We start from the raw sequence: 57,059 nt of genomic DNA, 5'->3' as shown, positions 1-57,059 counted from the left end.
TGCATGTTCGGCGACGTAGGTCGCCGCGCCGCCGTATTCGCCGCCGAGTGCGAGACCTTGCAGCAGCCGCATCGCGATGAAGATCACCGGCGATGCAATGCCGATCGTCGCGTAACCAGGCAGGAAGCCGACGACGAAGGTCGACAGGCCCATGATCACGATCGTCACGAGGAAGGTGTACTTGCGCCCCACCATGTCGCCGAGCCGGCCGAACACGATCGCGCCGAACGGTCGTACCGCGAAGCCCGCGGCAAAGCCGAGCAGCGTGAAGATGAAGGCGGCGGTCGGATTGACGCCGGAAAAGAAGCTCTTGCTGATAAAGGCAGCCAGCGACCCGGCCAGATAGAAGTCGTACCACTCGAAAACGGTGCCTAGCGACGATGCGAAGATGACCTTCTTCTCCTCGCGTGTCATTGGCGCATGCGAAATTTGTCCGCTGACGCTAGCCATGTACTGTCTCCATGTTGATATGCGTGCGCGTTCACCCCGGTCAGGCCGCACGTGCACCGATTATTGGAGCGGAAACTTACTGCCTACTGACGTGACGTCTCAAAAATCGGGACGGTTGCCCGGTCGTCAAAATGGTTCTATTTCCAGCGATAGATGTGGCTTGTTCGGCGAATCTGCTCTTATCGTGGTGTTTCTGCCAGTGGGGTAGTTACTTCCCGGCGGACGCCCTAGGGTAAGTCCGGTGCCGGTTTCAGCATAGTCAGACTGACACGCACGAGCGTGCCCGCAAGCTGGGGCGCGTGCTGGTAGACATGATCCTCGATGGCCAGCGTGCCGCCGTGCATCGCGGCGATTTCCCGCACGATCGCAAGACCGAGCCCGCTGCCGTCTCCCTCACGGCCGAGAATCCGGTAGAACCGCTCGACCACGCGCTCACGCTCGGCGGCCGGAATGCCGATGCCGGTGTCCTCGACTTCCAGATGCACCCGCTGCGCCGCCGGTTCGGCGCGCACCCGCACGGTGATGCGTCCGCTGGCCGGCGTATAGCGAATGGCGTTGTCGATCAGGTTCGACAACATCTCGCGCAGCATGACCGGATTGCCGTCTACGGAGACCGGTTCGTCGGGGCCTTCGTAGCCGAGGTCCATTTGCTTCGCGAGCGCCGGCTGCACCCAGTCGCGCACGGCGTGGCGGGCCACTTCGGTGATTTCGACCGGCGTGAAGATCTGCCCTGACATACGGTTTTCCGCGCGGGCCAGCGCGAGCAGTTGCGTGACGAGCCGCGCCGCATGCTCGGAACTCGTCGCAATCTGTTCGAGCGAGCGATGGACTTCGGCGGGCGCGTTCTGGCGCAGCGCCAGTTCGGCCTGGGTCCGCAGTCCGGCGAGCGGTGTCTTCATCTGATGCGCGGCGTCCGCGATGAAGCGCTTCTGCAGCTCCATGTTCTGTTCGAGGCGCGTCAACAGATCGTTGAACGACGTGACGAGCGGCTCGATCTCCGGCGGCGCGCGCCGCGCTTCGAGTGGCGAGAGATCGTCGGGGCGGCGGGAGCGGATATGCGACTGCAGCGCATGCAACGGCGCCAGTCCGCGCGACAACCCGAACCACACGAGCACGATGGCCAGCGGCAGGATCACGAACTGCGGCAGGATCACGCCTTTGATGATGTCGTTCGCGAGCTGGCTGCGCTTGTCGAGCGTCTCGGCGACCTGGACGAGCACGGGCTGGGCGCCGGGCGTCTGCGGAAACTCGACGGTCGTGTAGGCGACGCGGATGTCGCTGCCGCGCAGCACTTCGTCGCGGAATTCGACGAGGCCGGGCTGCGGCCGGTCTTCTTCGTGCGGCAACGGCATGTCGCGGTCGCCGGCGACCAGTTCGCCGCGCGTACCGAGCACCTGGAAGAACACGTTATCGATGTTGTCCGCGCGCAGGAATTCGCGCGTCGAATCGGGCAGCGACAGCTCGGCGACGCCGTTCACCGGATGGATCTGGCGCGCCAGCACGTAAGCATCGGTTTCGAGCGCGCGATCGAACGGACCGTTGGCAATCGATTTGGCGACCAGATACGTGACCGCGATGCTCATCGGCCACAGCAGCAGAAGCGGCGCCAGCATCCAGTCGAGAATCTCGCCGAACAGCGAGCGCGGGCGCGCCGCCGCGGCGGCTTCGGTTTCGTCGGGTGGGGCGAACGGGTTGGCGTAGCTGGCGTCGCGCGCTTCGTCGAGATCCGCCGAAGGGGCGATGGGCGCAGTGGCGCGGTCTGCGCGGGCGGGCATGAATACGTTGCCGTCTATCTATAGTGCTGGTTGGCCGGCATCCCGGGCGATGCCGGTGGTGCGGGCTCGGCGGTGTTTGGGGTGTTGGCAAACGCCTGAGGTTCGCCTGCGGCGGCGGCAACCGGCGCGGCTTTCTCGAGGCAGTAGCCGAGGCCGCGCACCGTGGCGATGCGCACGCCGCCCGGCTCCAGTTTTTTGCGCAGCCGGTGAACGTAGACCTCGATGGCGTTGTTGCTGACTTCCTCGCCCCATTCGCACAGATGATCGACCAGTTGTTCCTTCGAGACGAGCCGGCCGACCCGCTGCAGCAGCACTTCGAGCAGGCCGAGTTCGCGTGCCGACAACTCGACCACCTGCTCGTTGATGCAGGCAATCCGGCCCACCTGATCGAATGACAGCGCGCCATGTCGCACCACAGTCGGACCGCCCCCCGCGCCGCGCCGCGTCAGCGCGCGCACGCGTGCTTCGAGCTCGTTGAGTGCAAACGGTTTGGCCATGTAGTCGTCGGCGCCGAGGTCGAGGCCCTTCACCCGTTCGTCGACGCTGTCGGCGGCGGTCAGGATTAGCACCGGCAGGTTCGAGTTGCGCGCGCGCAGGCGGCGCAGCACTTCAAGCCCGGACATGCGCGGTAATCCTAAATCCAGGATAAGCAGGTCGAAAGTTTGCATCGACAGGGCGGTATCGGCTTCTACGCCGTTCTTCACGTGGTCGACGGCATAGGCCGATTGGCGGAGTGATCGAACGACACCGTCCGCGAGTATGCTGTTGTCTTCGGCAATCAGAATTCGCATGGTGCGTCCAGCCTGGCATTGCCGGCGCCGGGGATGCACCTGGCGCGCAGCGGTCTCCGGAAATCTTGTGGGTAGTGTTGGCGGTCCGGTTGGACGCGTGCGCCGTGACATAGCGTGACGTGGCGTGCGCGCAACTTCAATTCCGGGCTTGCCAAAACTACTGTTTTTTTATACAGTATCTGCGTTCGGTGTGCAACCTGGTGAAACAGGTTGCTCCACCACCTCAGACGCCGATCATCATAGCAAAGGACGATTCATGGAAGAAAGCAAGAAAGGCCCGGCTGGACTGACTGCTGAGAAGAGCAAGGCGCTTGCCGCCGCGCTCGCGCAGATCGAAAAGCAGTTCGGCAAGGGGTCGGTCATGCGGCTCGGCGCTGGGGAAGCGGTCGAGGACATCCAGGTGGTCTCCACGGGTTCGCTGGGGCTCGACATCGCACTGGGCGTCGGCGGTTTGCCGCGCGGCCGGGTGGTCGAAATCTACGGGCCGGAATCGTCGGGTAAAACCACGTTGACGCTGCAGGTCATTGCCGAAATGCAGAAGATCGGCGGCACGGCGGCGTTTATCGACGCGGAACACGCGCTCGACATCCAGTACGCGGGCAAGCTTGGCGTCAACGTGTCCGACCTGCTGGTGTCGCAGCCGGATACCGGCGAACAGGCGCTCGAAATCGCCGACGCGCTGGTGCGCTCGGGCTCGATCGACATGATCGTGATCGACTCGGTGGCGGCACTGGTGCCGAAGGCCGAAATCGAAGGCGAGATGGGCGATTCGCTGCCGGGCTTGCAGGCACGGTTGATGTCGCAGGCACTGCGCAAGCTGACCGGCACGATCAAGCGGACGAACTGCCTCGTCATCTTCATCAACCAGATCCGGATGAAGATCGGTGTGATGTTCGGCAATCCGGAAACCACGACGGGCGGTAACGCGCTGAAGTTCTATGCGTCGGTACGTCTGGATATCCGCCGTATCGGTTCGATCAAGAAGAACGATGAAGTGATCGGCAACGAGACGCGCGTGAAGGTGGTCAAGAACAAGGTGGCGCCGCCGTTCCGCGAAGCGATTTTCGACATTCTGTATGGCGAGGGTATTTCGCGTCAGGGCGAAGTCATCGACCTGGGCGTGCAGGCCAAGATCGTCGACAAGGCGGGTGCCTGGTACAGCTATAACGGTGATCGTATCGGCCAGGGCAAAGACAACGCTCGCGAATTCCTGCGTGAAAATCCGGACATCGCGCGTGAAATCGAAAACCGTATTCGCGAATCGCTGGGTGTGAACGCGATGGCGTCCGCTGCACCTGTTGGCGCCGCTGCTGAAGTCGCCGACGAAGAGGAGTAATCATCGCGTGATACGCAAGGGCCGGCCGGTGTCCGATACAAGGCGCGCCGGCGGCCCGCGTGATGACGAGTCGCGTGGATCATCCGGTCCCGCGGCTGCGTCTGATTCATCGGCTGATCCATTCGAGTCTTTCGACGATCACGACCGCGCTGCTGGTCTGAACTCCGATCGCAACTCCGATAGGAGCACCCGCCGATCTTCCGGCTGGTCCCGGCCCGCTCGAGATTCGCATCGCCCAGATGGGGCGAGCGCCTCAGGCGCCGATACTTCCTCGTCAGAAACGGTCTATAGCCGCTCGCGTCGCACTCGTGACGAGTCAGGTTCCGCCACAAAGTCCACCGATACAGACACGGCCGCGCGCACCACACGCCCAGGCCGTTCACTGAAAGGTCGAGCGCTCGGCTACCTGTCCCGCCGCGAATACAGCCGCGCTGAACTCTCGCGCAAGCTGATGCCGTTCGCCGACGAAGCCGATCCACTCGAAGCATTGCTCGACGAACTCGAGCGCGATGGCTGGCTCTCCGACTCGCGCTTTGCGGAAAGCCTGATCAATCGGAGGGCGTCGCGTGTTGGAGCGAGCCGGATCGTAAGTGAGTTGAAGCGCCACGCGGTGAGCCAGACGCTGATCGAAGAAACCGGCGCGCAGTTGCGCGAAACCGAAATGGCGCGGGCGCAGGCTGTCTGGCGCAAAAAGTATGGTGCACTTCCCACCACAGTCGCCGAGCGCGCAAGGCAAGCGCGTTTTCTGATGGCGCGCGGATTCTCACAGTCCATCATCGGAAAGATTCTGAAGGGCATCGACGACGAGTGGAGTGGCGACTAGCTGCTTCGCGTTGCCTTCTACGATGTTGCATCGCCGCAGACATCGCGCGAAAGTCCAGCCCGCCAGCCTCCCACGGCTGACTCCAAGATGTCTCAAATACTCGATATGCTAAAATCAGGCGGTTTTCCAATCCGGCCTTCCGTCCCGCATGCCGCTTTCCCCGCCCGTCTCCCGTCAGTTGCGCCACCGTCGCGCAATCCATGCGGAAGCCTATGAGCGTGCCGATGGCTTGTGGGACATCGAGGCGTGCCTGACCGACCAGAAGCCACGCGATGTGGCGCTTGCGTCGGGTGTCCGGCCCAATGGCCTGCCGATCCATGAACTCTGGCTTCGCATCACGATCGATCGCAAGCTCACCGTCGTCGACGCCGAAACGTCGTCCGACTGGGTGCCCTATCCCGGTCAGTGCGAAACCGCCAATTCCGCCTATCGCGCCCTCATCGGGCTCAATCTGCTCAACAACTTTCGTCGCGACGCTACCCGCCTGCTGGCCGGTACCGCGGGCTGCACGCATCTCACCGAGCTCTGCGCAGTCCTGCCTACCGCGGCCATTCAGGCATTCGCGGGCGACGTCTGGAACACGAAAAACGGCGGCCCCGACGGCAAGCACGAGCAAGGTAACGAAGGCAACGAAGGCCACGCAAGCAACGGTACAGACAACGCAAGCAGCACCACACAAACCACCCGTTCAATCGACAAACCGCCTTTCCAGCTCGGTCGCTGCCATGCGCTGCGATTCGATGGCGAGGCGGTTCGACAGTTTTATCCGCGCTGGCACGGCCACGCGCCACGCTCCGCTCGGGCCGAAACAGCCGGCGAGCCGTGCGCAAACGCGGCAGCCAATGCAGCAAGTGCAAACGATACGACTGACACCAGCGATAAAAACAGCAATCAAGTTCAATCCAACTCTCAGACTGAAGGGAATCACGCATGAAGATTCACGAGTACCAGGGTAAGGAAATCCTGCGGAAATTCGGTGTCGCGGTACCGCGCGGCACGCCGGTGTTCTCGGTGGATGATGCGGTCAAGGCCGCTGAAGAGCTGGGCGGCCCGGTATGGGTCGTGAAGGCTCAGATCCACGCGGGTGGCCGTGGCAAGGGTGGCGGCGTGAAGGTGGCGAAGTCGCTGGAACAGGTTCGCGAGTACTCGAACCAGATCCTGGGCATGCAGCTCGTCACGCACCAGACTGGCCCGGAAGGCCAGAAGGTGAACCGCCTGCTGATCGAAGAAGGCGCTGACATCAAGAAGGAACTGTATGTCGGCCTCGTGATCGATCGCGTCTCGCAGAAGATCGTCGTGATGGCATCGAGCGAAGGCGGCATGGACGTCGAAGAAGTCGCAGAAAAGACGCCCGAGCTGATCCACAAGATCGCTGTCGATCCGGCAACCGGTCTGAAAGACGCCGAAGCCGACGAACTCGCCACGAAGATCGGCGTGCCCGCCGCATCGCTGCCGCAAGCTCGCGCGATCCTGCAAGGCCTGTACAAGGCGTTCTGGGACACCGACGCATCGCTCGCCGAAATCAACCCGCTCATCCTGACCGGCGACGGCAAGGTGATCGCACTCGACGCGAAGTTCAACTTCGATTCGAACGCACTGTTCCGTCACCCGGAAATCGTTGCGTACCGCGATCTGGACGAAGAAGATCCGGCTGAAGTCGAAGCGTCGAAGTTCGACCTCGCGTACATCTCGCTCGACGGCAACATCGGCTGTCTCGTGAACGGCGCAGGCCTCGCGATGGCGACGATGGACACCATCAAGCTGTTCGGCGGCGAACCGGCGAACTTCCTCGACGTCGGCGGAGGAGCTACGACCGAGAAGGTCACCGAAGCGTTCAAGATCATGCTGAAGAACCCGAATCTGACGGCGATTCTGGTCAACATCTTCGGCGGCATCATGCGCTGCGACGTGATCGCGGAAGGCGTGATTGCGGCGTCGAAGGCCGTGTCGCTGAAGGTGCCGCTCGTGGTCCGCATGAAGGGCACGAACGAGGACCTCGGCAAGAAGATGCTCGCCGACTCCGGTCTGCCGATCATCGCCGCGGACAGCATGGAAGAAGCTGCGCAGAAGGTCGTCGCAGCCGCTTCGGGCAAGGCTTAACCGGGCGCGCCCATCACCGGTGACGAAGGGCGGCGCGAACGCGGCGCCGGCGAGCAGTTTCGCCGTGCCGCGCGCGACGCCAGCTGGCGCCGGGACAAACGAACAGAGGTCAATACATGTCGATTCTGATCAACAAAGACACCAAGGTCATCACGCAGGGCATCACCGGCAAGACCGGTCAGTTCCATACGCGTGCTTGCCGTGAATACGCAAACGGTCGCGAAGCTTACGTCGCGGGCGTGAACCCGAAGAAAGCCGGCGAAGACTTCGAAGGCATTCCGATCTACGCGAGCGTCAAGGAAGCGAAGGCCGAAACGGGCGCAACCGTCTCGGTCATCTACGTGCCGCCGGCAGGCGCGGCCGCCGCGATCTGGGAAGCCGTCGAGGCCGACCTCGATCTCGCGATCTGCATTACCGAAGGCATTCCGGTTCGCGACATGATCGAGATCAAGAACCGCATGCGTCTCGAGAACCGCAAGACGCTGCTGCTCGGACCGAACTGCCCGGGCACGATCACGCCCGACGAACTGAAGATCGGCATCATGCCGGGTCACATCCACCGCAAGGGCCGCATCGGCGTCGTGTCGCGTTCGGGCACGCTGACGTATGAAGCAGTCGGCCAGTTGACGGCGATCGGCCTTGGCCAGTCGTCGGCAGTGGGGATTGGCGGCGATCCGATCAACGGTCTGAAGCACATCGACGTGATGAAGATGTTCAACGACGATCCGGAAACGGACGCGGTCATCATGATCGGCGAGATCGGCGGTCCGGACGAAGCGAATGCTGCGACCTGGATCAAGGACAACATGAAGAAGCCGGTGGTCGGCTTCATCGCCGGTGTGACGGCGCCTCCGGGCAAGCGCATGGGCCACGCCGGCGCGCTGATCTCGGGCGGTGCCGATACGGCCGAAGCGAAGCTGGAAATCATGGACGCCTGCGGTATCAAGGTCACGAAGAACCCGTCGGAAATGGCGCGTCTGCTGAAGGCGATGCTCTAAATCGAAATAGGCCGGCATGTTGTTCGCATCATTGGCGCACATGCCGGCGCATTTTTGATATTCTTACGAAACCCTTTCGTGAGAGCGAAGTCCTAAAGCGAGGGAGCGAGCAATTGCTCCCTCGCTTTTTTGTTGGCTTCGTCCGGCGCTTCCTTCTACTCTTCGTCCATGCTCGAATTCTTCGCGACGCTCCATTGGGGCGCAGTCATCCAGATCATCGTGATCGACATCCTGCTCGGTGGCGACAATGCTGTCGTCATCGCGCTGGCCTGCCGCAATCTGCCGGCGCAGCAACGTGCTCGCGGCATCCTGTGGGGCACCGTCGGGGCAATCGTGCTGCGGGTCGCGCTGATCGCATTCGCGGTCGTGCTGCTCGACGTGCCGCTGCTGAAATTCGCGGGCGGTGTGCTGCTGCTGTGGATCGGCGTGCGTCTGATGGCGCCGGCCGAAGACGCGCATGCCGGCGTCAAACCCGCCGACAAACTGGTCGCCGCGATCAAGACGATCATCGTCGCCGACGCGGTGATGAGCCTCGACAACGTGATCGCGATTGCCGGCGCGGCGGAGCAGGCGGACCCGGAACACCGCATCGCGCTCGTGATCTTCGGTCTGGTGGTGAGCATTCCGCTGATCGTCTGGGGTAGCCAGATCGTGCTGAAGCTGCTCGACCGCTTCCCGATCGTCGTGACGCTCGGTGCGGCGTTGCTTGGCTGGATTGCGGGCGGGCTGATCATCAACGATCCGGCCGGCGACCGCTGGCCTGCGCTCGATGCACCGGCAGCCATCTACGGGATGGAGATAGCGGGAGCGCTGTTCGTCGTGATCGTCGGCTATCTGCTACGCCGGCGTAACGCGCGGCGCGCGGCCGCGCAGACGCCGCCCGGCACGCATTCCTGACGGCGAACGCTGACCGTTCGGCCAGCTAGGTAAGCGGCCGGCGGCTGGCTACGATCGAAGCGCCTGTTCCGATTCGCGGAGCAGGCGTTTTTCGTTTCAGGAGCCCGCCGATGATCGTTCCCGTCCCCTCGTTGTTTCTTCCTCCGCGCGCTTCGCAAACCGGTGCCAATGCGCGCGGCCCGTCACGCGTGGCACGACTGGTCGGGCATACACCACCGGGCCATGTCGCACCGATCGCGAGATTCGCGCGTCCGATCGGCTTCACGTTGATCGAACTGATGATCGTGCTCGCGATCGTCGGTGTGATCGCGGCTTATGCGATTCCCGCGTATCAGGACTATCTGGCGCGCAGCCGGGTGGGCGAGGGCCTCGCGCTCGCGACCTCGGCGCGCCTCGCGGTCGCCGAGAACGCCGCGAGCGGCAATGCATTCGGTGCGGGTTACACGTCGCCACCCGCCACGCGCAATGTCCAGTCGCTACAGGTGGACGACGCCAGCGGTCAGATCACGATGACCTACACCGCCCGCATAGCGCCTGCCGGTTCGAATACGCTGGTGCTCGTGCCGTCGGTGCCGGACAACGCCGATACCCCGACCGGCCGCGTCGCCCTCACGCGAGGCACAGTGCAAGCCGGCGCGATGACCTGGGAGTGCTTCGCCGGAGGCAAGACCACGTCGTCTTTGTCGGCGCCGGGCTCAGGCCCCGCGCCCGCCGATGCCCCGACCTTGACGTCGAATCTCGCCCCACCCGAGTGCCGCGCATGACCGGGCCGCGCGTTCAATCGGTTAAATACGGGTAATTTGGGTCGATTTCAGCCGTCCGGCGCACAGCACGAGGATTTTTTTGTATATAGTGCGCCGGTTGCTGACGCCCCGGTTACTCATGCCCACCCCATTCGCGCGCTCTCTTTCTCTCACTCTGCTGGCCGTTGCGTTGATCCTGCCTTACGCATGGGTCGGCCATACGTACCCGATTCCGACCTTCTACGCCGAGTTCGTCGCATTGGTGCTGTACCTGCTGACCGGTGCGGCCGTGGCAATACTAGTCGTCACCGCGCGACCGCGCGTGAAGTTCGCGTCGCCGGTGGTCGCGCTCGTGCCGCTCGCGTTCGGGTTGCTGCTGGCCGCGCAGTCGGTGGTATTGCCGGTCGCGCAACCTTCGATGAACTGGCTCGGCGCCGGCTTTCTGCTCGCGGCGTTCATGGCGGTGCACGCGGGTTACGGCTTCGCGCGCGCGCAGATGTCGGAGGCCGCACTAGAGGCGGCGGCGGGTGCGTTGATCGTCGGCGGGCTGTTCGCGGTGTTCTGCCAGGTGATCCAGTTGTTCCACCTCGAAGGGAAAGTGTCGCCGTTCGTCGTCGAGTACAGCATCCTCGTAGACCGGCGGCCGTTCGGCAACATGGCTCAGGCGAACCATCTGGCCACGTACATCTCGTTTGCGATGGCCGGTGCGTTGTTCCTCGTGCAGACGCGCAGGATGCCGGTCGTGATCTGGGCGCTGCTGTCGACGGTGTTCGCCGCGGGCCTCGCGTTCACCGTGTCGCGTGGACCGTGGTTGCAAATAGGGGTGATCGTCGTCGCCGGTTTCTGGATGGCGCTTGCGGAGTCTCGCCGCAACATGGGCCGCGAGCGCGGCGGTCGCGCGTGGTTGATTCCGATCGCGCTCGCCGTGCTGTTTATCGCGGTGAATGAAGCGGTCCGCTGGGCCAATGTGCATTACCACCTTGAACTCGCGCAGTCCGCGGCGGACCGCTTCAAGGACGCCAGCCAGATCGCGCCGCGTCTCGCGCTGTGGAAGTACGGCTGGACGATGTTCCACACGCATCCGTTGCTCGGTGTTGGTTGGGGCGAGTTTCCGCGCTATCAGTACGACCTCGTGAAGCAACTGGGCGCCGTCGAGATCGCCAACAACTCGCACGACATCTTCATCGACCTGCTCGCGAAAACCGGCCTGATCGGACTCGCGATCGTGCTGCTCGGACTGATCGCGTGGCTCGTGCGGGTGCTGCGTGCGCCGCATACGGCGGCGCGCGTATTCGGTATCGCGTTGATCGGCGTGCTGGTGATGCACGCGCTCGTCGAGTATCCGCAGCAGTACATGTTCTTCCTGCTGCCGGCGATGTTTATCTTCGGTCTGCTCGAAACGAGACCGCTGCGGCTCGTGCCGGGGCGCGTGTCGTTTGGTGTGTTCTACGTGATCGTGCTGGGCGGGATTGCGGCGCTGTATCCGGTGTATCGCGACTACACGCGCGCCGAGGTGCTGTACTACGGTTCGAAGCCGGCCGAGCAGTATCGTGCGAACCCGTCGTGGTTGTTCCGGGCGTGGGGCGAGTATGGGTATGCGACGCTGCTGCCGGTCAACGGGATGGACCTACGGTACAAGCTCGACATGCACAAGCAGGCGATTGCGTTGCTGCCCGGCGAAACGGTGTTGCGCCGTTATGCGGTGCTGCAGGCGCTGAGCGGCGACACCAACGGTGCATTCGATACCGTCGAGCGTCTGAAGATATTCGCCGGGGAGTTGCACGACTGGCCGTCGCAACTGGGCTACTTGTACGACCTGTGCGATCAGCAGAAGACGCTTGGGAGTTTCAAGGATGCGCTGGTGAAGAAGTACGGTACGCCGCCGAAAGACGTCAATGACGATGATGACGACAGCGATGATTGACTACGAGTGAAGTGAAGTGCGGCGCGTGATGCCATATCGGCATGCGCGCCGTGGGTTCTGTTCAGCCCGCGCTCCAGTCCCCCGATTTCCCTCCGCGCTTCTCCTGCACCTTCACATCGGTGATCGTCATCCCGCGATCGACTGCCTTGCACATGTCGTAGACCGTCAGCAGTCCCACCTGCACGGCGGTCAACGCTTCCATCTCGACACCGGTACGACCGAACGTTTCCACCTGCACGGTGCAGTGCACGCCCGGCAGCGCTTCGTCGAGCGCGAAGTCGACGGCAACGCGCGTCAGCGCGAGCGGATGACACAGCGGAATCAAATCGGCCGTGCGCTTCGCGCCCTGGATCGCCGCAATTCGCGCGACGCCGATCACGTCGCCTTTCTTTGCGTGACCGTCGCGGATCAGCGCGAACGTGGCGGGCAGCATGCGGATCGAGCCGCGCGCGACGGCAGTGCGTTTGGTTTCCTGCTTGCCGCCGACGTCCACCATATGCGCCTGTCCGGCTGCGTCGAAATGAGTGAGTTCGGGCATGGTCGGGCTCCTTCAGAGGGCGCCTATCATACAGTGACAGGCTGGGGTGCGACGCGACGATAGTAGGGAAGGCAAGTATCGCGAGTGTAGCCGGGCACTCACAAATCGACATGACGCGACGAGTACGCTCGCTACAATAACTGTAAGTCCGGCTCGCACGTCGCGTGCGGCCTCGTCTTCGACTCCGCCATTCCGAACCTGCAATGCGCCCGAAACGGTTTGTCGCTGCCTTGCTGTGCGTCACGCTGCTCGCGCCGCCGGGCGTTTATACGGCCGCGCAACCGATCACACCGTCCGGCGATAGTCGCAGCCCGGGCGTTAGCACGACCGCCAGCACAACCGACAGCGGACCCCCACTCGAAATCGGCCCCCTCAACTCCTACGTAGTATCGATCGTCCCACCTTCGATCGCCGACGGCGTCTTCGGCACCTACGGCGGTGCCGAAAGCCGCTTCTCCGGCAAGCCCGGCCCCAACGTCGGCTGGCGCGCGCCGCTCGTCAGCCAGCAACTGCCCGACCTCGGCGACGGCTCGGGCGGCAAGCTCACACCGCAGGCCGAACGCAGACTCGGCGAGCGCGTGATGCGCGAAGTGCGGCGCGACCCTGCCTATCTCGACGACTGGCTCGTGCGCGATTATCTGAATTCGGTAGCAGCCCGACTCGCGGCCGCAGCGAGCGCGCAGTACATCGGCGGATATCGTCCCGACTTCGACCTGTTCGCGATGCGCGATCCGCAGATCAACGCGTTTTCGTTGCCTGGCGGTTTTATCGGCGTGAACACGGGGCTCATCGTGACGACGCAGACCGAATCCGAACTTGCCTCGGTGCTCGGACACGAGATGGGTCACGTGTTGCAGCGACATATCGCGCGCATGATCGCGACCGGCGAGCGCAACGCCTACGCCGCGCTGGCGGCGATGCTGTTCGGTGTGCTCGCCGGCATCGTCGCGCGCAGCGGCGATCTGGGCAGTGCGATTGCGTTCGGTGGACAGGCCTACGCGGTGGACAGTCAATTGCGCTTCTCGCGTTCCGCGGAACACGAAGCCGATCGCGTCGGCTTCCAGTTGCTGGCCGGCGCCGGCTACGATCCGTACGGCATGCCGGCGTTCTTCGAGCGGCTCGATCGCGCATCGATGGGCGATGCGGGTGTGCCGCCGTATGCGCGCACGCATCCACTAACCGGCGAGCGCATCGCCGACATGGAAGATCGTGCGCGGCGCGCGCCGTACCGTCAGCCGCGTCAGTCGCCCGAATACGGGTTCGTCCGCGCGCGCGTGCGGGTGCTGCAGCAGCGCTCGCGTAGCGACTACGCCGACGAGATGTCGCGACTGCGCTCCGAGCTCGACGAGCGGACCGCGCTGAACGTCGCGGCAAACTGGTACGGCGTGGCGTATGCGCAGATGTTGCTCGAACGCTACGACGATGCGGCTGCATCGCTCGATACCGCGCGCAAGCACTTCGGCAATACCGAGGCGAGCGAAGGCAGCACCGTACGCAGTACGCCGAGCCTCGACATCCTCGCGGTCGATATCGCGCGTCGCGCGGGCCGCAACGACGAAGCGATGCGGCTCGCGGAAAGCGCGCAACGTCGCTGGCCGCAATCGCATGCCGCCATCGACATGCGCCTGCAGACGCTGCTCACCGCCCGCCGTTTCGCGGATGCGCAGACGCTCGCGTTACAGGAGACGCGTGCCGATCCGCAGCAGCCCGCGTGGTGGCGCTACCTCGCGCAAGCGAGCGCGGGTACCGGCGATGCGTTGCTGCAACATCGCGCGCTGGCGGAGAAATTCGCGCTGGAAGGGGCTTGGCCATCGGCGATCCGGCAACTGAAGGAAGCGCGCGACGACAAGACGGTAGGCTACTACGATCTGGCGACGATCGATGCGCGTCTGCATGACTTCGAGACGCGCTATAAGGAAGAGCGCCAGGATGAGAAGGACAGCGGATGAGATGCGGTGCCTGGCGCCGCCTCGCACCTCTTGCACTTCTTGCACCGCGAGAACGGAACGAGTGATGAAACCAGAAGACGAGAAGCACAGCGGATAAGACGCGGTACTAGTCGCTACCCCGAGCCCCTTGCGCCGCGAGAGCCGCCGGACTAGCAACAAAACCAAAGCGCCCCGCGACCTCCCCACGTTGCACCGGCTGCAACGACAACATCGCATCGGCACGCCAAGCAAAAGCACCACCGCTGCCGTCTTCGCTCAGCGTTGCATGCGCCGAGAACAGATCGAGATCGTGATCGTGCAGCACGGCGATACGCGCAGGCGTCGCTGCGTCGCTGAACAGCACGCTACCTTCATCGTCGAGCCACGCGGCGGCGGGTTCGAACGCGTTACCTGCCTGATCGGAAAGCACGAGCGGCCCCTCCGCACTAACGGCAAGCCGCACGACCCACGGCGTATAACCCAGCTCGACATACACGCGCTGCGGTCCGTTCTGGAAGAACGATTGCCCGCGCGCATCGCATTCGTAATTGCGGTTGATAAAGCCGAGTAGCGCGACATGACGGATCGGTTCCCCGGCGGCGCCGCGCGCCTGCGCCGCTTCGTCGCGCATGCGCCAGTTGCCGCGTCGGTCGAGCAGCAGCCAGCCCGTGCAATGCGGCACGTTCGGCCATTTGACGAGCGCTTCGCGAACGATTTCATCCATGGCGATTGACCGGAGCAAACGGCGCGAGATAACCGAACACGCGCTCCGACAGCCAGTCGATACGACCGGGAAACGGTCCGGTCATGAAGCCGACGTGACCACCGTGATGCGGCTGGTCGAGTTCGACGGCCGCCGATACTTCGTGCTGCGCAGGCAGCACCGCAGCCGGCAGGAACGGATCGTTGCGCGCGTTGAGCACGAGTGTCGGCACGGCGATGCCAGGCAACAGCGGGCGCGTGGTGGCACGGGTCCAGTAGTCTTCCGTGTTGCGAAAACCGTGCAGCGGTGCAGTAACGATGTTGTCGTACTCGTACATGTTGCGGCTCGCGAGCATCGGTTCGCGCTCGAACAGACCAGGATATTGCTCGAGCTTCTGCAGCGCCTTCTGCTTCAGCGTCTTCAGGAAGTTGCGCGTGTAGATCAGATTGAAGCCCTTCATTAGCGCGCGGCCGCCGGCATGCACATCGAGCGGCGCGGAGACAGCGGCGGCAGCCGTGATAAACGACGCGTCTTCTCTGCGTTCGCCGAGCCAGTGCAGCAGCACGTTGCCACCCAGCGATACGCCCGCGGCAAAGATCGGCCCGCGATGCGTGGCGCGCAACCGGCGCAGCACCCAGTCGACCTCGTTGCTGTCCGCCAGATGATAGAAGCGCGGCAGCAGATTCAACGGCCCGCTGCAGCTGCGGAAGTGCGGCACGACGCCATGCCAGCCGCGTGCCTGCGCGGCATGCAGCAGCGCACGGGCGTAATGAGAACTGGAGCTGCCTTCAAGACCGTGGAACAACACGAAGAGCGGTGCATCCTCATCGGCACCGGCCGGGCATCGGCCCAGTCCAGTTCGATGAAATCGCCGTCGGGAGTGTCCCAGCGTTCGCGCCGGTAAGTAACGGAGGGAGGCCGCCCGAACAGCGCGGGCACGATAGTTTGCACGTGGCGGTTCGGCAGCCAGAACGGCGCGCGATACTGCGTATCCGTCAGCGCGCTCTCCGCCGATATTTCGCGTGGGCTGGAGGAAGGAGAGTTGTCGTGCGTCGTGCTCATCGCAACATCCGAACCGTTACCTCGTGTCGATCGAATCAGTGCAACGAGCCCTGGCCGTGACGCATCTTCGTGGCGAACTGGCTCGCTGTTTCGTTCGGCATGGTGCTCGCGTGAATGTGCGCGATGCGCCACTCGCCGCGTTCGTGAACCATCACGTAGGTGGTGAAGACCATCGCCGGGGTGGCGGTCTGGTCGGCGGGGCGATGCGCCTCCGCGATCGCGTAGACGACCGTGCCGAGGCTGTCGTACACGCGGATATCGAGCGGTTCGATCGACACCGGCGCTGCTTCGAGTTGCAGCGACAACCCCGCGCGAATGCTGTCGAGACCATGCAAATGCGAGCCGTCCGCGCAGATGCAGCTCACGAACTCCTCATCGATCCACAAGCCCATCAAGCTGTCGATATTGACCTCCGCGACCGCCTGGTAATAGGCGTTGAGGGTATCCGCAGCGGCTTCGAAGATGTGGGCAAAACGTGGCATGGCGGGTCGGTCTCTTGTGCGCGGCGCGCGGTTGCGTTCCAGTAGTCGGAGCAGTCTGCGGACTTCCGCGAGGATGCCCGTGCGGTAAGGCAAGGGCATGATGCCGCGAGCGGACGCGGCAGCGGTCGGTTCAGCGTTGCGCGACGAGCATGCCGCGCAGATCGCCGAAAACCTGTTCGGCACCGAGTTGCCGCAGACAGTTCAGATGCCCGAGCGGACACTCGCGCTGGAAACAGGGACTGCATTCGAGATGCAGCCATTGTACCTTCGCGAGGTCCGACAGGGGCGGCGTGTGGCGCGGGTCGGTCGAACCGTACACGGCGACGAGCGGCCGGCGCAGCGCGGCTGCCACGTGCATCAGCCCCGAGTCGTTGCTGACCACGGCGTTCGCGCGCGATATCAGCGCGCAGGCTTCGCCGAGCGCGGTTTGTCCGCACAGGTTGCGCACGTTCGACGCGCGATCGGCGATGGCCTGCGCGAGCGGCGCGTCTTTCGGCGAACCGAGCGCGACGATCTGCGTGTACGGAAACGACTGGCCGACCATCTGCGCGAGCGCCGCGAAATGTTCGGGCGGCCAGCGTTTCGCGGGACCGTATTCTGCGCCGGGGCAGAACACGAGCAGCGGCACGCGCGTATCGAGGTTGAAGCGTGCCGACACGCGCGCCGCTTCGTTCAGATCGGCATCGAGGCGCGGCGCCGGCAGATCGCCCGCGACTTTCGCGCCGGGTGCGTAGGCGAGCGCCGCGTACTGATCGACCATCGGCGGGCGTTCGTCTTTGCGCGGATTCGCATGGCGCACGTTCAACAGGCCGAGGCGATTCTCGCCGCTATAGCCGATGCGCAACGGAATGCCGGCCAGCCACGGAATCAGCGCCGATTTCAGCGAATTGGGCAGCACGTAGGCAGCGTCGTAACCGACGTCGCGCAGATCGCTCGCGAGTTGCCAGCGACGCCACAACTGCAGCTTGCCGTGCGCGAGATCGGTTGCGTAGACATCGCGGATCTCGGGCATGCGTTCGAGCACAGGCGCGACCCACGACGGCGCGACCGCATCGATCGCGATACGCGGATGCAGTTTCACGAGCCGCGCCAGCAGCGGCTGCGCCATCAATGCGTCACCGATCCAGTTCGGTGCGATAACCAGCGCGCGGCGCATCAGTGGGAGTGTCCGGTATAAAAAGGAAGCGCCGCGCGCAACGGCACGCGGCGTCCAGAGTGTGGCAGGAGAGAAGGCCGCGGCGACGGCGGGCGCTGCGTTGTGAGTCCACGCATCTGACGGATGCGCAGCAACGCCTGCGCCGCGGCTGCGGTCGCGGCCTGACGGGTGCGCGCGATGCTCAGTGGCCCTTGACCACTTCGCCGGCACGCAGCGTGTAGCGCGTACCGCAGTACGGGCAGCGCGCTTCGCCGTGGGTCACGTCGATAAAGACGCGCGGATGGGTGCTCCAGCGCGGCATCGACGGGTTCGGGCAATAGGCGGGCAGGTCTTTTGCCGACAGTTCGACCAGCGGCATTTCCTTGATTTCGCTCATGAGGACTTTCTCTTTTTAGGCGGCGCGGCTCGAGGTGATGTCGAGGCCGCGCGCGCAAGGTTCAGATCTTTGCCAGCCAGTGTGCGTACTTCGGGTTCTTGCCCGCGACGATCTCGAAGAACCCGGCTTGCAGCTTCTCGGTGATCGGGCCGCGTGCGCCGTTGCCGATCGTGCGGTTATCGAGTTCGCGGATCGGCGTGACTTCGGCGGCGGTGCCGGTGAAGAACGCTTCGTCGCAGGTGTAGACCTCGTCGCGCGTGATGCGCTTTTCGATCACCTGGATGCCGGCGTCGCGCGCGAGCGTGATGATGGTGTCGCGCGTGATGCCGTCGAGGCACGACGCCAGGTCGGGCGTGTACAGCTTGCCGTTGTTCACGAGGAAGAAGTTTTCGCCGGAGCCTTCCGACACGTAGCCATCGACGTCGAGCAGCAGCGCTTCGTCGTAACCGTCGGTGACGGCTTCCTGGTTGGCGAGGATCGAGTTTACGTACCACCCCGACGCTTTCGCCCGGACCATCGACACATTCACGTGATGCCGCGTGAACGACGAGGTCTTCACGCGGATGCCCTTGTTCAGGCCGTCTTCACCGAGGTAGGCGCCCCACGGCCACGCGGCGATCGCGACGTGGATCGTGTTGCCCTTGGCCGAGACGCCGAGCTTTTCGGAGCCGATCCAGATGAGCGGACGGATGTAGCCCTTCTCGAGCTTGTTCTCGCGCACGACTTCGCGCTGCGCGGCGGCGAGCGTTTCGTGGTCGAACGGGACGTCCATCTGGAAGATCTTCGCCGAGTTGAGCAGCCGCTTGGTGTGTTCCTGGAGACGGAAAATCGCGGTGCTGCCGTCGGCCGCCTGATAGGCGCGTACGCCTTCGAAGACGCCCATGCCGTAATGCAGCGTGTGGGTGAGCACGTGGATTTTGGCATCGCGCCAGTCGATGAGCTTGCCATCCATCCAGATCTTGCCGTCGCGGTCGGCCATTGACATACGATTCTCCAGGCGGTGCGGTTACTGTGTGACCGGGCTACCCCGGTGCGGGCTACCCCGGCGTCGCCGCGCATGCGTCCGGATCTCGAGAAGCGGTGCGTCGATCCGGCGGACGAGCCGGGAACGCGGTGCGAGAGGCCGTCGCGAAGATCCGGCACGCGGCGAAGAGCGCCATTTTAGCGTCTTTTGCATGCGTAACGGGCATTCAGACAGCTTTCAAACGCTATAATCCAGCCCGCATATCATACAAATCCGGATGCGCCAGCGGGTGTTCGACGAACTGGCGGCCACTTCCTGTCGCTCCCGTGCATCCTCGCCGGGACGTTGCTCCGATGCTCGCTCGCCTGTCCGCTCAAGACCGCCACGCCTTTCGCCAGGGCCTGAGCGACTATTCCCCGACGTTGATGGCGATCCTCTCGTGGGGGCTCGTCACCGGTATTGCGATGAGCAAATCCGTGCTGACCACACCGCAGGCACTCGGCATGTCGGTGCTGGTCTACGCGGGGTCGTCGCAGCTCGCGGTGCTGCCGCTTTTTGCCGCCCATCTGCCGGTCTGGACGATCCTGCTCACCGCCGCGATGGTGAATACGCGTTTCGTGATCTTCAGCGCCGGGCTCGCGCCGCATTTCTCGTATTTGCCGCTGTGGCGGCGCCTTCTGATCGGCTATTTCAACGGCGATGTGATCTATCTGCTGTTCCAGAAGCAGCGCTTCGCGCCCGGCCGCGTGCCCGGCAAGGAAGCGTATTTCTGGGGGATGTCGCTCGCGAGCTGGCTGTCGTGGCAGGTGTCGTCGATTGCGGGCATCCTGCTCGCCAGCCTTATTCCGGATAACTGGGGCCTGGCGCTTGCCGGCACGCTCGCACTGATTCCGATCATGGTTTCGGCCATTGCGACGCGCTCGACGCTGGTGGCGGTCAGTATCGCCGGCGTGGTCGCGCTGCTCGCCTTCGAACTGCCGTACCGGCTCGCCCTGCCGATCGCCGTGCTGACCGCGATCGCCGCCGGCAGCATCACCGACCTGCTTGTCGAGCGCGCCGACCTGCGCCGCATCCGCCGGCGCACCGGAGATTCGCAATGACCCCAATGTCCACTACGCAGATCTGGCTTGCCATCTTCGGCATGACGCTCGTGACCGCGGTCACGCGTGCACTGTTTCTGATCGGCGGCGAGCGGACGGTGCTGCCGGAACGCGTGCAGCGAATGCTGCGCTACGCGCCCGCGGCGGCGCTTGCCGCCGTCGTACTACCGGATGTTCTGGTCACACCCGACGGTCTGTCGTTTGGGCTCTCCAACCACGAGTTCTACGCAAGCGTCGCTGGGCTCGGCTGGTATTTGTGGCGACGCAGTATGGTCAGCACGATCGTGGTCGGAATGGTCGTGTTCACGATTCTGCGGTTTGTCGTCTAGGTGCCCAACTAAGGGCACCCGGCGCATGCTGCGCTGCGGCATCGATAGTGCGCAACCCAGATACAGGACATTCGCGCCGACACGGGTTAGAACGTCATGGGTATCGGTTAAAATGGCGGTCCTCCGGATTGCTGCGCGACGCGCCGGCCAACAGGCCGCCGCGGGTTCGTTTCAAACGGACGCGAACCTGCCCGACACGCGTACCCATCGCACGGTCGGATGTGCAGGCCGCAAGCATCGTCCACAACCGCTTTCCACCCAACCCGCATACACACGCCCATGAACCAGGTATTGCGTCTCACCGATCTGATCGCCGCCGGCAAGCTGTCCGGCAAACGCGTGTTTATCCGTGCCGACCTGAACGTGCCGCAGGACGACCAGGGCAACATCACCGAAGACACCCGCATCCGCGCCTCGGTGCCGGCCATTCAGGACGCGCTCGATGCGGGCGCCGCCGTGATGGTCACGTCGCATCTGGGCCGCCCGACGGAAGGCGAGTTCAAGCCCGAAGATTCGCTTGCGCCGGTCGCAAAGCGCCTCGCTGAACTGCTGGGCCGTGACGTACCGCTTATCGCGAACTGGGTCGAGAACGGCGTGCAGGTCGCGCCGGGCCAGGTCGTGCTGCTCGAAAACTGCCGCGTGAATAAGGGCGAAAAGAAGAACTCCGACGAACTCGCGCAGAAAATGGCGCAGCTCTGCGACATCTACGTGAACGACGCGTTCGGCACCGCGCACCGCGCGGAAGCGACGACGCACGGCATCGCGAAGTACGCGCCGGTTGCCTGCGCGGGCCCGCTGCTCGCCGCCGAACTCGACGCGCTCGGCAAGGCGCTCGGTGCGCCGAAGCGGCCGCTGGTGGCGATCGTCGCCGGTTCGAAGGTGTCGACCAAGCTGACCATTCTGAAATCGCTGGCGGAGAAGGTCGATCAGTTGATTGTCGGCGGTGGGATTGCGAACACGTTCATGCTGGCGGCCGGTCTGAAGATCGGTAAGTCGCTGGCGGAAGCTGATCTCGTCGAAGACGCGAAGGCGATCATCGAGCAGGCGAAGGCGCGCGGCGCATCGGTGCCGATTCCGACCGACGTCGTCACTGCGAAAGAATTCTCCGCGACTGCGAAGGCCGAGATCAAGGCCGTTGCCGACGTGCAGGACGACGACCTGATTCTCGACATCGGTCCGGATACGGCGAAGGCGCTGGCCGCGCAACTTGGGACGGCCGGCACGATCGTCTGGAACGGTCCGGTCGGCGTGTTCGAGTTCGACCAGTTTAGTCACGGTACGAAGACACTGGCCGAGGCGATCGCGAACTCATCGGCGTTTTCGATCGCGGGCGGCGGCGATACGCTCGCTGCAATCGCGAAGTACGGCATCCACGACAAGATCAGCTATATCTCCACCGGTGGCGGCGCGTTCCTCGAATTCCTCGAGGGCAAGAAGCTGCCGGCGGTCGAAGTGCTCGAATCGCGGGCTTGACGTGAGCGCACGCGCTCCGGCAAAACCGGCGAAGGCCCGGTCCGCGGCGGCACGCGGTGCTTCTGCAACGGAGCGCACGGCGCGCTCCGCGAGCGGCGGCCCATCACGCCGTACCGCACCGGCCGGCGCTGCACCGCAGGTCGCGGCACCGGTGGCTTCGGACGCCCAGGCGTCGACCGCGGCGCTAGCCGCGCAGGCCATCCACGAAGTTTCGTCTTCATCCGCTGCGCCGGTCCCCACCGGCGCCCCGGCAGCATCCGTCGGCGCGCAGCCCACGCATCCGACTCCCAGCGCTCATACCAGCGAATCCATTCAAACGAGGAGACTCATGCATCGCGCCACCAAGATTGTCGCCACCATCGGCCCGGCTTCCAGCACGCCCGAGATCCTGCAACAAATGATCGACGCCGGCCTCGACGTGGTGCGGCTCAACTTCTCCCACGGCACCGCCGACGATCACCGCCAGCGTGCCGAATTCGTCCGCGAAGCAGCCCGCCTCGCCGGTCGCGAAGTCGGCATCATGGCGGACCTGCAAGGCCCGAAAATCCGCGTCGGCAAGTTCGAGAACGGCAAGATCACGCTTGTGCCGGGCAATGCGTTCATCCTCGACAGCGACTGCGAACTCGGCAACGACGAACGCGTCGGTCTCGACTACAAGGACCTGCCGCGCGACCTGAAAACCGGCGACATCCTGCTGCTGAACGACGGCCTGATCGTGCTGAACGTCACGCGTGTGATCGGCAACGAGATCCACACAACAGTGAAGATCGGCGGTGAGCTGTCGAACAACAAGGGTATCAACCGGCAGGGCGGCGGTCTGACCGCGCCGGCGCTGACCGCGAAGGACATGGAAGACATCCGCACGGCGATGTCGCTCGGCGCGGACTTCGTCGCGGTGTCGTTCCCGAAGAACGCTACCGATATGGAAATGGCGCGCCAGCTCGCCAACATTGCCGGCGCACCGTACGGCATCAAGCCGAAGATGATCGCGAAGATCGAGCGGGCCGAAGCGATTCCGGCGCTGCAGGGCATTCTCGATGCGTCGGACGGCATCATGGTCGCGCGTGGCGATCTCGCCGTCGAAGTGGGCAATGCTGCCGTCCCCGCGTTGCAGAAGCGCATGATCCGCATGGCGCGCGAATCGAACAAGTTCGTGATCACCGCGACGCAGATGATGGAGTCGATGATCTACGCGCCGGTGCCGACGCGCGCCGAAGTGTCGGACGTGGCGAACGCGGTGCTCGATGGGACTGACGCGGTGATGTTGTCGGCGGAATCGGCAGCGGGCAAGTACCCGGTGCAAACCATCGAAACGATGGCCGCGATCTGCCTCGAAGCCGAGAAGTCCGAACACGTCGAGCTCGACAAGGATTTCCTCGACCGCACTTTCACGCGGATCGATCAGTCGATTGCGATGGGTGCGCTGTTCACCGCATACCACCTCGGTACGAAGGCGATCGTCGCGCTGACCGAATCGGGTTCGACCGCGCTGTGGATGTCGCGTCACTGGACCCAGGTGCCGATCTTTGCGCTGACCTCGCGTATCGGCAGCGAGCGTGCGATGCAGATCTATCGCAACGTGCGGCCGCTGCATCTGGACAGCAGCAGCGATCGCGATATCGCGCTTCAGCAGGCGCTCGAAGTGGTGGTCAGCAAGGGCTATGCCGCTCGCGGCGACATGGTGGTGCTGACGGTCGGCGAGCCGATGGGGCAGGCCGGCGGTACTAACACGCTGAAGATCGTGCGTGTCGGCGAGCCGTATTGAACGGTACCGCGTGATGAGCGTCGCGTGAGCGACGCTGCATGACCGGCGTACGTATGCAGCATTGCATGACCGCGTTACGCAAGCGGCGCTGCACGAGCAGCGCTGCTTGAGCGGCACTGTATGAACGGTGCTGCATGAATGACGTGACATAAGCGGCGTTACAAGCGGCACGACATAAGCCGCGTTACGCCGACGATCGGCACCACCTGAAGCGCGCTGACGAGAGGCGTGCGCAAGGGGTTTCGCGCAAGAGGCAACACACGCGAGCCCCTCTGCGCCCCAGCGCGCAACAGGCATCGCGATAACCTCGCGCAATGAGATGCCGACGACACAGGATTCGTTTTAAATCAAAGGAGTATCGCAATGCCTCTCGTGTCAATGCGTCAATTGCTGGACCACGCCGCCGAACACGGCTACGGCCTGCCGGCATTCAACGTGAACAACCTGGAGCAGGTGCAGGCCATCATGGCCGCCGCCGACCAGGTGAACGCGCCGGTGATCATGCAAGCCTCGGCGGGTGCACGCAAATATGCGGGCGAGCCGTTCCTGCGGCACCTGATCGAAGCAGCCGTCGAGTCCTACCCGCACATTCCGGTTGTGATGCATCAGGATCACGGGCAGTCGCCGGCGGTGTGCATGGCGGCGATCCGCAGCGGCTTCACGAGCGTGATGATGGACGGCTCGCTCGAAGCGGATGGCAAGACGGTGGCTTCGTACGACTACAACGTCGACGTGTCGCGCAAGGTGGTCGAAGCGGCGCACTCGATCGGCGTGACAGTCGAAGCAGAACTCGGCGTGCTCGGTTCGCTGGAAACGATGAAGGGCGACAAGGAAGACGGCCACGGCGCAGAAGGCACGATGACGCGCGAGCAGCTGCTCACCGACGTCGAACAGGCCGCCGACTTCGTCAAACAAACGCAGTGCGACGCGCTCGCTATCGCGATCGGTACGTCGCACGGCGCGTACAAGTTCTCGAAGAAGCCGACCGGCGACATCCTGTCGATCTCGCGCATCAAGGAAATTCACGCGCGCATTCCGAACACGCATCTTGTGATGCACGGCTCGTCGTCGGTGCCGCAGGAACTGCTCGCGGAAATCCGCGAATTCGGCGGCGACATGAAGGAAACCTACGGCGTGCCGGTCGAAGAGATTCAGGAAGGCATCAAGTACGGCGTGCGCAAGATCAACATCGATACCGACCTGCGTCTGGCGATCACCGGTGCGATCCGTCGTTACATGGCGCAGAACGCAGGGAAGTTCGATCCGCGCGACTATCTGAAGCCCGCGCGCGACGCGGCGAAGAAGGTATGTGTCGACCGTTATCTGGCGTTTGGCTGCGAAGGGCAGGCGGGCAAGATCAAGCCGCTGTCGCTCGACCGGATCGCCGAAAAGTACAAGGCCGGCGAGCTCTCACAGGTCGTCCGTTAAAATACTGCCTTTGCCGACCCGGCCGCGGTTAAGCGAACGGCCGGATCGTCTGGCGGTTGCCTGCGCATCGCCGTTCCCGCATGATCATGGGGAACGGCGTTTAGCTTTTGATTTTCCATAGGTTTTTGCGGTTTTTTACCGATTTGTCCCGTCCCGGACCCCACTTTTAGCGAATCACGACGATGTCCACCCTCTACGAATCCACGCTCCGCTCGCTGCCGCTGCTCGGCCGCGGCAAGGTCCGCGATAACTACGCGGTAGGCAACGACCGCCTGCTGATCGTCACCACCGACCGCCTGTCGGCGTTCGACGTGATCATGGGCGAGCCGATTCCGGGCAAAGGCCGTGTGCTGAACCAGATGGCCGATTTCTGGTTCGAGCGTCTGAAGGACATCGTGCCGAATCACCTGACCGGCGTCGCGCCGGAATCGGTGGTCGCAGCCGACGAAGCGGAGCAGGTGAAGGGGCGCGCGGTGGTCGTCAAGCGTCTCGAGCCGATTCTTGTGGAAGCGGTGGTGCGCGGTTATCTGGCCGGTAGCGGCTGGAAGGACTATCAGGCGACGGGTTCGGTGTGCGGCGTGCAGTTGCCGCCCGGCCTGCAGAACGCGCAGAAGCTGCCCGAGCCGATCTTCACGCCGGCCGCGAAGGCCGAGATGGGCCATCACGACGAGAACATCACCTACGACGACATGGAGCGCCGCATCGGCACCGAACTGTCGGCGACGATCCGCGACATCTCGATCAAGCTGTACCAGGCCGCCGCCGACTACGCGGCCACCCGCGGCATCATCATTGCCGATACGAAGTTCGAATTCGGTCTCGACAATCACGGCAAGCTGTATCTGATGGACGAAGCGCTGACTGCCGATTCCTCGCGTTTCTGGCCCGCCGACCAGTACCAGGTGGGCACCAACCCGCCGTCGTTCGACAAGCAGTTCGTCCGCGACTGGCTCGAAACCCAGCCGTGGAAAAAAGAGCCGCCGGCGCCGAAGCTGCCCGACGACGTGGTCACGAAGACGAGCGAGAAGTATCAGGAAGCGCTCGAGCGGCTGACCGGCCAGAAGCTCGCGTAACCCGCGCACACGGAAGCCAGTACGATGAGTGAAGTCCAGACCGTCCCGACTGCCCATACGCACGATGCGCCGCTCGTCGGCGTGCTGATGGGCTCCAGTTCCGACTGGGACACCATGAAGCATGCCGTGGCGATCCTGCAGGAATTCGGCGTGCCCTACGAAGCGCAGGTTGTCTCCGCGCACCGCATGCCCGACGAGATGTTCGCGTACGCGGAGCGTGCGCGCGAGCGCGGGTTGCGCGCGATCATCGCCGGTGCGGGCGGCGCGGCGCATCTGCCGGGTATGCTCGCCGCGAAGACTACGGTGCCGGTGCTTGGCGTGCCGGTCGCCAGCAAGTATCTGAAGGGTGTCGATTCGTTGCATTCGATCGTGCAGATGCCGAAGGGCGTGCCGGTCGCGACCTTCGCCATCGGCGAAGCGGGCGCGGCGAATGCGGCGCTGTTCGCGGTGTCGATCCTGAGCGGCACGTCGACCGATTACGCGGACAAGCTCGCTGCGTTCCGCGTGCGTCAGAACCAGGCGGCCCACGCGATGGTGCTGCCCGCGCTGTAAGCGCAAACGGGTTTTCAGCCCGAACCTGTGACCCCGGTTGACGACGCGTGTGCGCATCGGCAGCCGGGGTTCACCATTGAGCCGACCACTGAGATGAACCCAGACAACACCCCGGTTTCACCGATTCTGCCCGGCGCATGGCTTGGCATGGTCGGTGGCGGCCAGCTCGGCCGCATGTTCTGTTTTGCCGCCCAGGCGATGGGCTATCGCGTCGCCGTGCTCGATCCCGATGAGACGAGCCCGGCGGGCGCCGTCGCGGATCGACACCTGCGTGCCGCCTACGACGATGAAGCGGCGCTGACCGAACTCGCGCGGTTGTGCGCGGCGGTATCGACGGAATTCGAGAATGTGCCGGCCGTCAGCCTCGATTTTCTTGCGCGGACGACCTTCGTGAGTCCGGCTGGCCGCTGCGTCGCGGTCGCGCAGGACCGCATCGCGGAGAAGCGCTTTATCGCTTCGTCGGGCGTGACGGTGGCGCCGCACGTGGTGATCGAATCGTCGGATGCGCTCGCCGCACTCAACGACGCGGCGCTCGAAGCGGTGCTGCCCGGCATCCTGAAGACCGCACGGCTTGGCTATGACGGCAAGGGCCAGGTGCGCGTGCGCAATGCCGACGAGGTGCGCGAGGCGCATGCATCGCTGGGTGGCGTGGCCTGCGTGCTCGAAAAGCGGTTGCCGCTGAAGTTCGAAGTGTCGGCGTTGATCGCGCGCGGCGCGACCGGCACGACCGCTGTTTATCCGCTGGCGCAGAACACGCATCGCGACGGCGTGCTCTCGCACACGATCGTGCCCGCGCCCGACGCGAGCGCGACGCTCGTCGCCCAGGCGCAGCAGGCGGCGCTGCAGATTGCCGCGAAGCTTGGTTATGTCGGCGTGCTGTGCGTCGAGTTTTTTATTCTCGAAGACGGCTCGCTGGTCGCCAACGAAATGGCGCCGCGCCCGCACAATTCCGGCCACTACACCGTCGATGCCTGCGCCACGAGCCAGTTCGAGCAGCAGGTCCGCGCGATGACCGGTATGCCGCTCGGCGACACGCGCCAGCACTCGCCGGCGGTGATGCTGAACATCCTCGGCGACATCTGGTTTCCCGACGACGCGAATCACGTGAAAGGTGCGCAGGGCAACGCGCCGCTCGGTGCGCCCGTTACGCCGCCGTGGCATGAAGTGGCGGCAATGCCCGCTGCGCGTTTGCATCTGTACGGCAAGGAGGAAGCGCGTCCGGGCCGCAAGATGGGCCACGTGAATTTCACCGCGTCGACGCTCGACGAAGCCCGCACGGCTGCACGCGATTGCGCGCGGCTGCTGCATATCGCCGTCGGCTGACGCAGGGTTTATCGCTGCCATGCCCGATCAGACACCCGCAGGTTTCCCCGCAGCCGCTGTGAACGCGGCCGATATCGAGCGCGCGGCGGCCTTGCTCGATGAGGGCGAACTCGTCGCGTTTCCCACCGAGACCGTGTACGGGCTCGGTGGCGATGCCGAGAGCGCGGAGGCGGTGGCGCGCATCTACGCGGCGAAGGGGCGGCCGGCGAATCATCCGGTGATCGTGCATCTGCCGCCGCAGGGCGACCCGGCGTATTGGGTCAAGGACTTACCGCCGGATGCGCAGAAGCTGATCGATGCGTTCTGGCCGGGGCCGCTCACGCTGATTCTCAAGCGCGCGGCGCACATTCCGCCGGCGGTCAGCGGCGGTCAGGATTCGGTCGGCTTGCGCTGCCCGTCGCATCCGGTTGCGCAGGCGTTGCTTGCTGCGTTCGCGGCGCTCAGGGGCGGTTACGGCGGAGTGGCCGCGCCTTCCGCGAACCGCTTCGGTCATGTGAGCCCGACGACCGCGCAGCATGTGCGCGAAGAATTCGGCAGCGCGATTCATGTGCTCGATGGTGGGCCGTCGGATGTCGGTATCGAATCGACGATCGTCGATCTGTCGCGTGGTTTTCCGGCGCTGCTGCGGCCGGGACGCGTGACGCCGCAGGATATCGCCGACGTGCTCGGCGAGGCGCCGCGTCTGCCGGATGGATCGGATGCCACTGCGCCGCGCGCATCGGGCACGCTGAAGGCGCACTACGCGCCGCGCACGCCGCTTGCGCTGCTGCCGTTCGAGGCGCTGGAGCCGCTCCTCGCCGCACGCGATACCAACGAGCGGATCGCCCTGGTGGCGCGCGCATCGCGCGCGGGAGCGTGGGCCAGTGCGACGGGCGTGCACTTCATCGCCGCGCCCGAAGATCCGCACGTCTACGCACGCGAGCTATACGGCTTGCTGCGTGCGCTCGATCGCGCGAATGTGACGCGCATCCTGATCGAGAAGCTGCCGGATACGATTGAATGGATCGCGGTGAATGACCGGTTGGGGCGGGCGGCAGCGGCGTTTGAAGCGCAGACCTGAGCTTCGTCTCGGAGATCGCTTATTTCAATGATCGAGCGAGCATTAAGCTATTGAATAATATGGATTTACGGTATGTTTCTCGAAAACGGGAATATATGCCGGACAACCCATGCTTGAACTCCCAGATAAAAAAAGCGAGCCTCGAATGAGGCTCGTTATAACCCTGTTCTAGCTGTGCCCGACACGTTCATCGTGTAGGCAGCCAAACCAACCGGGCTTATTCAATCCAGCCGCGCAACCTGACGCTACGCGGCTGCACTACATCACTTGCCAATACCCGCCGCCGCAATCTGCTTCTCAACCTGCTGCGCGAACAGCGCATGCAGATGGGTAGTCGGATGCACCGTATCGGCGAACATATAAGTCTGATCCGCACCTGCAACCGTATACGTATCCGGCGAGCAGAACAGCGACGATGCAAATGCCGACGGATTCGGCATACCGTGCTGCGCCGCAGCCGCAGCCATCGCGGTCAGGTTACACGCCGTACCCGTATTCGATACGGTGAAGCCGTTCGACTGGTAGTTCGCCATGACGCCGTCTTGCCACTGATCGGCCTGCACGTAGATCACCTTGCTCGCGAGACCCGCTGCGTTCAGCGTCCCGATCAGCGTCTGGTTGAACGCCGTCACGAGGCCGGCAAACAGTTGCTGCCCCGACGCGCCACCTGACAGACCTTGCGGCGTCTGCGCGATATCCGGGATGTTCGACACGACGACCTTCGTCGCGCCATTCGCGAGGATCGGTGCAATCACGTTCTGCACGAGCTGCGTCGCGGCGAGCCCGATGGCCTGCACGGCTGCATTGACCGCCTGGGTCTGCGCGGTAGCCGGATCGGCACCGGCTGCGACCGCTGCGGCAATCGTCGCCTGGACGACGCCGGCCTGATAGAAGACGTCGTTGGCACCGCCGTTCACGAGCACGAGCTGGTTCGCGTTGAAGTTGGTGTGCGCGGACAGGTAGTTCTGCAGTTGCGTGACGATCGGTACGGTCGTCGCCTGCGCGTACGACGGCTGCGAGGCCGGCGCGTGGCCGATGCCGTTCGGGTCCGTCACGCGCGAGCCGCCCTGGCCGTAGCCGAGACCCGTCGATGCCTGCAACGGTTGCCCAAAGCCACCGAGGTAAGCCGGTGTCAACGTGCCGCCGTAGTATTCGGCGACCTTTTGTGTCCAGATTTCACCGGGGTTCGTGGTGAAGCGGCCGCCGCCGAAATTCGCGGTGACGACCGGCGAATACGTGCCGACGTCCGACAGGCTGTCGCCGAACGATACGACCTGCAGCTTCACGCCGCCGGCCGGGGTGCTGCCGCTCGAGTTGCTGTTATCGTCGCTGCCCCCGCAGGCGGCGATCAGGGCGAACGCCGCGCCTGCGATGCCGATCTGGGCGACGCGCGTCAGGCTCCGGTAGTGTGGTTCCCTGTATTTCATGTTCACTTCATCTCCTCGTTTGTGTGGCCATTGCCATGTGATGCAGGCAGCGTCCGCCGCTCTGACGGCGTGACGACAGCTTACAGAATATTTTGTGGATTGCGCGGCGTTTGAAACGCACCTCTAACGTAGACGCGAAAGCGTGCGTAGATGGTGGTGTAAAGCGGAATGAGGAAGAACCAGGCGATCTTGTCCGCGCCCTGGTGCGCCATCGCGAGCAAAGGCAATTCGGCGTCGAATCGCATGGGCGTCCCCCTCCGTGGTCTCGAGCTGCCGCAGCGAATGGGCAGACGTTGTCGTTTTCGTTCGATTGGTGCCGCGCAGCTGAATTGTGGCGCGGCAGCGCATGGGTAGCGGGCGTTTCATACCGCCCCGTCGAACACTGCCCGACAGCGTACACGCTCCGCCGCGTTGCGGCGCGGGGCTTCGCTAGAAGGAATCCTCAATGCTCGCTGTGCCGATGCGGGTTTTTCCTGGGCTTGCCGCTGCCCTTGCGCGAGGTGGCGACGGGTTCGGGGGCGGGCGGCGGCGCCATGCCCGTGTAGACCCATTCGAGCAGCGCATCGTGGGCGGCCTGGGCGCTTTCGGCGTGCGGGCTGTTGATCAGACTGACGACGACATAGCTCACGCCGTCTTCGGACGCGACATAGCCCGCGATGGCGCGCACGTCGCGCAGCGTACCGGTCTTGATGTGCGCATTGCCGACCACGGGCTGCGTGGTCAGGCGGTGACGCATCGTGCCGTCGACACCGACCACCGGCAGCGAATCGACGAACACCTGGGCGACCGGGCTTGCATTGGCCGCCTGCAGCAGGTCGGCGAGCGTCAGCGCGGTGACGTGTTCGTCGCGCGACAGACCCGAGCCGTTGTCGAGCGCGAGATCTTCGGTGGGGATCGCGCTGCGGGAGAGGAATGCGTCGATCGCGCTCGCCGCTTTTTCAGGCGTCGCGGGCGGCTTGCCGGACATCGCGCCGATCGTCAGGAACAGATTGCGCGCCATCGTATTGTTGCTGAACTTGTTGATGTCGCGAACGATGTCTCCGAGCGGCGGACCATCGTGTGCGGCGACGAGGTGTGCCGTGGGGGGACGGGGCCTTCGCGTGTCGTGCCGGTGAACGTGCCGCCAGTTTGTTGCCACAACGCGAGAAAGCCGCCGCCGAAAAACGCCGTGTGATCGAGTACCGCGACGTTGATCGTGCGGGCGCCGCAGCGCAACGGGTAGTCGCCGGTGAACGAGGCGACCACGGTGCCGTTCGCATCCGGCGTCACGCTCGGCGCGAGCGCCGACGATTCACCGCGGCACGGCCCGCGTGTTGCGCGCAACTGGTTGTCGATCTGCAGTTGCGCGAGGGCGGGCAGCACGTCGATCGCGACGCTGCCGTCGGGCGCCGGCGTCAACGTGAACGACAGCGATTTGAACGCGTACAGCAGCGGATCGGGGCCGACGTTATACGGCGCCGTGACGTCGTCGTCGAACGGCGGCAGATCGCGCGTCGACGGATCGAAGTAACGCTTGTCGAGGACAAGCGCACCGTCGATGCCGCTAATGCCCGCCTTGCGGATCTTCTGCACGAGATCGATCAGTTCTTCCGGCACGAGCTTCGGATCGCCGGTGCCCTGAATGTACAGGTTGCCGTGCAGGATGCCGTTCGCATCGAGCGCGCCGTCGGTATAGGCGCTCGTGCGCCAGCGATAGTCCGGACCGAGCAGCGAAAGGCCCGAGTAGGTCGTGACGAGCTTCATCGTCGAGGCAGGCAGCATCGGCATGCCGGCATTCATCGCGACGATCGGTGTCGAGTCGCCGACTTTTTCGACGACGACGCTGATGGCCGACAGCGGCACATGAGCGCGCTGCAGACCCGCCATCACTGTGGACGGCAGCACCGTGCTGACACTGACCGCCGGATGCCGCGCCTTGATTCGCGCATGGGCCGGTGCGGCGCCGAGCAGCGACACGCACGCGAGTGTCAGCGCGGCGATGCGACCGAGGCCCGAACCGGTACCCGCCGATCGCGCAAACGAAAAGGTGTTCGGAAGAGACGAACGGTTTGCGTGGGCAACGTGAGGTGCGCGATACAGCACGGCGGCGCAAGCGAAGCGAAAGCGGGAATAGGTGGGGCGCTGGGCGAGTGAAGCGAGAACGTGCGTCATGGAAACCTGGGCGTGCAAGGCGGGCAGCGGAAGACGCGATGCGCGGCGAGCGCCGGGTGTCGACCGTTCCCGTATGAAGCGAAAGCGCACATTGTAGAGATATGCCGCGATGCTGCGTTGAAAAATGCATTAACCCACGCATACGTGGCGCATACGACGGGGTTCAAACGGATGCGGCGACTAACATCGCGCCGCGCGGCTGACCCCTGGCGCTAGAATGCGGTCATCACGAACCATACGGATACGCTGTCATGCGCATACTGCTTGTCGAAGACGACCGGATGATTGCCGAGGGCGTGCGCAAGGCGCTGCGCGGCGAAGGCTTCGCGGTCGACTGGGTGCAGGACGGCGAGGCTGCGCTGAGCGCGGCCACCGGCGAAGCTTACGATCTCGTACTGCTCGACCTCGGGTTGCCCAAGCGCGACGGCCTCGACGTACTGCGCACGTTGCGCGCCCGCGGCCACGCGTTGCCGGTCTTGATCGTCACCGCGCGCGATGCGGTGGCCGACCGCGTGAAGGGCCTCGACGCCGGGGCCGACGACTACCTCGTGAAGCCGTTCGATCTCGACGAACTCGGTGCGCGCATGCGCGCGCTGATTCGCCGGCAGTCGGGGCGCAGCGATTCGACGATCCGCCATGGCGCGCTCACGCTCGATCCGGCGGGGCATCGGGTGACGCTCGACGGTGCGCCGGTCGCCTTGTCCGCGCGCGAGTTCGCGTTGCTCGAAGCGCTGCTGGCACGACCGGGCGCGGTGCTGTCGAAGAGCCAGCTCGAAGAAAAGATGTACGGCTGGGGCGAGGAGATCGGCAGCAATACCGTCGAGGTGTACATCCACGCATTGCGCAAGAAGCTCGGCGCGGACCTGATCCGTAACGTGCGCGGCCTTGGTTACATGATCGCGAGGGAAGGCTGAGCTGATGCGTTCGATTCGTCGTCAATTGCTGTTCTGGCTGCTTGCCATCGTATTGCTGGGTCTCGGTATCGCGGGCTGGCTCATCTACCGTCAGGCGCTCGCCGAAGCGAACGAACTGTTCGACTACCAGTTGCAGGAGATCGCCGCGGCGCTGCCCGCCGAGCCGTTCTCGCAGATTCTCACGTCGCGCGATACCGGCGACGAAGGCATCGTGCTGCAGATCTGGAATCGCAACGGCGTGCTGATGTACTACTCGCATCCGCGCGCGCCTCTCGCGCCGCGTGCCGAAATCGGTTTCTCGACCGAGCACACTGATCGCGGTGCGTGGCGCGTGTATGGCGCGATCGTCGGCGATAACGTCGTGCAGCTCGCGCAGCCGGTATCGGTGCGCAACCGGCTCGCTGCGAACGTCGCGTTGCGCACACTGTGGCCGCTGATCGTGCTGCTGCCGTTGCTTGGCGTCGCGGTATGGGGTGTGGTTGGGCGCGGCCTCGCGCCGTTGCGGCGCGTGGCGGGCGCACTCGACACGCGTCACCCTGAAGCGCTCGAGCCGCTACCCGATGCGCGCCTGCCGCTCGAAGTCCAGCCGCTCGTGCGCGCCCTGAACGCACTGCTTGCGCGACTCGCGACCGCACTCGATACGCAAAAGGCCTTCGTCGCCGACGCCGCGCACGAACTGCGCACACCGCTCGCCGCCGTGCAGATCCAGTCGCAACTGGTTGCGCGCGCACGCGATGACGCCACGCGCGGCGAAGCGCTCGCCGATCTGCAGGCGGGTGTCACGCGCGCGACGCGGCTTGCCGAGCAGTTGCTCGCTTTGGCGCGCGCGGAGCCCGATGGTCCGGTGAGCGCCAAGGCAATCGATCTGCACGCGCTGCTCGACGAATGCGTTGCGGCTTATGCACCGCTCGCGCAGCAGCGCAACGTCGATCTCGGTATCGAAGGCAGCGAACCGGCGACCGTGATCGGCGATGGGCAGACGCTGCGCGTGATGCTCAACAACCTGCTTGATAACGCAACCAAGTACACGCCGGCCGGCGGCCGCGTCGATGTGAGCCTCGCGGTCGAAGCGGGGCATCCGGTTGTGCGGATCGCTGACAGCGGACCGGGGATTCCTCCCGAAGAGCGCGAGCGGGTGTTCGACCGCTTCTATCGCGTCGGGTCCGGCGCGATGCGCGAGCGTACCGATGTGGCGGGCAGCGGGCTCGGACTCGCAATCGTGAAGCGCATCGCGTTGCAACAGCGTGCTCAGGTCGAACTCGGCGAATCGGCGTCGGGCGGGTTGCTGGTGAGCGTGCGTTTTTAACGCTTTTTTACGATACGGGGTGCCTGCCGGCATGCAGGCGTGAACCCGTGTGTCGCCCGCAAACCCCCGTCAGACAAGCGAAAGCGGCCGCCAGCCGGTCCGCAACTTGTTTAAGATTCCTTTAAGCGATACCACGTAGTCTTCGCCTCATTGAAAGGCATTATTTTGTGAGGACCACACGATGAACGCGAAAACCCTGTCCCGTAGCGCAGTCGCCGCAGCTATCGCCGTGGCGCTCTCCGCCGGTTACGTCGCTGGGCACCGCAATGTGCCGGCGCCGGAAGTCATCACGCCGGCCCAGGCGGCCGCGCTGATGCCAGCCGAGGCTGCTGCGAAGACCGGTATTCCCGATTTCTCCGGCCTCGTCGAGACCTATGGTCCCGCCGTCGTCAACATCAGCGCGAAGCACGTCGTCAAGCAGGTCGCACAACGCGGCGGCGCGCAGCAACTGCCCATCGATCCCAGCGATCCGTTCTACCAGTTCTACCGCCGCTTCTTCGGCAACATCCCGGGCATGCAAGGCGGCGACGGCGGTGGCAGCAGCGATCAATCGGATCAACCGAGCGCGAGCCTCGGCTCCGGTTTCATCGTCAGCAGTGACGGTTATATCCTGACCAATGCGCACGTCGTCGACGGCGCGAACGTGGTCACCGTGAAGCTCACCGACAAGCGCGAATTCCGCGCGAAAGTGGTCGGCGCCGACAAGCAGTCCGACGTCGCGGTGTTGAAGATCGATGCGAGCAATCTGCCCATCGTGAAGATCGGCGATCCGCGTCAAAGCAAGGTCGGCCAGTGGGTGGTCGCGATCGGTTCGCCGTACGGCTTCGACAACACGGTGACCTCGGGCATCATCAGCGCGAAATCACGCTCGCTGCCGAACGAAAACTACACGCCGTTCATCCAGACCGATGTGCCGGTGAATCCCGGCAACTCGGGCGGTCCGCTGTTCAATCTGGAAGGCGAAGTGATCGGCATCAACTCGATGATCTACTCGCAGACCGGCGGCTTCCAGGGGCTGTCGTTCGCGATTCCGATCAACGAGGCGATGAAGGTCGAGAACGAACTCGTGAAGACCGGTCACGTGAGCCGTGGCCGCCTTGGCGTAGCGGTGCAGTCGATGAACCAGACGCTGGCGAATTCGTTCGGCATGAAGACGCCGCAGGGCGCGCTGGTCAGTTCCGTCGATGCGTTCGGTCCGGCTGCGAAGGCCGGCCTGCAGCCCGGCGATGTGATTCTCGCAGTGAACGGCACACCGGTGACCGATTCGGCGGATCTGCCTTCGCAGGTGGCGGGTCTGAAGCCGGGTAGCACGGCAACGGTCCAGGTGTGGCGCGACAAGGCCGCGAAGGACGTCAAGGTGACAATCGGTTCGCTGTCGGATGTGAAGACGGCATCGGCGGATGGCAGCGATTCGTCGGCGCAGATGCAGGGGCGCCTCGGCGTTGCGGTGCGTCCGCTGACGCCGCAGGAAAAGAGCGGCACGTCGCTGACACACGGTCTGCTCGTGCAACAGGCGGGCGGTCCGGCGGCGAACGCCGGCATCCAGGCCGGCGACGTGATTCTGGCGGTGAACGGCCGACCGGTCGCGAGCGTCGATCAACTGAAGCAGATGATTTCGTCGGCCGGCAACAGCATTGCGCTGCTGATCCAGCGTGACGATGCGCAGATTTTCGTCCCGGTGGACCTCGGCTGATGAGGTTGGGTGCCGGTCAACCCGACCGGCACGTTGCAATACCGTGCGGCACCCGGGCAAGCGCTAGAACGCTGATTCCGGTCGACCGGACCGATGGGTAAGTATTCCTCCGATGCAGCGGTTTTTACCGGTAGCTTGACCGCCATCCGGCTGCCGGGCTTGGAAGCAGTCCCGAACCTGGCGGGCAGCGTAGATAGGGCGCGGTTCGGGGCCCAACCCCCGAGCCCTGTCGCCTGATCGCCCTGACAGGCACGCCAGTTGCGCTCGATCTGTCGACGGATGTTTCCAAACGGACGCAAACGCGGACCCCAACGAACCGAGAAGGAGTCACACCATGAACCAGCAACGCACCCAGCGCAGCAGGATCGTCGCAACCGCGGTCGCGGCGGCACTGACTCTTGGCATGGCGGGCAGTGTCTACGCGCAGAACAACGGAATTGCCGGCGGCACGACCACCGACGACTCCAGCGCAGGCAATACGAACGGCGGAGGCCTGCCGCAGGTGCAGCACCAGGGCGATGTGGCGTTCACATCGGGCGGCGTCGGTTCCGACGAATCGCAGGCGTTAAAGCGCGCCGAGAGCCACTGGCCGCTGGCGCTGCGCTTTACCGGCCCGGGCTCCGACTATCTCGCCGACGTCCGTGTTCAGATTATGGATACCGAAGGCGGCAAGGTACTGGGCACGACTTCACGCGGCCCGTACATGCTGGTCCGGCTGCATCCCGGTCGTTACACCGTGCGGGCGTCGTACAAGGGTCACGACCAGAGCAAGGCGGTCACGATACCGGCGAGCGGTACGGCGAGAGAGGCGTTCTACTGGAACATCCAGTAGCCGGTTTGGCGGCCGGGTTTGCCCTGCCGCGAAGGTCGCGCAATCGGCTGAACTTTCGCCGATAATGAAGCCACGGGCATGCCCGTGGCTTTTTTTTGTTTCTGCAGGCTGTGGCGCAGCGTTCGCCGCAGTCATCGACCAGGGTTCCAATCGCACGGGAGCAACACCATGAGCGACGTCCCGACGCCCGATAACCGCGCCAGCGGGACGGCCGCCGCCGGTCCGTGCGGGAGCGGCGCCACTGCCGGGCACCGCATCGACATCGTGCCGAACCGCCGCCGCGTACGCGTGATCCATCTGGGCGTGACGGTCGCCGATACCCACGCAGCCCTGACGGTTGCAGAGACCGGTTTGCCCGAGGTGTTCTACTTTCCGCGCAACGACGTCAACATGGCGCGGCTCGAGCGCTCCAATCACACATCGCACTGCCCGCATAAAGGCGACGCGTCGTACTTCCATCTGCGCACCGAAAGCGGCCGGGTCGAGAACGCCGTCTGGAGTTACGAGACGCCGTTCGAAGCGGTCGAGCGGATCAAAGGATATCTCGCGTTTTACGCATCGCGCGTCGATCGTATCGATCAGACGTCCTGAGCCGTTGTCGTGCGTTCATCGGGGAGCCGGTCATGGAACTGAACGACGCGTTGAGGATTCCACTGGCGCTGTCCGACGTTCGCGACGCGCTGCAGGACATTGCGCTGCTGCGTGCCAGCCTCGATAACTGCGAGTCGTTCAACCGCCTCGGACACGGCGAATACGCGCTGACCCTGACCGTGCCGCTCGGGCCGCTGCGCGCGCGCTACCAGGTGCGCGCTCATGTCGCGAGCGACGACGGGACGACGGCCGATGTGTCGCGCCGTACGCTCAACTTCAAGGCGCGCGCCGACGGCATCGGTGCGCTGCGCGGCCAGATCGGCGTGACGCTGCGTGCCGGCGATTCCGCAGCCGACCCAGCGAAGGACCCCGGCACACGCATCGACTATTCGGTGTGGGCGACGCTGACCGGGCCGCTCACCGAATTGCCGGCGCGGCAGATCGAAAATGCGCTGCACGAACTCGCCGACGACTTCTTCACCGAGTTCTGCGCGGTCGTGCAGGCCAAGCACGGTCAGGGCCGAACCGGGCGCGTGGCGTGCCGCATCGTCGTCAGCATGTGTTCCTGCGGCCGATCGGCTTTAGCGGTGCGATCCGTCGAGCGCGTGCTGCAACCGATCGGGGCGTGGCGCCCGGCGGCCGCGTGGCGCCGCTGTTAGGTGCGCGTGCGTCGCATGGCGTCTCGCATCGCGAGCCGGATCCGCATGGCGTGCCGAACTGGGCGTGGGCAGCGATGATTTTCTTCGTTGCGCTGCTGTTGTATGGGGCGCACTGGCTGAGTGTCGATTGAATGGAGAGTGGCGGCTGGGGTTCGACTGAACGCGTAGCCGCCGCTGTACTTCATGCCCCGCGAAACTCCCTGCGCCACGCGCTCGGCGAGGTACGGAACGCGTCGGCGAAATGCTGGCGCAACGAGGCCGTCGAGCCGAATCCCGCAATCGTCGCAATGGTCTCCACCGGTTCGTCGCTTCCTTCCAGCAACTGTTGCGCACGCTCAAGCCGCTGTGCAAGCAGCCACGCACCCACCGTCGTACCCGTGACCTGCCGGAAACGCCGCGTGAACGTACGGCGGCTCATCAGTACGCGCTCCGCAAGCGTGTCGAGCGTATGCGCCAGTTGCAGGTTACCCCTCACCCAGTCGAGCAGTTCGGACAGGCGGTCGCCGCGCACGTTCGGCGGCACCGGCTGCTGGATGTACTGCGCCTGCCCACCCTGACGGTGCGGCGGCACGATCAGCCGCCGCGCCACATAGTTGGCGACCTGCGTGCCGTAGGTCTTGCGCAGCACGTGCAGGCAGCAATCGAGTCCGGCCGCGGTCCCCGCTGAAGTCAGCAGGTTGTCGTCATCGATATAGAGCACGTCGGGGTCGAGCCGCACCTTCGGGTAGCGGCGTGCGAAGTCGTCGGCCCATGCCCAGTGCGTGGTGGCACGCCGCCCGTCGAGCAGGCCCGCGGCCGCGAGCACGAACGCGCCGAGGCACAGGCCAACCAGTTGTGCGCCACGTGCCGAGGCGGCGCGTAGCGCATCGAGTAATTCCGCGGGTGGGGTTTCATGCGGATCGCGCCAGCTCGGAACGACGATCGTGCCGGCGTCGGCGAGTGCATCGAGACCGTGGGTCGCCGAGATCGAGAATCCTGCTGTCGTGGAGAGCGGTCCGGGTTCGGTCGCGCAGACGCGGAATTCGAATGCCGGCACGCCGCCGTCGCTGCGGTCCTCGCCGAATACCACGCACGGCACCGACAGGTGGAACGGACTGATCCGGTCGAACGCGACGACGGCGACGACCGGTTTGCCGCGACCGGGCGGGATCTCATCGGCAACTGGTGCCGCAGTCGGGTGTGTCGGTGAACGATGGGGAGCGGGCATCGCGGTGAGCGCAGCTGCGCGTCGAGAGGAATGGCCCGATTCTAGCGAAAGTTGTCAATCGGGTCACTGTTGGAGTGCCGATCGAAAGCGAACAATGCAGTCATCGCCGGCTCGCGGCGAAACCAACCAGGACAGGAGTGGCAGCGATGACTTCACCCAGACGCGCATTGATCGTGATCGACGTACAGAACGAATACGTCACCGGCGACCTGCCGATCGAATACCCCGACGTGCACACGTCGCTCGCCAACATCGGCCGGGCGATCGACGCTGCGCACGCGGCCGGCGTGCCGGTCGTGGTCGTGCAGCACCTTGGACCGGCGACCTCGCCTATCTTTGCGCGCGGCAGTCATGGCGCCGAACTGCACGAGGTGGTCGCTTCGCGCAAACGAGATCATCTGGTCACGAAGTCCGCTGCAAGCGCATGGACCGACACCGATCTCGCCAGCTGGCTCGCGGCACGCGGCATCGATACGCTGACGGTGACTGGCTACATGACGCACAACTGCGACGCGTCGACGATCAATCACGCGATGCATGCCGGCCTCACGGTCGAATTTCTGGACGATGCGACCGGCAGCGTTCCGTATGAGAACAGCGCGGGTTTTGCGAGTGCTGAAGAGATCCATCGCGTATTCAGCGTCGTGCTGCAATCGAGCTTCGCGGCGGTGGGCAGTACCGACGCATGGATCGCGGCGGTGCGCGATGGCGAGCCGCTCGAGCGCGGCTCGATCTACGCGTCGAACCAGAAGGCCCGCGCGAAGCTGGCCACAGTCTGAGGACCGATCAGATGGAAGGCGGCGGAGCTCACCGCATGACACCTTGCGGCGCATCCGCCGTCGCCGCGATCCGCATCGAAGGACTCAAACGCAGCGTGTCGAATATCGCGTCGACCATCTGCTCGGCATAGCGGCCGTAGTCCATCGCTTCGGGCAAAAACAACATGTCGCGCAGCGAACCGCCGATAAACGCATGCAGCAACGCAGCGGCACGTTCGACGTCGAGATCGGCGGGCAACTGGCCTTTCGAAATCGCGTTTCGTAAGCCCCCTGCAATGTTGACGAGCGCATCGCGCATATTGTTCTGGTAACGGGTCATCACCGGGCCCATTTCCTCGACGAACTCGCACTTCAGGAACAGGATGTCGAACGCCCGGCGCTGGCGCGGATCGTTGGCGCAGTCGCGCAGACACATCGTGCAGATCTCGACCAGACGGCCGAGCGGATCGGCTTCCTGCGGATCGAGCGAGGCGGCCTGGATCTCGTCGAGCGGCAGCAGCACCCGGTCGAACATCGCCGTAAACAGGTCCCCTTTGTTAGCAAAATGCCAGTAAATCGCGCCGCGCGTCACGCCCGCGGCTTGCGCGATATCGGCAAGCGACGTACGTGAGACGCCCTTCTCGAAGAAGATCTGTTCGGCGGCATCCAGAATGCCGTTGCGCGTTTCCTGAGCTTCTTCCTTGGTTCTTCGGACCATTTCGTGTGACCTGCGGTGGGTGCGGGATCTCCCCGGCGCTTTTAAACGCGCATCGTCACAATCTGTTCGTTTTCTCGTTTATCTGCGAACGATCGTGCGTTATGGCGCATATCGGGAAGTTAACTGTTTCTTACATGCATTCGTGAATGTATCTATAATAGCACCCCATCGATCGGATAGCCCAAGCAGTGACGACCGGTTAATATCCGTCACTGTTGTCTTAAAAAGTGCTTTCGCGCGCCCGCCAGCCGGGTTTCGCGGTGCGCGGCATCCCCGGTCGGGCGCAGGTCGCTACGGGTGCATCCACAGGTTGGGCACCCGGGTTTCCGGTCAGGCGTCGTGAGACGCGTGTGTGCGCCGTCATCCCCGGGGTAGGGATGCGCGCACGTTTTCATTCCCAGTCATTGACAGAGGTCGCTCCATGCGCGTCGAACGGGTTCCATTCCGCCTAATTACTGCCGCGACGGCTGCCGTGCTGCTGGCAGCATGCGGGCAAAAACAATCGGCACCGCCGCAACAGACGCCGGAAGTCGGCATCGTCACTGTCCAGCCGAGCGCCGTGCCGGTCACGACCGAACTGCCGGGCCGCACGAACGCGTTCCTCGTCGCCCAGGTGCGCGCGCGGGTGGACGGCATCGTGCTGCGCCGCGAGTTCACCGAAGGCTCGCAGGTCAAGGTCGGTCAGCGTCTCTACAAGATCGATCCGGCGCCGTACATCGCGGCGCTGAACAGCGCGAAGGCGACGCTCGCCAATGCCGAGGCAACGCTCAAGTCGACCACCGCGCAGGCGAACCGCTTCAAGGTGCTGGTGGCGGCGAATGCGGTCAGCAAGCAGGACTACGACAACGCGGTCGCTTCCGAAGGCGTGGCCGCGGCGAACGTGCAGTCCGGCAAGGCCGCCGTCGACACCGCGCAGATCAACCTCGGCTACACCGACGTCGTGTCGCCGATCACCGGCCAGGTCGGGATTTCGCAGGTCACGCCGGGTGCCTACGTGCAGGCGAGTGCCGCGACGTTGATGTCGACGGTGCAGCAGCTCGATCCGGTCTACGTCGATCTGACGCAATCGAGCCTCGATGGCCTGAAGCTGCGCCGCGATGTCCAGGAAGGCCGTCTGAAGACGAACGGCCCGGACGCCGCCAAGGTCACGCTGATTCTCGAAGACGGCCGCGCGTATTCGGAACCCGGCAAGCTGCAGTTCTCCGACGTGACGGTCGATCAGACCACCGGTTCCGTGACGATCCGCGCAATCTTCCCGAACCCGAGCCGCGTGTTGCTGCCGGGCATGTTCGTGCGGGCGCGTATCGAGGAAGGTGTCAACGAGAAAGCGTTCATCGTGCCGCAGGTCGGCGTGACGCACGACCAGAAGGGTCAGGCCACGGCGCTCGTCGTCGGTGCCGACGACAAGGTCGAATTGCGTCCGCTCGTGACGTCGGCGGCACAGGGTACCAACTGGATCGTCGAAGGCGGTCTGAATCCTGGCGACCGCGTGATCGTGCAAGGCACCGACAAGGTCCGTCCGGGCCAGCCGGTCAAGCCCGTCCCTGCGCAACTGCCGGCCGCACTGGCTTCCGGCGCAGCAGCCTCAGGCGCAGCAGCAGCGAGCGGCGTGCAATCCGCGCAGGGCGCATCGGGTGCGCAACCGGCGCAAGCCGCCTCGGCCGCATCGGGCGCGTAATAACAGGGAGCCTGTTTCATGGCAAAGTTTTTTATCGATCGCCCGATTTTTGCGTGGGTGATCGCCATCATCCTGATGCTGGCGGGGATCGCGTCGATTTTCACGTTGCCGATCGCGCAATACCCGACCATCGCTCCGCCGTCCGTGCAGATCAGCGCAACGTACCCGGGCGCATCGGCGAAGACGGTGGAAAACACCGTCACGCAGGTCATCGAGCAGCAGATGAGCGGTCTCGATCACTTGCTGTATCTGTCGTCGACCAGTGACGATTCGGGCACGGCAACCATCACGCTGACGTTCGCGGCGGGGACCAACCCCGACATCGCCCAGGTGCAGGTGCAGAACAAGCTGCAGCTCGCCACACCGCTGTTGCCTCAAGTCGTGCAGCAGCTCGGCACGAAGGTGACGAAGTCGAGCGCGAGCTTCCTGCTCGTGATGGCGTTCGTCTCCGAAGACGGCAGCATGAGCAAGTACGATCTGGCAAACTACGTCGCGTCGAACGTCGAAGATCCGGTCAGCCGGATCGACGGGGTCGGCACGGTGACGCTGTTCGGCACGCAGTACGCGATGCGGGTCTGGCTCGATGCGGCGAAGCTCAACAACTACGCGCTGACGCCGGTCGATGTGATCAACGCACTGCAGGCGCAGAACGTCCAGGTGGCCGGCGGCCAGCTCGGCGGCACGCCCTCGATACCGGGGCAGGCACTGCAGGCGACCATCACGGAAGCGACGCTGCTGCAAACGCCCGAGCAGTTCGGCAACGTGCTGCTGAAGGTGAACCAGGACGGCTCGCGTGTGCGCATGAAGGACGTGGCGCGCATCGAACTGGGCGGCGAAAACTACAACGTCGACACGAAGTACAACGGTGCGCCGACAGCCGGCTTCGGCATTCAGCTCGCGACCGGCGCGAACGCGCTCGCCACGGCGAAGGCCGTGCGCGCGAAGATCGACGAGCTGTCGAAGTACTTCCCGCACGGTCTGGTCGTGAAGTATCCGTATGACACGACGCCGTTCGTGCGCCTGTCGATCGAGGAAGTGGTCAAGACGCTGCTGGAAGGTATCGTCCTCGTGTTCCTCGTGATGTACCTGTTCCTGCAGAACCTGCGCGCGACGTTGATTCCGACGATCGCGGTGCCGGTGGTGCTGCTCGGTACGTTCGCGATCATGGGACTGGTCGGCTTCTCGATCAACGTGCTGTCGATGTTCGGTCTCGTGCTCGCCATCGGCTTGCTGGTGGACGATGCGATCGTGGTAGTGGAGAACGTCGAGCGGGTGATGGCCGAAGAAGGGCTATCGCCGGTGCAGGCGACGCGTAAGGCGATGGACCAGATCACCGGCGCACTGGTCGGGGTGGCGCTCGTGCTGTCGGCGGTGTTCGTGCCGGTCGCGTTCTCGGGCGGCTCGGTCGGGGCGATCTACCGGCAGTTCTCGCTGACGATCGTGGCTGCAATGGTGCTGTCCGTGCTGGTCGCGTTGATTCTGACGCCGGCGCTGTGCGCGACGATCCTGAAGCCGATTCCGCAGGGTCATCACGAAGAGAAGAAGGGCTTCTTCGGCTGGTTCAACAAGTGGTTCGACCGCAGCCGCGACAAGTATCACAGCGGCGTGCACCACGTCATCAAGCGCTCGGGCCGCTGGCTCATCATTTATCTGGTGGTGATCGTCGCGGTCGGGTTGCTGTTTGCTCGCTTGCCGAAATCGTTCCTGCCCGATGAAGACCAGGGCACGATGTTCGTGCTGGTGCAGACGCCGGCCGGCTCGACCCAGGAAACCACCGCGCGCACGCTCGCAACCGTCTCCGACTATCTGTTGAAGGACGAGAAGAACATCGTCGAGTCGGTGTTCACGGTGAACGGCTTCAGCTTCGCGGGCCGTGGCCAGAACTCGGGTCTCGTGTTCGTGCGGATGAAGGACTATTCGCAGCGCCAGCACGCGGACCAGAAGGTTCAGGCACTGGTCGGCCGGATGTTCATGCACTTCGCGCCGTACAAGGATGCGCTGATCTTCCCGGTCAACCCGCCGTCGATTCCCGAACTCGGTACCGCATCGGGCTTCGACTTCGAGTTGCAGGATCGCGGTGGCCTCGGCCACGATGCGCTGATGGCAGCACGTAACCAGTTGCTCGGCATGGCGGCGCAAGATCCGACGCTCGCACAGGTGCGGCCGAACGGCCTGAACGACACGCCGCAGTTCAAGGTCGATATCGACCGCGAAAAGGCGCTGGCGCTTGGCGTGTCGGCAGCATCGATCGACCAGACGTTCTCGATCGCATGGGCGTCGTCGTACGTGAACAACTTCCTCGATACCGATAACCGGATCAAGAAGGTGTACGTGCAGGGCGAGCCGCTGTTCCGCATGAAGCCGGAAGACCTGAGCGTCTGGTTCGTGCGCAACGGCGCGGGCGGGATGGTGCCGTTCAGCGCGTTTGCGACCGGCCACTGGACCTACGGTTCGCCGAAGCTCGAACGCTACAACGGGATTTCCGCGGTCGAAATCCAGGGCGCGGCGGCACCGGGCAAGAGTACCGGCCAGGCGATGACGGCGATCGAAGCGATCGCGAAGAAGCTGCCCGCGGGCATCGGCTACGAATGGACGGGTCTGTCGTTCCAGGAACGTCAGTCCGGTTCGCAGGCGCCGATCCTGTACGGCATCTCGATCCTCGTCGTGTTCCTGTGTCTCGCGGCACTGTACGAAAGCTGGTCGATCCCGTTCGCGGTGATCATGGTGGTGCCGCTCGGCGTGCTCGGCGCGCTGCTCGCGGTGACACTGCGCGGGCTGGAGAACGACGTGTTCTTCCAGGTCGGCTTGCTGACAACCGTGGGGCTATCGGCGAAGAACGCGATTCTGATTGTCGAGTTTGCGCGTGAGTTGCAGCAGGGCGGAGGCATGGGACCGGTCGAAGCCGCGCTCGAAGCCGCGCGTCTGCGGTTGCGCCCGATCCTGATGACGTCGCTTGCGTTCATTCTCGGTGTGCTGCCGCTCGCGATCAGTAACGGCGCGGGCTCGGCAAGCCAGCACGCGATCGGTACGGGCGTGATCGGCGGGATGTTGACGGCAACGTTCCTCGCGATTTTCATGATCCCGATGTTCTTCGTCGTGATCCGCGCGAAGTTCTCCGGCGAGAAGGAAGATCCGGACGTCGCGCTCCAGCATTACAACGAGCACCATCCGCACGATCCACAAGGTGGCGGCGGCTCGGCCAGCTAAGGACATAGAGATGCAAAAACATTCGTTAATTGCCATCGCGGTCGCGCTGTTTGCCGCCGGCTGCACGATGGCGCCGCATTACCAGCGCCCGGCTGCGCCTGTGTCGGGGAGCTTCCCGACCGGCGGCGTGTACGCGACGCAGCCGGCCGCTGCGGCCGGTGCGACGAGCGCGAACGGTCAGGCGGCGACTGACATCGGCTGGCGCGATTTCTTCGCCGATGCGCGGTTGCAGCGGCTGATCGACATCGCGTTGAAGAACAACCGCGATCTGCGCGTGTCGGTGCTGAACATGCAGGCCGCGCGCGCGCAGTATCAGATCCAGCGCGGTGCGTTGCTCCCGACAATCAGTGCGGTCGGGCAGCAGACCAAGTCGCGCACGCCGCTCGATCTATCCGTCGCCAACCAGACCATCCAGAACCAGTACTCGGTCGGCGTGAATGGTTCGTGGGAGCTCGATTTCTTCGGGCGTATCCAGAGCCTGAAGGACCAGGCCCTCGCGCAGTATCTGTCGACGGCGCAGGCGCGCAAGGCGGCGGAGATCGCGCTGGTGGCGCAAGTGGCCGATCAGTATCTGCAGGTGCTCGGTGCCGACGATCTGCTGCAGGTCACGCAGAACACGTTGAAGAGTTCGCAGGAGTCGTACCGGATCGCGAAGGTGCAGTTCGATACCGGCACCGGTTCCGAACTCGATCTGCGGCAGGCGCAGACCGTGGTCGAGCAGGCCGAGGCAAATCAGCAGGCGCAGGCACGTTTGCGCGCGCAAGCTGAAAACGCACTGGTGCTGCTGATCGGCGAGCCGCTGCCGGCCGATCTGGCGGCGGGCTTGCCGCTCAACGATCAAGCGCTGATCACCGATATTCCGGCTGGTTTACCGTCCGACCTGCTGACGCGGCGCCCGGACATCATGCAGGCCGAAGAGAGTCTGCTGGCCGCCAACGCGAACATCGGAGCGGCACGCGCCGCGTTCTTCCCGAAGATCTCGCTGACGGGCAACTTCGGTACGCTGAGCCCGACACTGGGTGGTCTTTTCAAGGCGGGTAGCGCGGCGTGGCAGTTTGCGCCGCAGATCTCGCTGCCGATCTTCCAGGGCGGTGTGAACAAGGCGAACCTCGACCTTGCCACCGTGCAGAAGAACATTCAGATCGCTCAGTACGAGAAGGCGATCCAGACGGCGTTCCGCGAAGTCGCCGACGGCCTGGCTGCGCGCGGCACCTACGATCAGCAGATCCAGGCGCTCGAGCGCAACACGTTTGCCGAACAGCGTGCACTCGATCTGTCCAACCTGCGCTACACGAACGGTGTGGACAGCTATCTGTCGGTGCTGACCGCGCAGACCAATCTGTACACCGCGCAGCAGTCGCTCGTGAACGCCCGCGTGAACCGGTTGACGAATCTCGTCGATCTGTACAAGGCGCTGGGTGGCGGATGGATCGAACGGGCCGGCGAACAGCCGCGTCCGGCCGATGCGCCGGTCGATTACAGCGCGGAGCGCGCGCCTGCGGCAGCGACTTCGGCAGCGTCGGCGCCGTCAGCCGGGTAAGCACATACAAGCAGTACACGTCGTACGAGCAGGTTCGTGCGAAGCGAAAAGCCACGGCACATGCCGTGGCTTTTTTCATTCATCGTTGGGAACGAAGCGTCAGTGAAGATCGGCGGCGCGCAGCATGTCATCTCCTGCAACCGGAGGCTGGCTGTTTGCACCGCGCCCATCGAAATCGTGGCCTGCGCGGCGGATATCGCGTTGCGCGGCACGTTCACCCTTCACACCGTTGAAGATCAGATTCAGCAACACCGCCGACACCGACGCTAGCAGAATCCCGCTATGCAGCAGCGGCGACAGCGCGGGCGGCAGCCGTGCGAAAAAATGCGGCGACACAACCGGCACGAGACCGAGCCCGATACTCACCGCGACGATGAAGAGGTTGTGGTGGTTCTTCACGAAGTCGACTTTCGACAACACCTTGATGCCGTTCGCGGCAACCATCCCGAACATCACGATGCCCGCGCCGCCCAGCACGAATGCGGGCACCGACGCGACCACCTGAGCCATCTTCGGGAACAGGCCCAGCAGCACCAGCAGCACGCCGCCCATCGCGCAGACAAAGCGGCTCTTCACACCGGTCACGCCGATCAAGCCGACGTTCTGCGAGAACGACGTATGCGGGAACGAATTGAAGATGCCGCCGATCAGCGTACCGAGCCCATCGACGCGTAGTCCGCGCACAAGCGTCTTCTGGTCGACGGGCCGATCCACCATGTCGCCGACCGCGAGAAACATGCCGGTCGATTCGATGAAGGTGACGAACATCACGGTGACCATCGTCGCAATCGACAGCGGATCGAAGTGCGGCATGCCGAAGTGGAACGGCATGACGAAACCGACCCACGGTGCGCTCGTTATGCCGTCCATGTTGACGCGACCGAGCAGCAGCGCGATCACGAAGCCCGCGACGATGCCGAGCAGCACCGAGATATTGGCGATGAAGCCGCGCCCGAACTTGTTGATGAGCAGGATCAGCATCAGCACGACGAGCGACAGACCGAGATAGACCGGATTGCCGTAGTCGGGATTGCCGACGCCGCCCGCCGCCCAGTTGATGCCGACTTCCATCAGCGAGAGCCCGATCACCGAGATCACGACGCCGACCACGACCGGTGGAAAGAATCGCAGCAGCTTGCCGATCGCCGGCGCGAGCACGATGCCGACGATGCCGGCGGCGATCGTCGAACCGAAGATATCGAGTATGCCGAGGCTGGGGTTGGTGCCGATCGCGACCATCGGGCCGACTGCTGCGAACGTGCAGCCCATGATGACCGGCAGACGGATGCCGAAGATCCACAATCCAAGCGTCTGGATCAGCGTCGCGATACCGCACGCAAACAGATCGGCGCTGATCAGAAACGCGACCTGATCTTTGGGCAGCTTCAACGCGCTACCGATGATCAGTGGAACCGCCACCGCGCCCGCGTACATCACGAGCACGTGCTGGATGCCGAGCGTCAACAACTGCCCGGCGGGCAGTCGTTCGTCGCACGGATGAACCTGGGTCGATTGCATCTTGTCTGTCTCCGCCTCTGATTTTTCAGGATGGACTCCAAGGTATGCGGGACGAAAAGGCACAACAAGACCAGTGGGGCCTATTCCGGACTTCGCGGTGCCGATATGCGCATGCCGGTTTTTCGGGCGCACTGGCGCGCACATTTGGCCGGCAGGCGCTGTGAGCCCCGTTCGGCGGTGAGGCACGACGGTGCGCCGCACGGCGCGATGCGCGGGGATATGCGTGAAAGTCTATGAGCAGTATTCCGCGGGACGAATAATGCGGTTTTGGCGCGGTGGCGCAACTGGCGGGGTTAACCCTCTACTGGGCTTAAATTGCCTTACCCGGCAATGTTCCCTGTTTGCCACAGCGCACGAATCGCCGCGATTCCATGAGCGCCTGCGTTGCGGGCGTCGGCCAGGGTATCGGTGCTCATTCCGCCCAGCGCAAAGACGGGGATCGTCGTCAGTGCGACGAGTTCGCGAAAGCGCGGCCAGCCGAGCGGCTCCGCTGTAGTGTGGGTCGCCGTCGGCAAGACCGGCGAAATGGTCAGCAGATCGGCGCCGATCTCGTTCGCATGCTGCACCTGGCGCTCGTCGTGGCACGCCGCCGAAACCAGCAGTCCGGAAGGCAAGGGCCGCGCGGTGCATGCCATCAGCCGAGTACTGGTGAGGTGAATGCCGTCGGCTTGCACGGCCAGCACGACATCGACCGGCGCGTTCAACAGCAGGCGCGCATCGTGGCGCCGGCAACACGCCAGCGCCAGCCTGGCCAGTTCGGCATACTGTGGCGCTGCGAGCGTTTTGGCCCGTAGTTGTACGAGACGGATGCCCGCTTCCAGCGTGCGCTCCAGATGCGCGACGAAGTCTGCTAACGACTCTTCAGCTAGTGGTTCCGGAGTGACCAGATAAGTCGGCGGCAAACGGGCGGGGTCGGTCATCGACGTTCGGCAATTAGCGTTAGCAAGGCGAGGAGGGTGCAACGGAGTGGCAGGTTACATTACTGCGGCGACTGCGATCAACCGACTATGCTTCAGGTATGAAAGCGTGGCCGATCTTTGGTGCCCCTATTGTCGAAAGCCGTCGGAGGTCGATGCGCCATCGCAGCAAACGTGCCGATGTCGCTTGCAGTTAACGCGATGACGGGCGCGCCAACGCGGCATACACAATTTTTTGCGATCATGACGCGACCCGCAGTCCGGCCGGCGCAACGCGCAAACGGATTTGGAATCAACAGATACAGGAGCATTCACGATGAAGACAAAAGCAGCTATCGCATGGAAGGCCGGCGCACCGTTGACGATCGAGGAAGTCGATCTAGAAGGGCCGCGTGCGGGCGAGGTGCTGATCGAGGTGAAGGCAACCGGCATCTGCCACACCGATTACTACACGCTGTCGGGCGCGGACCCGGAAGGCATCTTCCCGGCGATCCTCGGACATGAAGGCGCCGGCATCGTGGTCGACGTCGGCCCGGGAGTCGGTACGCTGAAGAAGGGCGATCACGTGATCCCGCTTTACACGCCCGAATGTCGCCAGTGCAAGTTCTGCCTGTCGCGCAAGACGAACCTGTGCCAGGCGATCCGCTCGACGCAAGGTCGCGGGCTGATGCCCGATGCGAGCTCGCGTTTCTCGCTCGACGGCAAACCGCTGTTTCACTACATGGGGACCTCGACGTTCTCGAACTACATCGTCGTGCCGGAGATCGCCGTTGCGAAGGTGCGCGAGGACGCGCCGTTCGACAAGATCTGCTACATCGGCTGCGGTGTAACGACAGGCGTTGGTGCAGTCGTGTATTCGGCGAAGGTCGAAGCGGGCGCGAACGTTGTCGTGTTCGGGCTCGGCGGGATCGGGCTCAATGTGATTCAGGGCGCGAAGATGGTGGGAGCGGACAAGATCATCGGTGTCGATCTGAACCCGGGCCGTATCGAACTCGCGAAGAAATTCGGCATGACGCATTTCATCAACCCGAACGAAGTCGAGAACGTCGTCGATCACATCGTGCAGCTCACCGATGGCGGCGCCGACTACTCGTTCGAATGTATCGGCAACACGAAGGTGATGAGACAAGCGCTCGAATGTACTCACAAGGGTTGGGGCCAGTCGTTCATCATCGGCGTGGCCGCGGCGGGCGAGGAGATCAGCACGCGACCGTTCCAGCTTGTTACTGGACGTCAATGGAAGGGTTCCGCATTCGGCGGCGCGCGCGGACGTACCGATGTGCCGAAGATCGTCGACTGGTATATGGAAGGCAAGATCAACATCGATGACCTGATCACGCACCGTCTGCCGCTCGATCGTATCAACGAGGGTTTCGACCTGATGAAGAAGGGCGAATCGATCCGCTCGGTCGTGCTGTACTAAGGAGCGCACCGCCATGCTCGAGACTCTCGCTTCGCATGCGTGCCACGGTGGCGTGCAGCGCTTCTTTCGCCACGAGTCGCAGACCATCGGCCTGCCGATGCGTTTCGCGGCCTATCTGCCGCCACAAGCTGCGCATGGGCGCGTGCCGGCGCTCTTCTATCTGGCCGGTCTGACCTGCACGGAAGAAACTTTTCCGATCAAGGCCGGCGCGCAGCGCTTTGCCGCGCGGCACGGTATCGCGCTGATTTCTCCCGATACGAGCCCGCGCGGTGCGGGCGTGCCGGGAGAAAGCGACGCATGGGATTTCGGTGTCGGTGCGGGTTTCTATGTGGATGCGACACGCGAGCCGTGGTCGAAGCATTACCGGATGTACTCGTACGTGCGCGACGAGTTGCGCGAGACGGTGCTGGCGAATTTACCTGTCGATGGAACGCGGCTCGGGATCTTCGGGCATTCGATGGGCGGTCACGGTGCGCTGATGCTGGCGCTGCGTAACCCGGAGATCTATCGCTCGGTGTCGGCGTTTGCACCGATCGCTGCGCCATCGCGTTGCCCGTGGGGTGAGAAGGCGTTCGACGGCTATCTCGGCGATGATCGCGAAGCATGGAAACAGTACGACGCGAGCGAACTGGTGGCGCATGCGTCGCAGCGCTTCGCGCAAGGCATCCTGATCGATCAGGGGCTCGCGGACCAGTTTCTCGCGGAGCAGCTTAATCCCGACGTGTTCGAGGCGGCGTGCCGCGACGCCGGGCAGCCGTTGACGTTACGTCGTCACGACGGCTACGACCATGGCTATTACTTCATCTCGACGTTTATCGAAGATCACCTTGCACATCACGCGAGCGTGTTGCTTGCGTGAGCGTGAGCGTGAGCGTCGCGTCGCGTCGCGGGCTGCTACGCTACGCTCCGCGTCGTCCAAGCAAACTTGCGCCGTAGAACAATGCGGCAAGCGCGGTGATCCAGAAGCTCGTCGGCCAGTCGGTGTAGTAGGCGAGCGTCAGGCCGAGCCACGCCTGCGCGAGCGCAAGTAACGCGGCGACCGTGAGACCGGCGGACAACCGCGTCGTGAGGTTCTGCGCGGCAGCGGCTGGCCCAACCATCAGCGTGAACACCAGCAGCACGCCGACGATCTGCGTGCATGCAGCGACTGCGATCGCGGTGATCGCGAGAAACAGCATCGACATCAGACGCAGCGACACGCCCTTGGCTTCCGCGAGTTCCGGCTGCAGCGAGGCGAACAGCAACGGCCGCATGATCGCCGCGAGCGCGATCAGGCTCACGACGGCGAGCCCCGCGAGGATCGCGAGTGTCGACGCGTTGACGCCGAGCACGTTACCGAACAGCAGCGCGGTGACCTGCGTGGCGTAGGCCGTGAAGAAGTGCAGGAACAGCAAACCGAAACCGAGCGACAGCGACAGGATCACGCCGATTGCCACGTCGCGGCCCGCGAGTCGTTCACCAAGCGCGCCCATGCCGATGCCGGCGGCGAGCGTAAAGCCGACCATCCCCCAGATCGGCGAAATACCGATCAGCACGGCGCCGGTCGCGCCGGTGAAGCCGACGTGCGACAGCGCGTGACCGGCGAACGTCTGCCCGCGCATCACCAGGAAATAACCGACGATACCGGCCAGCACCGCGACGATCCCCGACGCCGCGAATGCGTTGATCATGAAATCGTATTCAAACATCGTGCGTGTGTCCGTCGCGTGGCGCGTGAGGGTGAGCGTGACCGTGTGCGCCGTGCGTATGCGCAGCGCCGCCGCCGCCGTGATCGTGACCGTCTTCTTCGTGAGCGTGATCGTGCTTCTCGACTTCGACGTCACCCGACATCACGAAGATGCGGCCATTCACACGCATTACGTCGATCGTCGAACCGTAGAGCCGCGACAGCACCGGTTTCGTGATGACTTCATCGACGGTACCGAGCGCCGCCACACCGCTGCCTAGATACAGCACGCGATCGAGCGCATGCAGCAGCGGATTGAGTTCGTGTGCGGAGAACAGCACCGCGATGCCGAGTTCCTGCTGTACGCGCCGTACGAGTTCGACCACACCCTTTTGATGGTGCGGGTCGAGGCTGATCAGCGGTTCGTCGAGCAGCAGCAGTTGCGGGTTGCCTAACAGGCACTGTGCAAGCAGCAGACGTTGCCGCTCGCCTCCCGATAGCTCGGAGAGTGGCCGCGCAGCCAGCGTGCGGCCATCGACCAGGTCCAGCACGCGCTCGACATCGGCGCGGGTTTTCGCATCGGCATGCGGCAGACCCCAGCGATGACCGTCGGCGGCCATCGCGACGAAATCGCGGCCGCGCACACGGCGGCCCGCGAGTGCACTGCGTGTCTGCGGCATGTAGCCGATCGACGGATTGCCGCGCTCGACCGGCCGGCCGAGCACGCGGATCGCACCGCTCGCTGCCGGCACGAGGCCGAGCACCGCACGCATCAAGGTGGTCTTGCCCGCACCGTTCGGTCCAAGCACACCGATGAACTCGCCTTGATTCACAGTGAAACTCGTGTCGGCCAGAATTGTGCGACCGCCGAGTTCGAGCGTGACGCCTTCAAGCGCGAGGACGGGTGCGGACGGCGTGCGGCCTGGGTCAATCATTGAGTCTTTCCTTTACCTGCAGCGCCTGCAGAGCCCGTGTCTCCCGCGGCAAGCGCTTTGTCGAGCGCGTCGAGCTGCGCCAGCATCCATTGCTGGAACGTGTGGCCGGCCGGCTCGGTCTCGGTGACGCTAACGGTCGGAACGTGCGATTGCTGGGCCAGTTTCAACATGCGTTTGGTCAGGGCTTCGGTTGCCTGGCTGTTATAGATCAGGACGCGGACGCGCTTTTCGCGCAGGTCGCGCTCGAATGCCGCGATATCCGATGCGCTCGCTTCGGTGTCGTTCATCGCGGCCAGCTGGAAGCGCTGGTTGCGCATATCGAGGCCGATCGCGTCCGACATATAGCCGAATACCGGCTCCGTCGCCGTGACCGGCAGCCCGGTGTAACGGGCGCGCAACGCGGCGACCTTGTCGGTGATCGGCTTCAGCGAATCGAGAAACTTCGCGAGGTTCGCATCGTACGCCGCTTTGTGCGCCGGGTCAGCAGACGCGAGTGCCGCGCTCACGGCGCGGGCGACGGCGGGCATCGTCGCCGGGTCGTACCACAGGTGCGGATTATCGCCGCTCTTCTTGCCGACCAGATCGGCTGCGACGATCGTCGTGCGCTTTGCGTTCTTCGATGCGTTCAGCAGTTTCGCCATCCACGGATCGTAATCGGCGCCGTTATAGACGACAAGGCTCGCCTGCTGCAATTCGCGCGCGGTTTTCGGGCTCGCTTCGAACAGGTGCGGGTCCTGATCCGGATTGCTCAGGATGCTGCTCACGTCGACACGATCGCCGCCCAGTTGATGCACGACGTCGCCGTAGAAATTCTCCGCGGCGACGACACGGATCTTTGCGTCCTGGGCGAACGCGGCATGGGCAAACGCAAACGCAGCGGCGCCGGTCGCCAGATACTTCGACAGGCCCAGTGCGCGGCTCCATTTCGAATTGAGGTTCTTCATTGGTCTTTCCTGGTTCGTGTTGCGAAAGGGTGGAGTAAGGGTTGCGACAAGCGACGCCGCGCGCGGAGTGCGACAACGCTACGAAGCGGCACGTTCATCGCCGCTGAACCTCATGCGATGCATCGCCCGACGATCGCTGTGCCTGACAGGCCGCGCACAGGCCACTCAGCTCGACAACCTGGCGATGCACTTCGAAGCCGTTAGCCGGTGCGCTGTGCGAAAGCTGTTCGGCGAGTTCGTGGCCGGGAATCTCGACGGTTTCGCCACACGCCTCGCAGATCAGGAACTGTCCCTGATGCGGCTGGTCGATTTCGCAGCAGGCGAAGAAGGCATTCTTCGATTCGATCCGGTGGACGAAACCATGCGCGACGAGAAAGTCGAGCGCGCGGTAAACCGTAGTGGGCGGCACGCGGCCGCGTTGCGGTGCGAGCGCGTCGAGCAGATCGTATGCGCCGACCGGCCGCTCGCTGGCGGCGACCAGCGCATAGACCTGGCGTCGCAGCGGAGTGAGTGCAAGACCGTGCTTAGCTGCCACGGCATCGGCCTTGGCGAGCTGGGCGGCGAGTCGGTCTGTGAGAGGGGCGGCCATGTCATGCATTCCAGAAATCGGTCGAATCGACGCGAGACGCGAATGATATAACGTATCGTGAATCGAGGGTGACTGGCCGCGCAACAATACCCCACGCCACTTTTCTTCCGCAGCGACTCGCTGACGCGCTGCACCATCGAAATCTTGCCGCGCGTCTTGACACGATCCGACGCGTATCCGATCATTCGACCACATTTAGAGCAATTGTTCGCGCAACGAGCGTTCGCTCACTTCTTCGCAGAAGGATGAAGGTGGGCCGAAGTAAGCGGACGAAACTGGAGACAGGCGGTGGCGGCACGACTGCAAGACAAGGTGGCGATCCTGACCGGCGCAGCGAGCGGTATTGGCGAAGCGGTCGCGCAGCGCTATCTCGACGAAGGTGCGCGCTGCGTACTGGTTGATCTCAAGCCGGCCGATGCGTTCGGACAGCGCTTGCAGGATTCCTGCGGCGATCGCGTGCTGACACTTTCCGCGGACGTCACGCGTCGCGACGATATCGAGCGCATCGTCGCTGGTGCGATCAAGCGGTTTGGGCAGATCGACATTCTGTTCAACAATGCAGCGATGTTCGACATGCGGCCGTTACTCGACGAGTCCTGGGACATCTTCGACACGCTATTCGCCGTCAATGTGAAAGGCATGTTCTTCCTGATGCAGGCGGTGGCGCGGCAGATGGTCGAGCAGGGACACGGCGGCAAGATCGTCAATATGTCGTCGCAGGCCGGCCGGCGCGGCGAAGCGCTTGTCTCGCACTACTGTGCAACCAAGGCCGCGGTTCTCAGCTATACGCAATCGGCGGCGCTGGCACTCGCGCCGCATCGGATCAACGTCAACGGCATTGCACCAGGCGTCGTCGATACGCCGATGTGGGATCAGGTCGATGCGCTCTTTGCGCGCTATGAAAACCGCCAACCCGGTGAGAAGAAACGGCTGGTCGGCGAAGCGGTGCCGCTAGGCCGCATGGGCGTGCCCGACGACCTCACCGGCGCCGCGCTGTTTCTCGCTTCCGCCGATGCCGATTACATCACTGCGCAGACATTGAATGTCGACGGCGGCAACTGGATGAGCTGAATTTCCCCGCACCACACCACGCAGCAACGCAGCCAGTTACTAAACGATAAAGGAGACACGCAATGCAACGAACTCACCGATTTGCGCTCAAGGCGATTACCGCCGGCGCACTGGCGTGCGCGGCACTGGGCGCATCGGCCGCGACCGTGACGATCGCGATGTTGAA

At 64.1% G+C, this 57,059-nt stretch carries 49 protein-coding genes and 4 pseudogenes (2 of these 53 cut by a window edge); 32 read left to right on the top strand and 21 right to left on the bottom strand.

Features of this window, described 5'->3' with window-relative positions; genetic code table 11:
• The 3 genes from FNZ07_RS30090 to FNZ07_RS30080 all read right to left on the bottom strand — a co-directional run.
• On the bottom strand, positions 1-450 hold the beginning of the coding sequence (locus FNZ07_RS30090) for an MFS transporter (RefSeq protein ID WP_091011114.1). 1,209 nt of this gene lie to the left of the window's left edge; only the first 450 of its 1,659 coding nucleotides appear in the window; the start codon lies at positions 448-450; the stop codon falls past the left edge of the window.
• A gap of 227 nt (positions 451-677) precedes the next feature.
• Positions 678-2,225: a sensor histidine kinase N-terminal domain-containing protein gene (locus FNZ07_RS30085; protein ID WP_091011115.1), complete on the bottom strand. Its 1,548-nt coding sequence runs from the start codon at positions 2,223-2,225 to the stop codon at positions 678-680.
• 14 nt (positions 2,226-2,239) lie between these two features.
• A complete protein-coding gene (locus FNZ07_RS30080) occupies positions 2,240-3,016 on the bottom strand; it encodes a response regulator transcription factor (protein WP_091011116.1) in 777 nt (258 codons plus the stop codon).
• A gap of 256 nt (positions 3,017-3,272) precedes the next feature.
• Here FNZ07_RS30080 and recA point away from each other — a divergent pair, with 256 nt between their 5' ends.
• The 8 genes from recA to FNZ07_RS30040 all read left to right on the top strand — a co-directional run bounded on the left by recA (position 3,273) and on the right by FNZ07_RS30040 (position 11,837).
• Positions 3,273-4,352: a recombinase RecA gene (recA, locus tag FNZ07_RS30075; RefSeq protein ID WP_091011117.1), complete on the top strand. Its 1,080-nt coding sequence runs from the start codon at positions 3,273-3,275 to the stop codon at positions 4,350-4,352.
• A 7-nt stretch (positions 4,353-4,359) separates the two neighbouring features.
• On the top strand, positions 4,360-5,175 hold the full coding sequence (gene recX / locus FNZ07_RS30070; RefSeq protein WP_091011620.1) for a recombination regulator RecX: 816 nt from the start codon (positions 4,360-4,362) through the stop codon (positions 5,173-5,175).
• Between the two features lie 148 nt (positions 5,176-5,323).
• Positions 5,324-6,109 carry a DUF2889 domain-containing protein gene (locus FNZ07_RS30065; RefSeq protein WP_091011118.1) on the top strand — a complete coding sequence of 262 codons (786 nt, stop codon included), beginning with the start codon at positions 5,324-5,326 and terminating at the stop codon, positions 6,107-6,109.
• A complete protein-coding gene (gene sucC, locus FNZ07_RS30060) occupies positions 6,106-7,275 on the top strand; it encodes an ADP-forming succinate--CoA ligase subunit beta (protein WP_091011119.1) in 1,170 nt (389 codons plus the stop codon). Before FNZ07_RS30065 ends, sucC begins: the two co-directional genes overlap by 4 nt.
• Before the next feature lie 116 nt (positions 7,276-7,391).
• On the top strand, positions 7,392-8,273 hold the full coding sequence (gene sucD / locus FNZ07_RS30055) for a succinate--CoA ligase subunit alpha (protein ID WP_091011120.1): 882 nt from the start codon (positions 7,392-7,394) through the stop codon (positions 8,271-8,273).
• Positions 8,274-8,441: 168 nt separating this feature from the next.
• On the top strand, positions 8,442-9,170 hold the full coding sequence (locus FNZ07_RS30050) for a TerC family protein (RefSeq protein ID WP_091011121.1): 729 nt from the start codon (positions 8,442-8,444) through the stop codon (positions 9,168-9,170).
• Between the two features lie 278 nt (positions 9,171-9,448).
• Positions 9,449-9,934, top strand: a complete 486-nt coding sequence (locus FNZ07_RS30045) for a pilin (protein WP_245811466.1) — start codon at positions 9,449-9,451, stop codon at positions 9,932-9,934.
• Positions 9,935-10,052: 118 nt separating this feature from the next.
• The gene (locus FNZ07_RS30040) at positions 10,053-11,837 is read left to right on the top strand and encodes a PglL family O-oligosaccharyltransferase (protein WP_091011123.1); all 1,785 of its coding nucleotides are present in this window, start codon (positions 10,053-10,055) and stop codon (positions 11,835-11,837) included.
• Between the two features lie 61 nt (positions 11,838-11,898).
• On the opposite strand, the gene moaC is transcribed toward FNZ07_RS30040, so the two are convergent.
• Positions 11,899-12,375 carry a cyclic pyranopterin monophosphate synthase MoaC gene (moaC, locus tag FNZ07_RS30035; protein ID WP_091011124.1) on the bottom strand — a complete coding sequence of 159 codons (477 nt, stop codon included), beginning with the start codon at positions 12,373-12,375 and terminating at the stop codon, positions 11,899-11,901.
• A gap of 203 nt (positions 12,376-12,578) precedes the next feature.
• Here moaC and FNZ07_RS30030 point away from each other — a divergent pair, with 203 nt between their 5' ends.
• A complete protein-coding gene (locus tag FNZ07_RS30030; protein WP_091011125.1) occupies positions 12,579-14,324 on the top strand; it encodes a M48 family metalloprotease in 1,746 nt (581 codons plus the stop codon).
• Between the two features lie 106 nt (positions 14,325-14,430).
• Here the strand turns inward: FNZ07_RS30030 and FNZ07_RS30025 are convergent, their stop codons facing one another.
• The 6 genes and pseudogenes from FNZ07_RS30025 to FNZ07_RS30000 form a co-directional block, all read right to left on the bottom strand.
• Entirely contained in the window at positions 14,431-15,027 is a 597-nt protein-coding gene (locus FNZ07_RS30025; RefSeq protein ID WP_091011126.1) for a DUF2946 family protein, read from the bottom strand.
• Positions 15,020-16,068: pseudogene (locus tag FNZ07_RS30020) on the bottom strand (hydrolase). Before FNZ07_RS30020 ends, FNZ07_RS30025 begins: the two are co-directional and overlap by 8 nt.
• A 35-nt stretch (positions 16,069-16,103) precedes the next feature.
• On the bottom strand, positions 16,104-16,550 hold the full coding sequence (locus FNZ07_RS30015) for a nuclear transport factor 2 family protein (RefSeq protein ID WP_091011128.1): 447 nt from the start codon (positions 16,548-16,550) through the stop codon (positions 16,104-16,106).
• Between the two features lie 130 nt (positions 16,551-16,680).
• Positions 16,681-17,706, bottom strand: a complete 1,026-nt coding sequence (gene waaF, locus FNZ07_RS30010) for a lipopolysaccharide heptosyltransferase II (RefSeq protein ID WP_091011129.1) — start codon at positions 17,704-17,706, stop codon at positions 16,681-16,683.
• Positions 17,707-17,887: 181 nt separating this feature from the next.
• A complete protein-coding gene (locus FNZ07_RS30005) occupies positions 17,888-18,082 on the bottom strand; it encodes a zinc-finger domain-containing protein (protein WP_091011130.1) in 195 nt (64 codons plus the stop codon).
• Positions 18,083-18,143: 61 nt separating this feature from the next.
• Positions 18,144-19,067: a branched-chain amino acid transaminase gene (locus FNZ07_RS30000; RefSeq protein ID WP_091011131.1), complete on the bottom strand. Its 924-nt coding sequence runs from the start codon at positions 19,065-19,067 to the stop codon at positions 18,144-18,146.
• 332 nt (positions 19,068-19,399) lie between these two features.
• Here FNZ07_RS30000 and FNZ07_RS29995 point away from each other — a divergent pair, with 332 nt between their 5' ends.
• From FNZ07_RS29995 to FNZ07_RS29955, 9 genes are all read left to right on the top strand, one after another.
• Positions 19,400-20,146, top strand: coding sequence for an AzlC family ABC transporter permease (locus FNZ07_RS29995; protein ID WP_091011132.1), 747 nt, complete (start codon positions 19,400-19,402; stop codon positions 20,144-20,146).
• A 5-nt stretch (positions 20,147-20,151) separates the two neighbouring features.
• Positions 20,152-20,475 carry an AzlD domain-containing protein gene (locus tag FNZ07_RS29990; RefSeq protein ID WP_091011133.1) on the top strand — a complete coding sequence of 108 codons (324 nt, stop codon included), beginning with the start codon at positions 20,152-20,154 and terminating at the stop codon, positions 20,473-20,475.
• A 279-nt stretch (positions 20,476-20,754) separates the two neighbouring features.
• Positions 20,755-21,948, top strand: coding sequence for a phosphoglycerate kinase (locus FNZ07_RS29985; protein ID WP_091011134.1), 1,194 nt, complete (start codon positions 20,755-20,757; stop codon positions 21,946-21,948).
• Between the two features lie 328 nt (positions 21,949-22,276).
• On the top strand, positions 22,277-23,713 hold the full coding sequence (pyk, locus tag FNZ07_RS29980; protein ID WP_091011135.1) for a pyruvate kinase: 1,437 nt from the start codon (positions 22,277-22,279) through the stop codon (positions 23,711-23,713).
• A gap of 363 nt (positions 23,714-24,076) precedes the next feature.
• On the top strand, positions 24,077-25,141 hold the full coding sequence (gene fba, locus FNZ07_RS29975) for a class II fructose-bisphosphate aldolase (protein WP_091011136.1): 1,065 nt from the start codon (positions 24,077-24,079) through the stop codon (positions 25,139-25,141).
• 182 nt (positions 25,142-25,323) lie between these two features.
• Positions 25,324-26,214 (top strand): phosphoribosylaminoimidazolesuccinocarboxamide synthase, encoded by an 891-nt coding sequence (locus tag FNZ07_RS29970; RefSeq protein ID WP_091011137.1) that lies wholly within the window; start codon positions 25,324-25,326, stop codon positions 26,212-26,214.
• 24 nt (positions 26,215-26,238) lie between these two features.
• On the top strand, positions 26,239-26,766 hold the full coding sequence (gene purE / locus FNZ07_RS29965; RefSeq protein WP_091011138.1) for a 5-(carboxyamino)imidazole ribonucleotide mutase: 528 nt from the start codon (positions 26,239-26,241) through the stop codon (positions 26,764-26,766).
• A 93-nt stretch (positions 26,767-26,859) separates the two neighbouring features.
• Positions 26,860-28,089: a 5-(carboxyamino)imidazole ribonucleotide synthase gene (locus FNZ07_RS29960; protein WP_091011139.1), complete on the top strand. Its 1,230-nt coding sequence runs from the start codon at positions 26,860-26,862 to the stop codon at positions 28,087-28,089.
• A 19-nt stretch (positions 28,090-28,108) separates the two neighbouring features.
• Positions 28,109-29,149: an L-threonylcarbamoyladenylate synthase gene (locus FNZ07_RS29955; protein ID WP_091011140.1), complete on the top strand. Its 1,041-nt coding sequence runs from the start codon at positions 28,109-28,111 to the stop codon at positions 29,147-29,149.
• A gap of 263 nt (positions 29,150-29,412) precedes the next feature.
• Here FNZ07_RS29955 and FNZ07_RS29950 read toward each other — a convergent pair whose 3' ends face one another.
• The 3 genes and pseudogenes from FNZ07_RS29950 to dacB form a co-directional block, all read right to left on the bottom strand.
• A complete protein-coding gene (locus FNZ07_RS29950; protein ID WP_091011141.1) occupies positions 29,413-30,576 on the bottom strand; it encodes an SGNH/GDSL hydrolase family protein in 1,164 nt (387 codons plus the stop codon).
• Between the two features lie 80 nt (positions 30,577-30,656).
• Complete coding sequence (locus FNZ07_RS33795; protein ID WP_170275860.1) at positions 30,657-30,821, bottom strand: hypothetical protein; 165 nt, start codon at positions 30,819-30,821, stop codon at positions 30,657-30,659.
• Positions 30,822-31,018: 197 nt separating this feature from the next.
• Positions 31,019-32,556 (bottom strand): annotated as a pseudogene (dacB, locus tag FNZ07_RS29945) (D-alanyl-D-alanine carboxypeptidase/D-alanyl-D-alanine endopeptidase).
• 422 nt (positions 32,557-32,978) lie between these two features.
• On the opposite strand from dacB, the gene FNZ07_RS29940 reads away from it, so the two are divergent.
• From FNZ07_RS29940 to FNZ07_RS29915, 6 genes and pseudogenes are all read left to right on the top strand, one after another.
• Positions 32,979-33,641, top strand: a complete 663-nt coding sequence (locus tag FNZ07_RS29940) for a response regulator (protein WP_091011143.1) — start codon at positions 32,979-32,981, stop codon at positions 33,639-33,641.
• A 4-nt stretch (positions 33,642-33,645) separates the two neighbouring features.
• Complete coding sequence (locus FNZ07_RS29935) at positions 33,646-34,947, top strand: ATP-binding protein (RefSeq protein WP_091011144.1); 1,302 nt, start codon at positions 33,646-33,648, stop codon at positions 34,945-34,947.
• Between the two features lie 181 nt (positions 34,948-35,128).
• Positions 35,129-36,640: a DegQ family serine endoprotease gene (locus tag FNZ07_RS29930; protein WP_091011145.1), complete on the top strand. Its 1,512-nt coding sequence runs from the start codon at positions 35,129-35,131 to the stop codon at positions 36,638-36,640.
• Positions 36,641-36,974: 334 nt separating this feature from the next.
• Positions 36,975-37,472 (top strand): carboxypeptidase-like regulatory domain-containing protein, encoded by a 498-nt coding sequence (locus tag FNZ07_RS29925; protein ID WP_091011146.1) that lies wholly within the window; start codon positions 36,975-36,977, stop codon positions 37,470-37,472.
• Positions 37,473-37,640: 168 nt separating this feature from the next.
• Entirely contained in the window at positions 37,641-38,063 is a 423-nt protein-coding gene (locus tag FNZ07_RS29920; RefSeq protein ID WP_091011147.1) for a DUF427 domain-containing protein, read from the top strand.
• A gap of 32 nt (positions 38,064-38,095) precedes the next feature.
• A pseudogene (locus tag FNZ07_RS29915) lies at positions 38,096-38,853 on the top strand (CoxG family protein).
• A 50-nt stretch (positions 38,854-38,903) separates the two neighbouring features.
• On the opposite strand, the gene FNZ07_RS29910 reads toward FNZ07_RS29915, so the two are convergent.
• Positions 38,904-39,929 carry a helix-turn-helix domain-containing protein gene (locus FNZ07_RS29910; RefSeq protein WP_091011149.1) on the bottom strand — a complete coding sequence of 342 codons (1,026 nt, stop codon included), beginning with the start codon at positions 39,927-39,929 and terminating at the stop codon, positions 38,904-38,906.
• A gap of 146 nt (positions 39,930-40,075) precedes the next feature.
• On the opposite strand from FNZ07_RS29910, the gene FNZ07_RS29905 reads away from it, so the two are divergent.
• The gene (locus FNZ07_RS29905; RefSeq protein WP_091011150.1) at positions 40,076-40,708 is read left to right on the top strand and encodes a cysteine hydrolase family protein; all 633 of its coding nucleotides are present in this window, start codon (positions 40,076-40,078) and stop codon (positions 40,706-40,708) included.
• 28 nt (positions 40,709-40,736) lie between these two features.
• Here the strand turns inward: FNZ07_RS29905 and FNZ07_RS29900 are convergent, their stop codons facing one another.
• Positions 40,737-41,405: a TetR family transcriptional regulator gene (locus tag FNZ07_RS29900; RefSeq protein ID WP_091011151.1), complete on the bottom strand. Its 669-nt coding sequence runs from the start codon at positions 41,403-41,405 to the stop codon at positions 40,737-40,739.
• A 421-nt stretch (positions 41,406-41,826) separates the two neighbouring features.
• Between FNZ07_RS29900 and FNZ07_RS29895 the strand changes: the two genes are divergently transcribed.
• The 3 genes from FNZ07_RS29895 to FNZ07_RS29885 are packed head-to-tail and all read left to right on the top strand — an operon-like array spanning position 41,827 to position 47,830.
• On the top strand, positions 41,827-43,083 hold the full coding sequence (locus tag FNZ07_RS29895) for an efflux RND transporter periplasmic adaptor subunit (protein ID WP_091011152.1): 1,257 nt from the start codon (positions 41,827-41,829) through the stop codon (positions 43,081-43,083).
• 18 nt (positions 43,084-43,101) lie between these two features.
• Complete coding sequence (locus FNZ07_RS29890) at positions 43,102-46,290, top strand: efflux RND transporter permease subunit (protein ID WP_091011153.1); 3,189 nt, start codon at positions 43,102-43,104, stop codon at positions 46,288-46,290.
• A gap of 10 nt (positions 46,291-46,300) precedes the next feature.
• The gene (locus tag FNZ07_RS29885; RefSeq protein WP_091011154.1) at positions 46,301-47,830 is read left to right on the top strand and encodes an efflux transporter outer membrane subunit; all 1,530 of its coding nucleotides are present in this window, start codon (positions 46,301-46,303) and stop codon (positions 47,828-47,830) included.
• 99 nt (positions 47,831-47,929) lie between these two features.
• Here the strand turns inward: FNZ07_RS29885 and FNZ07_RS29880 are convergent, their stop codons facing one another.
• Positions 47,930-49,348, bottom strand: coding sequence for a nucleobase:cation symporter-2 family protein (locus FNZ07_RS29880; RefSeq protein WP_091011155.1), 1,419 nt, complete (start codon positions 49,346-49,348; stop codon positions 47,930-47,932).
• A 320-nt stretch (positions 49,349-49,668) separates the two neighbouring features.
• Positions 49,669-50,268 (bottom strand): thiamine phosphate synthase, encoded by a 600-nt coding sequence (locus FNZ07_RS29875; RefSeq protein ID WP_091011156.1) that lies wholly within the window; start codon positions 50,266-50,268, stop codon positions 49,669-49,671.
• Positions 50,269-50,581: 313 nt separating this feature from the next.
• Between FNZ07_RS29875 and FNZ07_RS29870 the strand changes: the two genes are divergently transcribed.
• Both FNZ07_RS29870 and fghA read left to right on the top strand, forming a co-directional pair.
• Positions 50,582-51,688, top strand: coding sequence for an S-(hydroxymethyl)glutathione dehydrogenase/class III alcohol dehydrogenase (locus FNZ07_RS29870; RefSeq protein ID WP_091011157.1), 1,107 nt, complete (start codon positions 50,582-50,584; stop codon positions 51,686-51,688).
• Between the two features lie 13 nt (positions 51,689-51,701).
• Positions 51,702-52,547: an S-formylglutathione hydrolase gene (fghA, locus tag FNZ07_RS29865; RefSeq protein WP_091011158.1), complete on the top strand. Its 846-nt coding sequence runs from the start codon at positions 51,702-51,704 to the stop codon at positions 52,545-52,547.
• Between the two features lie 40 nt (positions 52,548-52,587).
• Here the strand turns inward: fghA and FNZ07_RS29860 are convergent, their stop codons facing one another.
• The 4 genes and pseudogenes from FNZ07_RS29860 to FNZ07_RS29845 form a co-directional block, all read right to left on the bottom strand.
• The gene (locus FNZ07_RS29860; protein WP_091011159.1) at positions 52,588-53,376 is read right to left on the bottom strand and encodes a metal ABC transporter permease; all 789 of its coding nucleotides are present in this window, start codon (positions 53,374-53,376) and stop codon (positions 52,588-52,590) included.
• Positions 53,377-53,758: 382 nt separating this feature from the next.
• A pseudogene (locus tag FNZ07_RS34595) lies at positions 53,759-54,289 on the bottom strand (ATP-binding cassette domain-containing protein); the annotation flags it as partial.
• Positions 54,286-55,233: a metal ABC transporter solute-binding protein gene (locus FNZ07_RS29850; RefSeq protein ID WP_091011161.1), complete on the bottom strand. Its 948-nt coding sequence runs from the start codon at positions 55,231-55,233 to the stop codon at positions 54,286-54,288. The pseudogene FNZ07_RS34595 and the gene FNZ07_RS29850, both read right to left, overlap by 4 nt.
• Before the next feature lie 94 nt (positions 55,234-55,327).
• Positions 55,328-55,822, bottom strand: a complete 495-nt coding sequence (locus tag FNZ07_RS29845; RefSeq protein ID WP_091011162.1) for a Fur family transcriptional regulator — start codon at positions 55,820-55,822, stop codon at positions 55,328-55,330.
• A 288-nt stretch (positions 55,823-56,110) separates the two neighbouring features.
• Between FNZ07_RS29845 and FNZ07_RS29840 the strand changes: the two genes are divergently transcribed.
• Positions 56,111-56,893 (top strand): L-iditol 2-dehydrogenase, encoded by a 783-nt coding sequence (locus tag FNZ07_RS29840; protein WP_091011163.1) that lies wholly within the window; start codon positions 56,111-56,113, stop codon positions 56,891-56,893.
• 62 nt (positions 56,894-56,955) lie between these two features.
• Positions 56,956-57,059: the 5' end (the start) of an ABC transporter substrate-binding protein gene (locus tag FNZ07_RS29835; protein WP_091011164.1), read on the top strand. 1,219 nt of this gene lie beyond the right edge of the window; 104 of the gene's 1,323 nt are visible here — the first part of the coding sequence; it begins with the start codon at positions 56,956-56,958; its stop codon lies beyond the right edge, outside the window.

This window comes from Paraburkholderia megapolitana (assembly GCF_007556815.1).
GTDB classification, from domain to species: Bacteria; Pseudomonadota; Gammaproteobacteria; order Burkholderiales; family Burkholderiaceae; genus Paraburkholderia; species Paraburkholderia megapolitana.
The sequence above is the reverse complement of the archived record's forward strand: the minus strand, read 5'-3'. Positions and strand labels throughout refer to the sequence as shown.

What these genes read in the sequence shown, in the direction of transcription:
- FNZ07_RS30085 (WP_091011115.1), bottom strand. Translation starts at nt 2,225, where the DNA reads ATGCCCGCCCGCGCAGACCGCGCCACTGCGCCCATCGCCCCTTCGGCG.
- FNZ07_RS30080 (WP_091011116.1), bottom strand. Translation starts at nt 3,016, where the DNA reads ATGCGAATTCTGATTGCCGAAGACAACAGCATACTCGCGGACGGTGTC.
- recA (WP_091011117.1), top strand. Translation starts at nt 3,273, where the DNA reads ATGGAAGAAAGCAAGAAAGGCCCGGCTGGACTGACTGCTGAGAAGAGC.
- FNZ07_RS30065 (WP_091011118.1), top strand. Translation starts at nt 5,324, where the DNA reads ATGCCGCTTTCCCCGCCCGTCTCCCGTCAGTTGCGCCACCGTCGCGCA.
- sucC (WP_091011119.1), top strand. Translation starts at nt 6,106, where the DNA reads ATGAAGATTCACGAGTACCAGGGTAAGGAAATCCTGCGGAAATTCGGT.
- sucD (WP_091011120.1), top strand. Translation starts at nt 7,392, where the DNA reads ATGTCGATTCTGATCAACAAAGACACCAAGGTCATCACGCAGGGCATC.
- FNZ07_RS30050 (WP_091011121.1), top strand. Translation starts at nt 8,442, where the DNA reads ATGCTCGAATTCTTCGCGACGCTCCATTGGGGCGCAGTCATCCAGATC.
- FNZ07_RS30045 (WP_245811466.1), top strand. Translation starts at nt 9,449, where the DNA reads ATGATCGTGCTCGCGATCGTCGGTGTGATCGCGGCTTATGCGATTCCC.
- FNZ07_RS30040 (WP_091011123.1), top strand. Translation starts at nt 10,053, where the DNA reads ATGCCCACCCCATTCGCGCGCTCTCTTTCTCTCACTCTGCTGGCCGTT.
- moaC (WP_091011124.1), bottom strand. Translation starts at nt 12,375, where the DNA reads ATGCCCGAACTCACTCATTTCGACGCAGCCGGACAGGCGCATATGGTG.
- FNZ07_RS30030 (WP_091011125.1), top strand. Translation starts at nt 12,579, where the DNA reads ATGCGCCCGAAACGGTTTGTCGCTGCCTTGCTGTGCGTCACGCTGCTC.
- FNZ07_RS30025 (WP_091011126.1), bottom strand. Translation starts at nt 15,027, where the DNA reads ATGGATGAAATCGTTCGCGAAGCGCTCGTCAAATGGCCGAACGTGCCG.
- FNZ07_RS30015 (WP_091011128.1), bottom strand. Translation starts at nt 16,550, where the DNA reads ATGCCACGTTTTGCCCACATCTTCGAAGCCGCTGCGGATACCCTCAAC.
- waaF (WP_091011129.1), bottom strand. Translation starts at nt 17,706, where the DNA reads ATGCGCCGCGCGCTGGTTATCGCACCGAACTGGATCGGTGACGCATTG.
- FNZ07_RS30005 (WP_091011130.1), bottom strand. Translation starts at nt 18,082, where the DNA reads ATGAGCGAAATCAAGGAAATGCCGCTGGTCGAACTGTCGGCAAAAGAC.
- FNZ07_RS30000 (WP_091011131.1), bottom strand. Translation starts at nt 19,067, where the DNA reads ATGTCAATGGCCGACCGCGACGGCAAGATCTGGATGGATGGCAAGCTC.
- FNZ07_RS29995 (WP_091011132.1), top strand. Translation starts at nt 19,400, where the DNA reads ATGCTCGCTCGCCTGTCCGCTCAAGACCGCCACGCCTTTCGCCAGGGC.
- FNZ07_RS29990 (WP_091011133.1), top strand. Translation starts at nt 20,152, where the DNA reads ATGTCCACTACGCAGATCTGGCTTGCCATCTTCGGCATGACGCTCGTG.
- FNZ07_RS29985 (WP_091011134.1), top strand. Translation starts at nt 20,755, where the DNA reads ATGAACCAGGTATTGCGTCTCACCGATCTGATCGCCGCCGGCAAGCTG.
- pyk (WP_091011135.1), top strand. Translation starts at nt 22,277, where the DNA reads ATGCATCGCGCCACCAAGATTGTCGCCACCATCGGCCCGGCTTCCAGC.
- fba (WP_091011136.1), top strand. Translation starts at nt 24,077, where the DNA reads ATGCCTCTCGTGTCAATGCGTCAATTGCTGGACCACGCCGCCGAACAC.
- FNZ07_RS29970 (WP_091011137.1), top strand. Translation starts at nt 25,324, where the DNA reads ATGTCCACCCTCTACGAATCCACGCTCCGCTCGCTGCCGCTGCTCGGC.
- purE (WP_091011138.1), top strand. Translation starts at nt 26,239, where the DNA reads ATGAGTGAAGTCCAGACCGTCCCGACTGCCCATACGCACGATGCGCCG.
- FNZ07_RS29960 (WP_091011139.1), top strand. Translation starts at nt 26,860, where the DNA reads ATGAACCCAGACAACACCCCGGTTTCACCGATTCTGCCCGGCGCATGG.
- FNZ07_RS29955 (WP_091011140.1), top strand. Translation starts at nt 28,109, where the DNA reads ATGCCCGATCAGACACCCGCAGGTTTCCCCGCAGCCGCTGTGAACGCG.
- FNZ07_RS29950 (WP_091011141.1), bottom strand. Translation starts at nt 30,576, where the DNA reads ATGAAATACAGGGAACCACACTACCGGAGCCTGACGCGCGTCGCCCAG.
- FNZ07_RS33795 (WP_170275860.1), bottom strand. Translation starts at nt 30,821, where the DNA reads ATGCGATTCGACGCCGAATTGCCTTTGCTCGCGATGGCGCACCAGGGC.
- FNZ07_RS29940 (WP_091011143.1), top strand. Translation starts at nt 32,979, where the DNA reads ATGCGCATACTGCTTGTCGAAGACGACCGGATGATTGCCGAGGGCGTG.
- FNZ07_RS29935 (WP_091011144.1), top strand. Translation starts at nt 33,646, where the DNA reads ATGCGTTCGATTCGTCGTCAATTGCTGTTCTGGCTGCTTGCCATCGTA.
- FNZ07_RS29930 (WP_091011145.1), top strand. Translation starts at nt 35,129, where the DNA reads ATGAACGCGAAAACCCTGTCCCGTAGCGCAGTCGCCGCAGCTATCGCC.
- FNZ07_RS29925 (WP_091011146.1), top strand. Translation starts at nt 36,975, where the DNA reads ATGAACCAGCAACGCACCCAGCGCAGCAGGATCGTCGCAACCGCGGTC.
- FNZ07_RS29920 (WP_091011147.1), top strand. Translation starts at nt 37,641, where the DNA reads ATGAGCGACGTCCCGACGCCCGATAACCGCGCCAGCGGGACGGCCGCC.
- FNZ07_RS29910 (WP_091011149.1), bottom strand. Translation starts at nt 39,929, where the DNA reads ATGCCCGCTCCCCATCGTTCACCGACACACCCGACTGCGGCACCAGTT.
- FNZ07_RS29905 (WP_091011150.1), top strand. Translation starts at nt 40,076, where the DNA reads ATGACTTCACCCAGACGCGCATTGATCGTGATCGACGTACAGAACGAA.
- FNZ07_RS29900 (WP_091011151.1), bottom strand. Translation starts at nt 41,405, where the DNA reads ATGGTCCGAAGAACCAAGGAAGAAGCTCAGGAAACGCGCAACGGCATT.
- FNZ07_RS29895 (WP_091011152.1), top strand. Translation starts at nt 41,827, where the DNA reads ATGCGCGTCGAACGGGTTCCATTCCGCCTAATTACTGCCGCGACGGCT.
- FNZ07_RS29890 (WP_091011153.1), top strand. Translation starts at nt 43,102, where the DNA reads ATGGCAAAGTTTTTTATCGATCGCCCGATTTTTGCGTGGGTGATCGCC.
- FNZ07_RS29885 (WP_091011154.1), top strand. Translation starts at nt 46,301, where the DNA reads ATGCAAAAACATTCGTTAATTGCCATCGCGGTCGCGCTGTTTGCCGCC.
- FNZ07_RS29880 (WP_091011155.1), bottom strand. Translation starts at nt 49,348, where the DNA reads ATGCAATCGACCCAGGTTCATCCGTGCGACGAACGACTGCCCGCCGGG.
- FNZ07_RS29875 (WP_091011156.1), bottom strand. Translation starts at nt 50,268, where the DNA reads ATGACCGACCCCGCCCGTTTGCCGCCGACTTATCTGGTCACTCCGGAA.
- FNZ07_RS29870 (WP_091011157.1), top strand. Translation starts at nt 50,582, where the DNA reads ATGAAGACAAAAGCAGCTATCGCATGGAAGGCCGGCGCACCGTTGACG.
- fghA (WP_091011158.1), top strand. Translation starts at nt 51,702, where the DNA reads ATGCTCGAGACTCTCGCTTCGCATGCGTGCCACGGTGGCGTGCAGCGC.
- FNZ07_RS29860 (WP_091011159.1), bottom strand. Translation starts at nt 53,376, where the DNA reads ATGTTTGAATACGATTTCATGATCAACGCATTCGCGGCGTCGGGGATC.
- FNZ07_RS29850 (WP_091011161.1), bottom strand. Translation starts at nt 55,233, where the DNA reads ATGAAGAACCTCAATTCGAAATGGAGCCGCGCACTGGGCCTGTCGAAG.
- FNZ07_RS29845 (WP_091011162.1), bottom strand. Translation starts at nt 55,822, where the DNA reads ATGGCCGCCCCTCTCACAGACCGACTCGCCGCCCAGCTCGCCAAGGCC.